Origin of the sequence: Faecalispora sporosphaeroides DSM 1294 (genome assembly GCA_000383295.1) — a bacterium.
GTDB lineage: Bacteria > Bacillota > Clostridia > Oscillospirales > Acutalibacteraceae > Faecalispora > Faecalispora sporosphaeroides.
Window position 1 is genome coordinate 229,377 of record KB911066.1, and the last position, 57,671, is coordinate 287,047.

The following is a 57,671-nucleotide window of genomic DNA, read 5'->3' on the forward strand; positions in this document are numbered from 1 at the left end:
TGTGATTCCAAATAAAAAGCCGGTGAAATCATTCGACAAACCCTGCATCTTTCTCAAAAACACAAAAATCCCCCAGCTATGAACCGGCTATGATTGGGCAATACCCTAAAAAACGGACAGTGAAAAAAGACCTCCTGTTGTGGAATTGAGCTGCGGCAGGAGGTGCTTTTATTCTGAAAATTCGTCGGCGTCCATTACTTTTATGCCCATATCGAGCAGGGCCATGGCAAACAGGCCCTGACCGGGAATCAATCTGCCGGAAAAGCTGCCGTCATAGATCTGCCGAACGCCGCAGGTGGGGCTTCTCGGCTGCAAAATCGCCAGATCGACCGGTACGCTCCCAATTTTTTCTAGCGCCAGACGAACCCCCTCCCGAAACTTTTGATCCACATCATTTCCCAGGCAATCCACGACCTTTCCGTTTCGGATTTCCGCGGGATTGCGCGGAGCGCCCAAACCGGCCAATATTTCAGGACAGACGGGAATGATTTCTTTATCCGCCAAAAACGCGGCGACACATGGATGATGATTATTGCCGCCGTTGTATTTACAGTTTTCGCCGAGCAGGCACGCGCTGACCAGTACCGTCACAAAAAGGCCCCCTTTTTCTTTCGCGGGGTTCCGAAGCAATGCTTTGGAACCCCCGCGTTATATTGTCCCATCATACCACGCGCCGCGGCGGATTTCTACCGCCAGACGCTATTCATTCAGAAAAATGAAGGAGTAATGATGAACCACTTTATTCATCACTCTTTGAGGTTTGATTCAGCAATCGTTTTCTATTACCGAAACAGAAATAATTCCAGCAGAGCAGACCGCGGCAGGTTATCCGTAATCAGTTTGAAGCGCCGCTCTTTCCCATCCCGGCAAACCTGTACCGCCTGCAACGCTTCGAGCTTGCGTTTCTTGCAGGGCTCAAGCCGAAGCAAATACTCGCAGTCCTCCACCGGTATCGTCACCGCATAGCTTGCGTCAAACGCACCTGATTTCCCCCGCCGATTCAAGTTACTGCATACCTGCTCATATTGATCTTGACGAACACTGCGGACAATCCTTTTTCTCATTCCTTTCCATGATTGGTTTTTTGATTTTTTAAGAATATCGGAAATGACATTTTCCTCATTTTCTCCATTATACCGCATCATGGGCAGATAGCGTTATGTTCAATATGGGACATAGCAGAACGGCCGTGAAAGAAGTTCACGGCCGTTCTGCTATGATTTATTCATGTTTCACTCTTCGCCCAGACAGACCAGCTTGCCGCAGGCGAAAAAAATCAGTGCGCAACATATCGCTTTTGGGAAAGTATTGAGCCGTTGGTACTATGTACGCATGGAATACTCTTTTTGCTCATGCTTTACAAGCAATTCATTTATCTTTGCTGCCCATTCTTTCGTATCATTTACTACGAACTTTTCCCATTTGCCATCTGTCTTTTCGATTTTCAGCCCTGTTTGAAAGGCAAGAAGCTTGCAAGGGGCGACAGATTTTATGGCATTCATTGGAATCGACAGTTCGTGATTTTGAATGTTGAATTGATGCGATTTAAAAAACAGGGATTCGGACGTTAAAAAAAGCCAGCCGCCGACGCTCTCTTTGTTTATAAAATGGTTTGCCCCACTCTCAAAAACAACCCGATATTCCGCTGCCATTTGGCTGCGTAGCGGTTCAAATTTCTTTGTCTGTATCATCACAAAAATGTCCATAAACAGGCCGAATAAAACACCCGAAAGAAGCCCCCCGGCCAAGCTTAACAGTATCCCCGGCACCAGCGCGGATATTCCCTCTTTCTGGCCGTTTGTGATTCCGAACAGCAAGGCAAAAAACAAACCCATAAGAGCCCCGAAAGACAGGCCCGCCTTTACACTGACATTCATTTTCATGAAAAAACCCCTTATCATAAATGTAACCGTTGGCGCCAAAGTCTCTGCGGCAATGCGAAACCGGGCAAAGACGGCCCGAGACAGCGCTGATTATGTTAATTAGATATACGCATATTTTATCAATATTTCAAATTACTTGCAAGATATTTATTCTTTTATGAAAATATTGACAGATCAAATTGCGAACAAACCAGGCTGCTCATTCACATGATCGCCGGTTGATAATGTGGCCGACGTCTTTGAACGCGCATGGAATTCCACCGCCTGATTTTGGGGGTCTTTGAAAATGGATTGAGCGCGTCACGGTTTTGCCCTGCCCGTCACAACGAAAAAAGACGGACAATCGGCTTTACGTCGATTGCCCGTCTTTTATAATTCATCTGTTTTCCGGCTGCACCATCGGGATGCTCCCCGAAGCTTTTGGATTTGACGTCCGCACCGGCACGCGCTCTTGGTTTCATTCGTTTATTACCGGGAAACCGGAATCCCCCAAATCTCTTGCGCGTACTCGCGCACCGTGCGGTCGCTGGAAAACTGCCCGGCATGCGCGGTGTTCGTGAGGCACTTGCGCGAGAACTGCTCCGCGTTGCGGTAATCGCGGTTCGCGCGCAGCTTGGCGTCGCAGTAGGACTCAAAATCGCGCAGCAGGTAATACTGGTCGGGGCGGTGCCACGAAGCGCCCTTGAGCAGCGAATCGTACAGTTCGCGGAACAACCCGGTGCCGCCGTCGTCGAGTGTGCCGTCGATCAGGGCATCCACCACGCGGCGGATGCGCGGGTTCGATTCATACAGCGCTTTCGGGTCGTAGGTGTCCGAAATCTGCGCGATCTCTTCCACCGTCGCGCCGAAGCTATAGTTGTTCTCCGCCCCGGCCTGCTCCACGATTTCGATGTTCGCGCCGTCCAGCGTGCCGAGCGTGACCGCGCCGTTGAGCATCAGCTTCATGTTGCCGGTGCCGCTGGCCTCGGTGCCCGCGGTGGAAATCTGCTCGGAGACATCCGCCGCCGGAATCAGCTTTTCGGCATAGGACACGTTGTAGTTCTGCACAAACAGCACCTGAATTTTGTCGCGCACCCCGGGGTCGGCATCGACCATGTGGGCGATCTCGTTGATAAATTTGATAATCCCCTTGGCGCGTTGGTAACCGGGGGCGGCCTTGGCCCCGAACAGGAACGCGGTGGGTGTAAAATCGGTCAGTGTGCCATCCTTGAAGGCAAGGTAAATATCCAGAATGGAAAATGCGTTTAAAAGCTGGCGCTTGTATTCGTGCAGGCGCTTGATCTGCACATCGAAGATAAAATCGGGATTCAGTTCATAGCCGTATTCATGAATGCGGACATGATTGCACAGCTCCTTCTTTTTCTGCCGCTTGATCGCCCGGAACTGCGCGAGCGACGCCGGGTCGTTCAGGTATGGTGTGAGGCGCTCGAGCTGATTTAAATCGGTGATCCACCCGTCGCCGATGCGCTCGGTGATGAACGCGGCAAGCTCCCGGTTGCACAGGGCCAGCCAGCGGCGCTGGGTGATGCCGTTCGTCTTATTCTGGAAGCGCTCAGGGTACATGCGGTACCACTCGGGCAATACCGCGCTTTTCAGCAGCTCACTGTGAATTTTCGCCACGCCGTTGGTCGCGTGAGAGGCGTACACCGCGAGGCGCGCCATGTGAAGCTGGCCGCCGCTGATGATCTGCAGGGCCGCTCTGTCCTGCTGCGGCACATTGCGCGACTTGATTTCGCGGCTCAGGCTGTTTTGCAGCATAACCACATACGGGTACACCTGCGGTGCGACGGAAAGGAACAGGGAAACATCCCATTTTTCCAGCGCTTCGGCCATGATGGTATGGTTGGTATACGCAAAGGTGTCGCGTACAATCGGGAACGCCTGCTCAAACGAAAGCTGGTGCTCCTCCATCAGAAGGCGCAAAAGCTCTGGGATCGCGACGACCGGGTGGGTATCGTTGAGCTGAATCGCGTAATCCTCGGCAAAGCGGGAAAAATCCTCGCCGCGGCGGCCGAGGAACTCTTTCATCAGGCTTTGCAGGGACGCGCTGCAGAAGAAATACTGCTGCTTGAGCCGCAGGCGCTTCCCGACGGGAGTATCGTCGTTCGGGTAGAGCACCGCCGTGATTTCTTCGGCGCGCACCCGCTCCTCGACCGCTTCATCGTATTTTTGCAGGTTGAACCGCTCGAAATCAAACGCAGAAAGCGGCTCTGCCTGCCACAGGCGCAGCCGGTTGACGGTATGCCCGCCCCAGCCGATCACCGGCATATCGTAGGGTACGGCGCGTACGGTCTGGTCGGCAAACGTAACCGCAACGGCTTCGCCCTCCCGCCGGATTCCCCACGGGTCGCCGGCCTTCTGCCAGTCGTCGGCGGTTTCCTTCTGAAAGCCCTTTTCAAAATACTGGCGGAACAGGCCGTATTTGTAGCGGATGCCAAACCCGTGCAGCGGAATGCCGTGCGTGGCCGCCGAATCCAAAAAACAGGCGGCGAGCCTGCCGAGGCCGCCGTTGCCGAGGGCGTCGTCTTCAATGCTTTCAAACACGCCGGGGTCAAAGCCATTGCGGCTCAGGTATGCGCGGCACCGCTCCAGCAGCCCCAGATTCAGCAGATTGCTGTAAATCAGCCGGCCGAGCAGGAATTCCGCCGAAAAATAGCAGGCCATTTTTCCGGAGTTCTGCGAAAAGGACAGCGACTTCATCGCCGCCTTGGACACCGCGTTATACAGCTGCTCCACCGACGCCTCCCGTGCCGTTACGCCGTAGTCGTATTCCAAATACCGATCGATCTGCTGTTCAAACTGATTCATGCGCTTTTCCTCCTGCGTATCGCGAATCCGCTTTCTAAAATAAAGTTCACTGAAAACCGTCCCATCCAAATCATCCTTTTTCCCGCCCGCGGCGGGGAAAAGGAACCCACAGCTTCTTTAAGTGCCGTGTCTTCCGTACAGCCTCATCATGCGGCGCAGATTCCCCGCAAGCTCCGGCGGTATTTGGCCGGGAGCCAGCCGCCAGCGCCAATTTTGCCCCAGTGTGGAGGGCGTGTTGATCCGGGCGGAATTATCCAGCCCCAGCAAATCCTGCATTTGAAAAATCACGGTATTCGCAACGCTGGCATACCCCGCGCGGATGAGTGCCGCGGGAACCTCACGGCTTGTTCTCACATTCAAATATTCTCTTGCAAAGCGCACGTGCTTCCGCTTTTGGTGCGCAAAAAAGCCGACCAAAGTCTCGTTGTCGTGCGTACCGCCGTACACGACCAGATTGCGGTCGAAATGGAACGGCAGGTTGGAATTGGTTTCGTCGCCGTCAAAGGCAAACTGCATCAGCTTCATGCCGGGGTAGCCGCTGATTTTGAGCAGCCGATCCACCTCTGGAATCACAACGCCGAGGTTCTCCGCGATCACGCGCTTATTTCCCATCACCTCTGCGATGGCTTCAATCAGCGGGCAGCCCGGGCCGGGATTCCACCAGCCGCTCATGGCGGTGGTCTCCTCTGCAGGGATGGAGTAGTAATGTGCGATGCCGACGAAATGATCGATGCGGATGATGTCGTACAGGCACGCCGAAAAACGCATGCGCCGCTTCCACCAGGCAAACCCGTCGCGCTCCATAAAATTCCAGTCATACAGCGGGTTGCCCCACAGCTGGCCGGTTTCGGAAAACAAATCCGGCGGAACGCCCGCCACCAGCGTGGGTCTGCGCTGTTCGTCGAGCTGGAACTGCTCGCCCTGCGACCACACATCCGCACTGTCGAGCGCGACATAAATGGGGATGTCGCCGATGATCTCGATTCCCCTGTCGTTGGCATAGTCCTTCAGGCGGAACCACTGGCGAAAAAACTCAAACTGACAGAACTTCCAGAAATCCATTTCCTCCGTGCTGCGCTCGCGGCAGACCCGCAGTGCTTCCGGCTCGCGCAGGCGAAGCTCCTCCGGCCAGGCCAACCATTCCCTGCCGCCGAATTTGGTTTTCAGGGACATGTACAGCGCGTATTCCTCCAGCCATTCCGAATTTTCGCCGCAGAACAGCAAATAATCCACCGTTTTCCGGTGCCTGCTGCGCGCAAAGGCACGGCGCAGCACCGCAAATCGCTTTTCGTACAGCGCGGCGTAATCCACATCTGTGGGATTCTGCCCGCAGTCGGCCCGCTCCAGCTCTTCGGCGGTCAAAAGTCCCTGCTCCCGCAGAACATCGAGGTCGATCAGGTACGGATTCCCCGCGAACGCCGAAAAGCTCTGGTACGGGCTGTCGCCGTAGCTGGTCGGCCCCAGCGGCAGCACCTGCCACCAGCGCTGGCCGGCCTGAGCCAGAAAATCCACAAAATCATACGCCGCCTGCCCGAAGGTGCCAATCCCATAGGGGGACGGAAGGCTCGTGACCGGCAAAAGCACCCCGGCCCCGCGCTTCATAGGTTTTTGCTTTTTCATTTTATTCCCCCTCAGCCGTACCGCAGGCCGGGAAAGCTGCCCCCACGCGGCGGACGCTTTCCCCCTCCCTCAGGCAGAAATCCGCCAACTCATGAACTGCTTCCGACTGATTTTCAATGCAATCAATTAATATTTGAACTCCACGCTCCGCCATTTTCGATTTGGACTGCTCGATGGTGGCGAGCTTCGGGTTATAATACCGCGCAAGCTCGATTCCGTCGAAGCCCATCACGGAGATATCCTGCGGGATGCGGATGCCGCGGTCAAGCAGGTACCGGCACGCGCCGATCGCCATCACGTCGCTCATGGCGAATACCGCGGTGATCTCCGGGGAGCTTTGCAGCAGGCGTTCCATGGCGTGGTAGCCCTCCCCGTAAGAGAAGCGGGCTTTCTGGTACCGCCGCTCCTCCGGGAACAAAATGCCGTACCGCTCAAAGGTTTGCCGGCAGCCCAGATACCGCAGATAGCTGATGCTGTTGGTATCGAGCCGGTTGCCGCCGATCACACCGATGTTCCGGTGGCCCATCTGAATCAGGTATTCCACCGCGCGGGACGCAGCGGCCGTGTCGTCAGTGCTGACACTGGAAAGATATGAAAAGCCCAGACGATCCGCCGCGGTCGACACCAGCACGCTTGGCAGCGAAATCTGCCCGAAGCCCTCTACAAAATTCTGCAGGTTGCCGCCCAGGAACAGCAGGCCGAGCGGTTTGCTCTCGCGAATGAGCTGCTGCGCCTGAATGACCTCATCGTCCTCTTCATCCAGGTAGCACACCTGCGCGGTGTACCCGGCCTTTTCAATCAGCACCTGCATCTGCTCCAGAACCGGGGCGAACAGCATGTTTGAAATGCCCTTGACCAGAATCGCGATGCTGTTGGTCGCCGTTTGCTTAAGCTGGCGGGCGTTCTGATTGGGAACAAAGCGGTGCGCCTCAATGACCGCCTGAATCTTCCGCTTTGTTTCCTCACTGACGTCGGGATGATTATTGAGGGCTCGCGACACCGTGCTGACCGCAAACCCGGACTCCCGTGCAATATCTTTAATAGTCAATAAAAACGCCCCCAGGGTGAAAATTTGAATTCCGGGTTATCCCTTCACCGCGCCGGCCAGCACGCCTTTGATGATATACTTCTGGCAGGTTAAGTAGAAAACGATGATCGGAATGATCGAGAGCACCAGCATCGCCATCAGCGCGCCCATATCGCGTGAGCCGTACCCGCCCTGCAGGTACTGAATCGCAATCGGGATGGTGCGGAACTTGGTGCCGATGACGAGGTACGGCAGCAGAAAGTCGTTCCAGACCCACATCGCGTTCAGAATCGCCACCGTGATCGCCGTGGGGCGCAGAATGGGAAACACGATGAGAAAGAAGGTCTGAATCGGGCTACAGCCGTCAATGACAGAGGATTCCTCAATATCGACCGGCACGCTCTTGATAAAGCCGCTGAACATAAAAACCGACAGCCCGGCGCCAAAGCCCAGGTAGATCACGATGATGCCAAAGGGGTTATCAAGCCGCAGAACGTTGGCGACCTTGACCATGGTGTACATGACCATCTGGAACGGAACCACCATGCTGAACACAAACAGATAGTATAAGACGGAGGTCACCGGACTCTTTACCCGGGTAATATACCAGGCCGTCATGGACGTAAAGAGGATGATTGCCGCAACGGAAAAAACCGTAATAAATAAAGAATATCCAAACGCGCGGAAAAAATCAATCTTCTGCACGCCATTTACATAGTTATCGATGCCGGAAAAGGTGGTGGCATCCGGCAGTGCAAACGGGGCGTTGGAAATAAAGAGCTGCCCCTTGAAGGAATTTACCAGCACCAGAAGAATCGGGATCAAAAACAGAAAAAACAGAATCAACAGAAAAACAAACAGTATGGTATTGAATCGTTTCCCGCTATGCTCCATCAGTTTTCCACCTCCCTGCTGCGAGTCAGCATCAGCTGCACCAGAGCGATTCCCGCCACCAGCAGGAAGAACACGACCGCCTTGGCCTGACCGACGCCCTCATACCCCATGCGGCCATAGAAGGAATTGAAAATATCCAGAGCCAGCATGGCGCTCTGCCGCGCCGGCGCGCCGCCGGTGAGAGCAAAGTTCTGGTCGAACAGCTTAAACGAATTGGTCAGCGTTAAAAAAGTACAAATCGTGACGGACGGCATCACCAGAGGAATCGTCACATAGAGCAGCGTCTGGCGGGGAGTGGCCCCGTCGATCTGCGCCGCCTCAATCACGTCGCCGGGAATGTTCTGGATTCCCGCAATATAAATAATCATCATATAGCCGATCATCTGCCAGTTCATCAGGACAACCAGTCCCCAAAAACCATAGCTTGCATCGAACGTAATGTCAACCCCGAAATTCAGCAGCACGCCGTTGATCAGCAGCTGCCAGATATAACCGAGCACAATGCCGCCGATGAGGTTCGGCATAAAAAACGCGGTTCGGAACAAATTGGTGCCGCGGATGCCGCGCGTGAGCAGCAGCGCCAGCAAGAAGGCCAGCACGTTGATGGTGATGACGGACACGACGGTAAATTTTGCTGTAAAGCCCAGCGCGTTCAAAAAATTCGAGTCTGAAAACGCGCGGACGTAATTGGCTGTTCCCACCCATTTGGCGTTCGTTACGGTGGTGAACTTGGCAAACGACAGATACACGCCCATGAAGAACGGAACCAAAAAGGCGATCACAAACGCGATAACCGTCGGCAGCGCAAAAACGGCGAAATATTTTTTGAGTGTTTTCTGCATGCTTTCTTCTCCCCTTCCAAAGCAATCCCGGAGTGTGCGCCTCGTCACCGGCTATTGTCCACTGACAAAATAGGCCGCCCCGCGCCGCAGGGCGCGGGGCGGCTCTCCCGTTCATGAAAACGCAGGGATATGATTACTGGGCGCTTTCGCTCTTCCATTCGGAAACAACCAGCTTTTTCACATCGTCCCAGGATTTGCTGCCCTGCGAATACTGCAGCAAAGCCGCGCCGAAATCATCCTTAAAGGTCTGGCTGGGGAACACGGTGAAATTCCACGGAACCGTGTTGATGCCGTCCTTAGACATCCAGTTGAGCACTTCCTTCGCCAGCGGGTCCGCCGGCTTCTCGGAATCGGTGAAAGTGTCGAACGGAGCGATGAAGTTCAGCTTGTTGGTAACGAAATCCTTGCCCGTCTTGCTGGAATACAGCCAATACAGAAAGTCTTCGGCCGCCTTCTGCTTTTCGGCGGGGGCCTCTTTGTTGATCGCGAAGAAGTTCTCGGTGCCGATGCACAGGCCCTGCTTCTCTTCGCCGGGCATACCGGTATAGATGGGCAGGAACTTGACGTCCTCCGCTTTTACGGTATTCCCCTGCACCCCGGAGATCTGGCTCCACGCCCAGTTGCCGTTCTGCACCATCGCAGTTTGGCCGAGAGCAAATTCCGACATGGAGTCGGTGACCTGCTTGGTGCCGAGCAGATTCTTCGGCGTAATGGAGTTGTTCACATACAGATCAAAGATATTCTTATAGTTGTCGGAATACTGGAACTTGATTTCCTTTGTGGCGTCGCTGGTCAGATCAACCTTGTTGTCTCTGAACTCATAGTAAACCGGTACATTGGCCAGATGGGTCTGCCAGCGCCAGTCTTCACCGGGCTTTAAAGAGGTGGAAGAGAACACGCCCTTGATGCCGAGTTCGTCTTTCTTCGCCGTCATGTCTTCCACAACGGCCTTGAGCTTGTCAAAGCTGTTGATCTCTGCCATGGAGGCCGCCTTCGCGCCGGAGGTCTTGAAATATTTGTCCATGATGGCCTGATTATAGATGATACCGTAGCCCTCTACCACATAGGGGACGCCGTACACGCCGTCGCCGTCCGTAATGGCCAGACTCTTATCCGTCAGGTGTTTGTACAGCTCGGTGTCTTTCAAATCCGCGCAGTAATCCTTCCAGCTGGCGTAGCCTCTCGGCCCGTTGATCTGGAAGATCGTCGGCGCGTCCGCCTTGGCGATTTCGGACTTTAGGGTCTGCTCATAGGTACCGGAAGCCGCGGTGACCACATTCAGGGTAACACCGGTTTCTTCTTTATACGCTTTCGCGATCTCTTTGTAAACGGGAGCAACCTCAGGCTTAAAGTTCAGATAATAGATGCTTTGTTCCCCCTGAGGAGCCGTACTGGCCGCGCTGCTGGGGCTTGCGCCGGTGCTGTTGCTGCACGCGGCCAAAGACGCCGTCATCGCCGCCGCCAGGCAAAATGCTAAAACCCTTTTCATCGTTTTTCCTCCTAACAAAATTCTCTTCAGTATTCCAGTAACGTTACCGGAAACGTTACCGGGCTCTTTCGGTTTTTAGTATAGTACATTCTTTGTATGATTTCAATAGTAATTTTAAATTTATTATTATTTTTCTCCCGAACATGCCATGACCATTCGCAGGCAGCCCCTGAGAATACCGGTTTCTTCCGCCTGTTCGGTGCGGGGAAAAGGAATGCTGTTTTCGGTCTGTTCTCCCCCAACCGAAGCACTGCGCTCTCGTCAACCAGCTCGAAAATCAGACGGTGTTTAAGCCGCAATGCCCGCAGCGCACCTTTGGGGGCTAGAATCAAAAAGGCGACAAGCCGCCGGCTGTGCCGGCGGCTTGTCGCCCATGCGCTTTGAAATTTGTTAAGAGGGCTAGAGCCGCTGTGAATCAAGGGCACGGTGAAAAAGCGGCCGCGAGGGTTTGCCGCCCGCACATTTGCAGACAATAAGCCTTCCTGGCCGCCCGGTCAAATTATTTCTCTCACTTTTGGGGATCGCTTCAAAGAATCCGTCCCCTGTTCTTTTATTCTGCTTCACGCCGATTCCGGCGCGTTTATTTCGCCTGATTCAGATGCTGGATAATGATCCCCGCGATGGAGGGGCACGGTGCCTGACGAACCACTGCGCCGATATCGAACGCGACCATCGGCATGCCGTAAACAACACAGGACGCTTTGTCCTGGCCGATTGTGAAGGATCCCCGCTTTCTCATTTCGAGCAGGCCCTTGGCCCCATCGCTGCCCATCCCGGTCAGGATGACCCCCATGGCGTCCTTGCCCGCCGTTTCGGCGACCGAACGAAACAGCACATCCACCGACGGGCAATGCCCGCTGACCTTTTCGCCCGCAGCGCATTTGATGTAGTAGCCTCTGGAATCTTTGGCGAGGGTCATGTGCTTATCGCCCGGCGCAATATAGGCCGTGCCCGGCTCCACGCGTTCGCCGCCTCTGGCCTCCGCCACAGAAAAGCTGCAAAGGCGGTCGAGGCGCTCCGCGTACATTTTGGTGAATCCGGGCGGCATATGCTGCACGACCAGAATGCCCGGAATATTTGCCGGCAGCTTTTTCAGGATTTCGAGCGTCGCCTCGGTTCCTCCGGTAGAAGCGCCGATGGCGATGATTTTTTCTGCCTTGTTATTGGGGGAGAGCGCGGGCGTCGGCAGAGAATCCAGCGGGGAGGGAGCCTTCGCCTTGACTCTTGCGGTCGAGGCGATCCGGATTTTCGTCGTCAGCTCGGTAAAAAACATATTGTAATCGGTTCTTGCGGCGGGCTTGCGGATAAAGTCGACGGCGCCCGCGTCGAGCGCATCAAAAATACCGAGATCCAGCGAGCTGACCAGCACAACCGGTACGGGCCGCCGGGGAATCAGTTTTTTTAAAAAATCCGTGCCCTTCATATCGGGCATTTCCACGTCCATGGTAATGACGTCCGGCGAAAGCTCCTGAATCTTCTTCGCCGCTTCGGCCGCACTGCCTGCGGTACCCACCACAGATATTCCCGGATCCTTCAGCAGGGCGTTCTGCAGCGCCGTCCGAAAAAACAGCGAATCATCCACAATCAGAACCTTGATGATACGATTGAGCGACATAGGTTCACTGTCCTTTCTGATACACCGACGGCTCCAGGTAAATAAATTTAGAGCTATCCCTTTGTATGGTTTCTGAATGCCCAATCAGCAAAAAACCACCCGGGACGAGCATGTCGTAGTATTTATTAATCAGTCTGTTGCGGTCGTTCTGGTCAAAATAGATCATGACATTCCGGCAAAAAATCAGATCAAACGGCTGCATCGGCGGAAAGGGCTGCATCAAATTCAGCCGCTGAAACGTCACATGACGGCGAACATCGTCGTTGATGCGGTACTGGTCCGCCCCCTGCTTGACAAAATAACGGGTCAGCCAGCCCTGCGGCACGTTTTTGAGAGATTCCGCGCTGTACACGGCGGCTTTGCCCGCAGACATCGCCTTTTCGGAAATATCCGTGGCGAGAATACGAAAATCCCAACCCGCGCGGCCCAGGCTGAAGTAATCCTTCAGAACCATGCAGGTGGTATAGGCCTCTTCACCGGAGGAACAGCCCGCGCTCCAAATCCGCACAAGCCTGCGGCGATTGATGCGCTCCTGAAGCGGCAGAAATTTATTCTTAATAAAATCAAAATGGGCCGGTTCCCGCATGAAATACGTGTGATTTGTCGTCAGCTTGTTCAGCAGAAGGGTGATTTCTTCCGGATTCTTCTGCTGGATCAGGTTCATATACTCCGAAAAGCTCTTCATGCCCTTTTCCGTCAGAACGGAATACATGCGCGCTTCTATTAACTGGCGTTTGTTTGCCAGATTGATCCCATAGTTGTTTTTGATATAGGTGACAATAGTCTGGAATTCCTGGTCTGTCAGACGTATCATATTGATCCTTTCTTCAGTGAAAAAATTCTGGGTGTTGAGGCCCCCGCCCAGTACAGCGCCCGAATGAAACGATCACCGGCCCAAACGGGACACGATCTCGTCGCCAACCTGCGCCGTGGTCGCGGTTCCGCCCATATCGGGAGTGAGGATCTTCCCTTCTGTCAGCACATCCTCCATCACGTCCAGAAGCCGCCTGCCCCAAGCATCATGGTGAAAGAAATCCAGCATCTGACTCGCTGCCCAAACGGTGGCGAGCGGGTTCGCGATCTGGCGGCCCGCAATGTCGGGCGCAGAGCCGTGAATCGGCTCAAACATGGAGGGATATTTGCGCTCGGGGTTGATATTCGCGCCGGCCGCAAGACCCAGTCCGCCGGCGATCGCGGCGCCAAGGTCGGTGAGGATATCGCCGAACAGATTGGAGGTGACGATCACCTCGAACGCCTCGGGGCGCTTTACCATCATCATGCTGGCCGCGTCCACCAAATAGGAGGCGGTCTTTACATCCGGGTATTCCCGACCCACCTCAGCAAATATCTGATCCCAGAACACCATGGAGTAATTCAAAGCGTTCCCCTTGCTCACGCTGGTCAGCGTTTTCTGCTCACGGCGCGCCAGCTCAAACGCATAGCGCATGATCCGCTCGCACCCGTGCCGTGAAAACACACCGTTCTGGAGCACCACCTCGCGGGGAGTATCGCGGTAGAGCCAGCTTCCGCTGCCCGCATATTCACCCTCGCTGTTTTCGCGCACGAAAACCATGTCGATGTCTTCCCGCCGAACATCCTTCAGCGGGCAGGGTGCTCCCCGCAGCATCTTTACAGGGCGAAGGTTGACATACTGGTCAAAGCTCTTGCGGATCGTTAAAAGCAGCCCCCAGAGGGAAATATGATCCGGCACGCCGGGGAACCCGACCGCACCGAGGAAAATGGCGTCGAAGCCGCTGAGCCGCTCGATTCCGTCCTCCGCCATCATTCTGCCGTTTTTCAAATAATATTCACAGCCCCACGGAAACGTGGTGAACTCAAACCGAAAGCCGCCGTCCAGCCGGGCGACCTGCTCCAGCACCTTACAGCCTTCCGAAATGACCTCCGGGCCAATCCCGTCGCCGGGAATAACCGCGATTTTATGAATCTGCAAATCAAACGCCTCCCCTGAACCGTTTCTTTAGTTGTTTGTTCCCTGAAATCAGGCAAAGCCGCCCCGTATCTTTGGGTTCCCCCAGAACGGAGCGAACCGCTATACGCCGGGCGGCAGTTTATCCTCCATCAGGCTGCGCAGGCAAAGAGTCTCTCCATCCGCGCGAAAGGTTCCGTCACCGTTCGCGTGAAATGTGCGACGCTCCCTGCGCTCCAAATCCATCCAGGCCTGAGTGCCCCGCAGGATAAAGATGCCATAGGGCTCCACATAATCCAGAACACGGCACTCCAGGCAGGCCAGACACTCGGAGATCAGCGGCGCTTTTCCCCCCAGCCCCGGAACCGGCGTCAGCCCGAATTCCCGGAATTTGTCCACATCGGCGCCGGAGCAGTCCCCAATTGCGACCGCCTTTTCCGCAAGGTCGACCGTCGGAACCGCAAGCACACATTCCTTGGTGTCCCGCAGCGCCTGAAAGGAGTGGTTCCACGGGCCGGTCGTCAGAGCGATCTGCGGGGTAAAATCCATTACCATATGCCAGGTGATCGTCATGATGTTGTTTTTTCTCCCGTCATTTGTCGTGACAAGAAGAACCGGGCCGGGTTCCACCAGCATAAACGCCTTTTCAAGAGGAAGCTTTTGCAGCGCCATCCCCCCACACCGCCCTTTCTTTGCCTATGGGCTTGTGCCGTTTGACTCGAAACCTCTGCGATTTAATTGTTATTATAAAGGTTGACGACATCGAGAATCAGGCTGATGCTGCCATCGCCCAGCACGGCACCGCCGGAAATCCCGGTATCCTTAATATTGAACTGATTGAGGTATGCGGGCAGCCCCTTTACCACAACCTGCTGCTCCCCGAGCAGATCATCCGCGAGGATACAGTACACCTTCTCGTGGCTTTCCACCTGTACAACGATGGAATCCTCCAGCGTTTTCGCGCGGGGCTCAAGGCCGAACACAGAGTGCAGACGGATGAGCGGGTAATACTGGTTGCGCATGGTGATGATTTCGTTGCCGCTGGTATCGTACAGCACCTGATCGGACGTCACCTTCACCAGCTGCTTGATGTTATTGGTGGGGACGATGAACATGGTGTCGCCCACGGAGACCTTCATGCCGTTGACGATCGCCAGAGTGAGCGGAATCTTGAACAACACCTTTGTTCCCTTGCCGGGTTCGCTCGAGATCGTCACGTCGCCGCCAACCTTTTCCACATTCTTCTTCACAACGTCCATTCCCACGCCGCGGCCAGAATATTCGGTGACCACCTCGTTCGTGGAAAATCCGGGCATGAGCAGAAAATTGTAGACCTCGCGGTTGGAATATTCCTTTTCGCTCTTTTTGAGCATGCCCTGGCGCTTGGCCTTGGCCAGCACCGCCTCGCGGTTGATTCCCTGGCCGTCGTCCTCAATGGAGATCAGGATTTCGCCGCCGGTGTTCTGCGCCGTCAGGGTAATGGTTCCCTTTGCGGGCTTGCCGTTTGCGATGCGGGTCTGCTTATCCTCCAGGCCGTGATCCATCGAATTGCGCACCACGTGCATGATCGGGTCGTTGATATTGTCCACGATCGACTTGTCCACCTCGGTATCCTCGCCGACCAGCACAAGCTCCGCGTCCTTGTCCAGATTCTTGCTCATGTCGCGCACAATGCGGCGCATTTTCTGAAACACGCCCGAAATCGGAACCATGCGGATGGACATGACGATCTCCTGCAGCTCGTCCGTCAGCTTGCGCAGCTGGCGCGAAGCCTTGGTGTAGCTGTTATCCACCCCGCTGTCGTCGGTCTGCACGGAATGGGAGGACGTTACCATGGATTCCGTAATGACAATCTCCCCGACAAGATCCATCAGATTGTCGAGCTTTGACAGGTTGACGTTGATGAGATTCTGCTTGACGGCCAGATGATTGCCGTTCCCGTTGTTCGCGGCGGGCTCGCTGCTTGCGGCCGTCTTTTCCTCTTTAATATTTTTCGCCTGTTCCTTCTGTTGCGTCAGCGGGGAAAGAACGGTATAATTTTTGGTGTACACAAAGTTTTCGATGCTCTTGAGCGAGGACTCCATTTCCTCTTTTGTGCGGAACAACACCAGAAGCCCTTCTCTGCCGATGACATCCGCCGCAGTGGAATCGGAATCCAGATGCTCCGGCACGCTGCGCACCGGAACGCCGGTTTCGGCGATGGCGTGCACCAAAAGCATGGCGCGCAGGTGAACCATCTCCGTTTCTTCTTCAAAGAAAACGCGCACCGGGTAGAGGTATTCCTCGCCGTCGGCGGCGGGCTGCCAAGCCTGTACGGGGGGAACGGCCGGGGCCGGAACGGGTGCCTCGGGAATCGAGGCGGCAACAGGCTCCGCAGCCGGCTGCTCCGCCGGGGCGGCCGGCTGCGCCTGCACGGCTGCCCCGGGGTCTTCGGGGACTTTCCCGGAAATCTTTTTGAGGAAAGAATTAATTTCTTCCTCCAAACTGCCGATATCTGTAATAAGGGGTTCGTTATTTTCGATTTTCTCAACTTCCGTCTTCAAGAAGTCGCTGGATTTGAACATCAAGTCCGTGAGCGGCTCGTTGTACTCCGAGGAAATACCGTGTTCTCTTACGTAATAAAACAGGTCTTCCATCTTGTGAGTCACCGTAGCCATGCTGTCAAATTGCATCATTGCAGAAGAGCCCTTGATCGTGTGCATAATGCGGAAGATCTCGTCGATACTGTCCGAATCGAAATCGCTCGCTTGCTCGCAGCGAAGAAGGATTTCATCCAGGTGCGTCAGCAAACCGTTGGTTTCAAATAAAAAAACTTCCAGCAAAGATTCCATATTGTTATCCATGAATGATAGCCACCGCCTATCTTAATAAATTCCGAAAAGGAATAAACTTGAAAAGCCAGAAAATTCTGTCTTTCTCATAATGTTATATCGGATTGAGTCGCAAATAATTAACTTTTTCCCATCGATTTCTATAAATTTTAATTTTAGAGGTACCCGTTTATGGCAGATAACCTGAGAATCACCACTCCTATTCCAGGCGGAGAAAATGTGAACCGGATGAACCCCGCAAAGCCGGCCGACCGCGCCGTGGTCAACCCGGCGCTGGTGCCGCCCGCCAATGCCGACCGACAGTCCGGCCAGCAGGGCAGCGCCGAATTTTCGTTTCTTCTGAACCGGAACTCCGTATTCAACCGCTTTATTCAGCAGCTTGGCAGAACGCCGGATCTTTCGCAGAGCCTGGGCAAGCTGGTGTTTGAGGTTATGGGACGGGCCGGCGCGGAGCAGACTGCCGGCATTTCCGATCCTTTGCGCCAGCTGACGCAGGTCATCAATATGGGGCGAGAGGAAATCGTGCAGAATCTGCTGTTTCAGGAAAATAACCGGACGCAGTTTTCGGGCGCGCTGTTTCAAATGATGCGGCAGATTCTCGAGCAGAACCCGGGCGAGCAGCTGGAGCAGAAAACGGCGCAGTTTTTGAAGGCCTTTAACGCCTACACCGGCGCCGCAGACACCACCCGCTCGGTGATCCGCCGGCTGATCCAGATCAGCGAACAGATTCCTCAGCCGTACAGCGGCCAGCTGCAGCAGATGACGCAGGAGCTGACCGAGGAGTTGCCGATTGAAAACCTGAACCGGAACCTCTCTGTGCTCAAAGAAAAAATTCTCCCATTTATCCGGCGGTATATCTCCGCCACCAACGACTTTGGCCGTGTGCGCGACAACATCACGCTGCTGGTACACGATCTGTCGCGCCTGAACATCAGCTCGCGCGAGGAGCTGGCGGAAAAATACACCGCTCTGCTCGATTACTGCAAATACGATCTGAATTTTCCGCCTCATAAGCTCAACGAAATGACCTCCGTCTTTCTGAATCACATGGGGCGTCTGGAAACCCCAAAAGAAAACAAGCTGCTGGATTCCGTACTTCAGCTGCTGACGGAAAACGCAAACGGCCCGTCGCAGCGCGGGCAGGAGTTGTTCCAGAGCACGCTTTCCTCCCTTTTGATGGACAACAGCGTGTATATGCCGTTCCACCATCTGTTCCTCCCCCTCGCCTTTGAGGGCAAGTACCTGTTCGGCGAAATCTGGATTGAAAAGGAAGAGGAAGCCGACGAAAAACGAACGGCGGAGGAGCAGGAACGCAGCCGCCGGATCATTCTGACGTTCGACATCAAGTCCAAGGGCTACTTTGAAGCCTTTCTGACACTGACCGGGAAAAAGATCAGCGCCCGGCTCAACTGCCCCGCGGAATTCGCCCCCGACGCCAAGGTAATCAGCGCAGCGGTTGCCGGAATTTTTGCCCGGAACGGCCTGGAGCCGGAGACGGTGGAGCTGTCGGCAGGGGCCCCTCCCTCGGCCGCAAAAACCATTCTGAAAAAAATTCATGAGGGAAGGCGAATCGTCGATGTCACAGTATAACAACAAGCAGCGCGCGGCCGCCCTGCGCTATTCCGAGGCGGAAAACAACGCTCCGGTCGTGGTGGCGGCGGGAGTCGGCTATACCGCATCCAAAATCATAGAGGTTGCGCAGGAAAGCAACATCCCCGTTTTTCAGGACGACGCGCTGGCCTCCCTGCTGTCGCAGATGGACATGGGCGCCGAAATTCCGCCGGAGCTGTATCAAGCCGTGGCAGATTTGTACCTGTACTTCCTCAATTACGGCGAGCCGCAGTCGCCCCCCGCGGCCTCCGATGCAAAAAAGGGCCCATCGGCGCCCGAAATGCCGGAATTCTCTGAAGAATGATCGATTTTGGCGCCGTTTTTTTTGAGAATACTCTTCATTTTCTTTTTCGTTCGGCCGATATATAAATTGAGTAATAGACGATTTGACGTATATTTTCTTTTCAAATTAACCGCCGCGGCCGCGGCGGAAGAAGTGGTGAAATGATATGAGTAATAACCCGAATCCGGTTTCCTCCCTGGCGGCAGGAAACGCAGCAAAACTGAATGCGTCTGAAAAATATCTGACCTTCTATATCGATCGTCAGATTTTCGCCATTCCCAGCAGCCAGGTGGTGGAAATCGTGCGCATTCAGTCAATCACACTGATGCCGAAGCTGCCCCCGTATGTTAAGGGTGTGATCAATCTGCGCGGCAAAATCGTGCCGCTGATCGATCTGCGGCTGAAGCTATTAAAGCCCGAGCTGGAATACGGTGAGCAGACAAGCATCGTGGTAACGCAGTGGGAGGACGCCGTCATCGGCCTGATTGTAGACAGTGTGGACGACGTAACCGATATTGCCGTCGCGGACGTCAACGAAACGCCAAGCCTTGGCCGCGAAAAAAGCAACCCCTTTGTAACCGGGATCGTAACGCTTTCCAAGGGGCCCGCGCTTCTGCTGAATCTAAAGCGGATTCTGACCGAAAACGAGGACGAGCACCCGCAGAACAAAGCGAATGCGGACAACCAGCCGGAAGACAAGGGCGCCTGAGGCTTCGTCGCGGCTTTCGAGGTTCCCCGGCAATACACAAGCTCATTTTAATATCACTTTGAAAGGGTGACGAAAGTGCAAGATACCATTGATACCATCGACTTTCTGGACACAGCCAATCAGGAGCTCGACGGAAAATATCTGACCTTTTTTCTGGACAGCCAGCTCTTCGGCGTCCCGATTTCAGACGTGGTGCAAATCATCGGCATGCAGGAGATTACCCCCGTGCCGGATTCGCCGGCCTACGCCAAGGGCGTGATCAATCTGCGCGGCAGCATCATCCCGCTGATCGATATCCGGCTGCGCTTCGGCAAGCCCGAACTGGAATACACCGACCGCACCTGCATTATTGTGACGAAGCTGGAAGAAGCCTATATCGGCTTTCTGGTGGATTCCGTCAACGAGGTTTCCGTCATTGAGGAGGAAAACATCTCGTCTACCCCCACCGTGATTTCCGGCAACAGCGCCAACACCTACGTCACCGGAATCGGACGGTTGCACGACAAGGTAGTGCTGCTGGTAGACCCGAAAAAGATTCTGAACAACGATGAAATCAAGCAGGTGGAACAGGCGCTGAAGCAGCTGTAAAATCATTCTGCCGCACATGCCTGCGCATTGACGGGAAAGAAATCCGCCAAAGGGAAATCACCCGGCAACGCAAACCGATCGCCGGACGAAGCTGTTTCCCGACAGGCCCCGGCAGGAGACGTTTGATCCTTCATTGCGCATTTCATAGTACCCTGTTTGTGAGGCGGCCGAGAGATTCCGGCCGCTTTTTTTCATCAAAAAAACAGTCTGCAAAAAAAACAGTCTGCGGACGGATTGTCCGCAGACTGTTCACAGCTTTACAGCTTCATTTGATGATCTTTTCTTCCTGCTCCTTCTCCTCCTCGGGCTCCTCATCCAGATCTTCCGTGGAGATATTGCAGGCGTTCTCGATCACGAGCGAAAGATAGTTTCGATCGTTGTACAAATCCAGTATCTTGTCCGGCGTACTGAGCAGCCGAATCTGGGGGCGAAGCGGGTGCCGGGCATTCTGCGCCACAACAATCGCAATTTCGCCGTTGCTCAGCCTGACACAGGAGCCAACCGGGTACGGAGAAACCTTTCTTAAAAACGCCTCGACCACTTCCACGTCAAAGGCGGTGCCGCTCCCCCCCATAATATATTCCAGCACTTCCGTGGGGGAAGACGGCTTTCGGTAAGGCCGAACGGAAGTAAGCGCGTCATACACATCCGCAACCGCAATAATACGGCCGAACAAGGGAATGCCGTCGCCCTTCAGGCCGTTGGGGTAACCGGAGCCGTCAAATTTTTCATGATGCGTCAAAATCCCGGCACAGATTTTTTTGCTGACAAGCTGATGCTTTAAAAAAAACTCAGCACCCTTATACGGGTGGAGCTTCACAACTTCAAACTCTTCCGGCGTAAGTCTGGCCGGTTTTGCAATAATCTCAATCGGGATCGACATCTTCCCAATGTCATGCAACAATGCGCAAAGGCCCAGGTCGTATAAATCTCTGGTCTTCATTCCCATGGAAATGCCGATGGCAATTGCCAGAATCGACACGCCGAGTGAATGATTATACGTGTAGTCATCGTACAGCTTTAAATTAAAAATGCTGAGTTCGATGTTTTTATTGTTTTTCAGTGCTGTAACGAGCTGTTTAGAAACATCCAGAGTCTGATTGATATGGCTGATATTGATACTCTGCGCATTCTTATCAAACATCTCGTAAACGTGTTCGAGATTGGTGACGGCTTCCTGCTTAAGCGTCCTTTTAATCGGCGGACGAGGTCGCGGCAGCCTGTGTACCGGCTGTTCCTCCTGATCATCATCGGAATGGATATATGCCCCTAAAACCTGCAGTTCGCAAAGCTTTTGAATGTACGCGCTGGTCAAAACCTGCCCGGAACGCAGCATGGCAACTTTACAAGTCTTGTAATCATACAAATACACGTCCCGATCCAGCCTCATGCCTTCTTTCAGCTGATCGATTGGAACAAAATTCATGGGCTTCCTTTCTTTCTTGCTCACATTTCTGAGCAATAGTACAACAAAACTTATGCACTAAGTGTACAATATTCATTCGGGAAATGCAATTGTTATTTCCGAAAATCGCAGCGAATTCTTCTGATTTTTTCTCTAAGGATTTATGAAAATAGTACGATATATAAAGTAAGAAGTATATTTGATCGGACAGGAGGATTTCTAAATGTCTTCTTTAAGTACCAATTCCAGCACATCTTCCTCTTCCCTTTATGCCACCGCAAGCTCTTCCAAGCGTATGAGCGGCTTAATGTCTGGATTAGACACCGACGAACTGGTGAAACAGCTTACGAGCGGAATACAGAAAAAAATTGACACTGCCGGCCAGAAAAAACAGGTTGCCAGCTGGCAGCAGGAGGCTTACCGAACTCTGTTAAAATCGGTCGCTGAGTTTCAGTCCAAATATCTCAGCTCCTCCTCGAGCAGCAGCAGCATTTTAAACGCCAATTTCTTTAACAGCACCTCGATTAAAAACAACTTTTCTTCCTATGTGAATGTTAGCGGGTTGTCTAATGTTGCGAAAAACATGAAAATTAAATCGATTTCGCAGCTTGCGACGCAGGCGTCGTTTACCGCTGGCAACAAGGTATCAAACCAGACGATACAAACCGGAAAAATTGAGTCTGTATGGACAAAGAGCGCCGTGACCGGCGCTTCCATGAAGATCAGCTTCGAGGGGAAAGAGTACACCCTGACGGTGGGTTCCGACGGAAACACCAAGACAGCTGAGGATATTAAAAATCAAATCAACCAGCAATTGAAGGATCAGGGGCTTAGCGACAAATTGGCAGCCTCTATAGACGGCAACAAATTCACTCTGAAAAATATAGATGCGGAAAACACCACCGCTGCTGTTACCGTCAAAAGCGGCTCGGACGCTCTGCTCAACGGGCTTGGGCTGAAGGCGAATGATTCCGGCACAGCCATAACCGGAGAAACAGAAATAAACGAAGCCTATTTTAAAAACCATTCGATCGCGGCTGGTTCCAAACTGAACCTGAATATCGGCGGCACTGACTATACCCTGACCGTCCCCTCCGCTTTCTCGCTCCCGGTTGAGGGAACGGACGCTTATAACCAAGGGTACAACAAGGTTTTGGAAATCCAACTGAACGAAGCAGTAAAGGCGAGCAAGGATTTGGCGGGTAAAATTAACTTTACCGTGAATGCCAGCGGCAAGGTTTCTGCCAGTTCCTCTCTCGGCTCGGTATCTGTTATGGGCGGCAGCCAGAATCTGCTCGGCGGGCTGGGGCTGACTGCTCAAACAGACGGCTCGGGCAAGATTACGGGTTACGATTTCACAAATGCGGTCGACAAAGGCGCCTTATATTCCACTTATTTAAGCGACTCTCTTTCCGGCTCCACCCTCACGTTTGACCTGAACGGACTTTCCAAAACCGTTTCTTTTGACGCAACCCAGGTGGAGAACTATGACACGCCGGATGAACTTGCAAACTATTTGCAGGCAAAGCTGGATTCTGCTTATGGTTCTGATAAAGTAAAAGTTTCCTTTGATAATACAACGGGGTCCCTTTCCTTTCAAACCCTGGAAGACAGCACCAATGTACTGACCCTTTCCTCCTCCAGCAAGAGCGGAGTGCTGGGTGTGGAGGGCGCCTTGCGGGTGTATGCCGGTGAATCGAACCGCATCAACCTGAACAAAACCCTGCGGGATGTGCAGGGAGAGCTGAAAACTCCCCTGTCTACTGCAACGGACACCAACGGGAATACCGATTTGCTTTCCGAATATAAAATTTCCGTCAACGGAAAAGAATTCTCCTTTAAAGCGACCGATAATATCAACACGATCATAAAAACCATCAATAATGATCCGGATGCCAACGTTACCGTTACTTATTCCAGCACGCTGGATCGTTTCAGCATCGTCGCGAAAAACGGCGGCGCCAACAGTCATGTGAACATTTCAGATGTATCCGGCAATTTGTCTCAGGTTTTATTCGGTGACACCGGCAGCGGCATCACCGAAAACATAATCGGCCAGGATGCCGTGATGGAGGTCAGCTTCGACAACGGGCAGTCCTATCAAACCATCACTCGAGCCAGCAACAGCTTTACCATGGACGGCGTGAACTTTGAGCTGCAGAAAACGACTCCGACCAAAACGGTTGACGGAAAAGAAGTACCGGATATGGACCCCATCACCTTTTCGGTGGAATCGAAAACCGACGATCTTGTGACAAAGATCAAAACGTTTATCGACGATTACAATGCCATTCTGACCACAGTCAACGGAATGTACACAGAGAAGAAGCCGACGGACGGCACCTACGCTCCTTTAACGGACGAACAGAAAAGCGGAATGAGTGAAAGCCAGATCACCGCCTGGGAGAAAAAGGCAAAGCAGGGCATGCTGTTTAACGATTCTACGCTCAGCAGCTTTGCTCAGGACTGGCGCCACAGTATGACGGATGTGGTTTCTTCGATGAGCAGCGCTCTGTACCAGATCGGCATCTCCTCCGCCAGCTATTCCGACAACGGAAAGCTGACTGTGGACGAGGATAAGCTCAAAAAGGCGCTCAATTCCGATCCCGATAAGGTTTCTCAGCTGTTTACCTCCACAGACGGCATTGCCACTCGGATGCAGGATCTCCTCAAAAAGTACACAAACGACAGTCTGGTCGATACAGGGCTTTTGATTTCAAAGGCGGGGTCTACCACCAGCAAGGTGGATCAGAGCGATCTGGCTAAAAAGATGAAGGACTATGACGCTCAGATCAAAACGCTGAAAACCCGGCTCAAATCCCAGCAGGAATATTATTATAATAAATTTACCGCTCTGGAAACTTATATCGCGCGGATGAATAGTCAGGCGAGCTTCTTTATGCAGTCCAGCTCCACCTGACGGTAAAATCAGAGGTGTATCATGCAAAGCAATGCAATTTTTCAATATAAGCAGCAGTCCATTTCCACCATGTCGCGCGGGGAACAACTGGTGCTTCTGTTCGATGAAGTCATAAAGAACCTTCATCACGCCTCTCTGCTGATGAAGCAGGAGGACTATACCAACTCTGAAAAATGCACGGAAAAGTGCAAAAATATCTTTCAGTATCTTTCTTCGGTGCTGAACTTCAAGTACCCGATTTCAAAAGAGCTGTATGATTTGTACTACTTCTGCAATCAGCAGATTATTCGTTCAGAAATCCGGCGTGACCCGCAGCTTTTGGACGATCTGCTCCCGCTTGTCGACGAAATGCGTGACACCTGGGTACAGGCGGAAAAGCTGGTTCATATGAAGAAATAAAGATCGCCGCAGAAAAGATTGGAGTATATCATGCTTACGCAGGACATTTTGGTATGCCTGGAGCAAAAGAAAATACTGATGGAACAGATTCTGAACATCACCAAGCAGATGGAGGTTCAGTCTCTGGAAGAAACGGTTGACTTGGACTTGCTGCTGGAGCAGCGCGGCCAGCTGATGCAGCGGGTGGACAAATGCAACCTTCTGATTCGATCAAAAACAGATCTTCAACCCCCCGCCGAACAGGAAAGACTGCGCGATTTGATGTCTTTGCAGTTAGAGGAAGCAGTCTGTTCTCCGGACGAAAAACGGGCCCTTGTTTTGATTTCGGAAATCAATGAGCTGTTCCGCCAGGCTGCCGCTCTCAATCGTTCCACAACGGATCTTTTGTTGGTACAGCGTGAAAATTCAAAGAAACAGCTTGCCGAACTGAAACAGCAGGGGGAGCAGAACAACTTGTTCACTTACCAGTAAGCAGCCCGGCGAAGGCATAGTGTACCGGCACAGGCGGACACTATGCCTTGTTTTTTTATTTCAAAGCGTGTAAAATGAAAACAATATGGTATCGTCAATGAGTTTTTACACCGTCCGGTTTCCAACCTGCAACCCCCGCGGCGCACCTTTCGGGTACTCATTGATGAAAACCGACGACAACCGCCGCGATGCCGGCTCCGTACAGTTTCCCCATTCGCTACAATGCCTCGTTTTGAAGTTTGCCGCGTATCCTTCCTCTTTCAGAAAGTGAATAACTTCGCCTCCTGCGCAGGCGGCGAAGAACCCGCTGTACCAGCATTGTGCAGGCTTTTTGAAAGCGGTATCATTATTAAGAAAGGACTTACCCTGTTTTCCATGATTTTTGATATGCATGTTCACATGTTTCCAGATTTTCTGGCTCCAAAAGCACTTTCCGGAATTAGCGAGACGAGTCATGTTCCCCCCGTGACGAAGGCGACGCTCTCCGACACCAGGACGCGGTTGAAGGAATGGGGGATTTCCGGCGCCGCCGTTTTGAATATTGCGACCAGGCCGGAACAGCAGACCAACGTGAATAACTGGGCCGCAGAGGTTCAGGATGATTTCTTTTACTGCTTTGGCTCGGTTCATCCGGATGCACCGGACGCCGTTGAGGTACTTTGGCGCATTCGCGGCCTGGGGCTTTTTGGGGTCAAGCTGCACCCGGAGTACCAGCGCTTCTTCGTGGATGATAAAAAGGCGTACCCTGTTTATGACGCGCTTCAGGAATTGGGGCTGCCCGTTACCTTTCACGCAGGGTGGGATCCGGTTTCCCCCCATGTGGTGCACACGCCGCCGAAGGCTCTGGCAAAGGTGGCGCGCGATTTTCCGCGCATGACCGTTATTGCGGCGCATATGGGCGGAATGCGGCGCAGCGAAGAAGCCGAAGAATACCTGATCGGTATGGAAAACGTTTATCTCGACACCTCGATGTCTTACCTGCTCATCGACCCGGAGCAGGCCAAGCGGATGATTCTGCATCACGGTTCGGAGAGAGTGCTCTACGCCAGCGACTGCCCCTGGAGCCTGCCGAAAGAACAGATGCGCTTTCTCGAACGGCTGGGTCTGCCAGACCGCATGCTGGAGGACATTTGCTGGAACAACGCCCGACGGCTGCTGGGGCTGGACAAAATCTCCGGGCAGAAAGAACCCGGAACAATGCGGAGGATAATCTGATGAAACATATTATGGTCACCGGCGGCGCCGGTTTTATTGGGAGCCACACCTGCGTGGAGCTGCTGCAAAACGGCTACGATATCTGCGTGGTGGATAACTTCAGCAACTCCTCCCCCGCCGCACTGGACGCGGTGCGCACGATTACCGGCCGCGATTTCTCATCCTGCTGCTGCGACCTGCTGGAGGAAGAGAAATTGGGGCGGATTTTTGAGAAACAGCCGATCGACGCGGTCATCCATTTTGCCGGCCTGAAGGCGGTGGGAGAAAGCGTTCAAAAGCCCGTTCTGTATTATCACAACAACGTGACCGGCACCCTGAATCTGCTGCGGCAGATGGAGCTGCACGGCGTCAGGCGGCTGGTATTCAGCTCCTCCGCCACGGTATATGGGGAAAACAATCCCATCCCTTACCGCGAAGACATGCCCACCGGGCAGACCACGAATCCCTATGGAACAACAAAAGCGATGATCGAACAGATTTTGCAGGATCTTTGCAAAAGCGACAGCCGCTGGAACACGATGCTGCTGCGCTACTTCAACCCGATCGGCGCGCACCCGAGCGGACTGATCGGAGAAAACCCGAACGGCATCCCCAATAACCTGATGCCGTACATCATGCGGGTGGCGCAGGGCTCCCTGCCCTATCTGAACGTGTTCGGCAACGACTACCCCACCCGCGACGGCACCGGCGTGCGCGACTATATTCACGTATGCGACCTCGCCGCAGGCCATGGCAAGGCGCTGGACGCGCTGTTTGCACAACAGGGCGTCAGTATCTACAACCTGGGAACCGGGCACGGAAGCTCCGTTCTGGAGGTCGTAAAAACCTTTGAGCGGGAATCTGGGGTTCCCGTGCCGTACCAATTTGCTCCCCGGCGGGCCGGCGATCTGCCGGAATACTACGCCGACGCCGGCAAAGCGCAGCGGGAGCTGGGCTGGCAGGCCCGCTACACCTTGGCCGACATGTGCCGCGACTCCTGGAACTTTATTCAAAAGCAGGGAGCCGCACAAAAGAAAGCAGGTGGCGCGAAATGAACCTTGCCGTCGAGTACAATTGCGGCGGAATCGACTGGGAGGAGCTGGCCTGTGTCATCGAGGCCGCGGGCCTTGCCCCCCACCCGCCCGAAACGTTCCGCAAGGCGTTTGAAAACAGCTTTGCTGTCGTTTTTCTGCGGGACGGGCAGCGCCTGATCGGCTGCGCGCGCGCCCTTTCCGACGCGGTGGTTCAGTCCGCCCTTTACGACGTGGCCCTGCTGCCCGAATACCAGGGGCGGGGGCTTGGCAGAACCCTGCTGGAGGAGATGCTCCGGCAGCTGCCGGACGGCAATACCATTTTATACGCATCACCGGGAAAGGAGCCCTTTTACGAGCGTTTCGGCTTCGGCCGCCTGAAAACCGGAATGGGGAAATTCTCCGACCCGGAACGTGTCCGCCAAAGAGGAATGCTCGAATAAAAGGATGGCCCCGCCGATTTGGCGGGGCCATCCTTTTATTCTTCTGTATGGGCGGAAGGAGCGATCCCTTTTCAGGCCCTTCCTTTGCTTTCCTGTGGTAAAAGGCAAAGCGGCCGATCAGCACCTCCAGAACCATCAGCGACGCGGATTTGCTCCGGTTCCACATAAGGTCGCATACAGTGCCGACCCTTCGGCTATAAAAATCAGTGATACTATCTAAAATCATACCGGATTCTTCAGGAAAATCCAACGGTAACGCGATATTACTTTAAAAAAATAGGGAAGATTTCTTGTTTTTCAGGGCACAGTACCTGAATTTTACGCCTGCAAGGAGTGGGATTATCCTTTTTCTTTCTCACTTTTCTTTGCAATTCTTGTTCTGTAAAAGAAGATTGCACCGATAACGAACAGAAGGATCAGTACAACGAGAGTGGCGTGCGCGTACAGGTCGATGTATTCCGCAACTCGTTCCCACGATTCCCCCGCGAACACGCCCAGATGCACCAACACGGTATTCCACAAAAAGGTTCCCGCGGCGGTGTACAGCAGGAACACGCCCATCGACATTTTCGTCATTCCTGCCGGGATGGAAATCAGGCTGCGGATGATCGGGATAAAGCGGCAGAGGAAAACGGTGATTCTTCCCTTTTTTTCAAACCAGTGTGCGGCACGCTCCACATCCTCGCGCTTAAAGTGAAGCATCTGACCCAAGCGGCCGTCGAGCCAGCCTTCGATCCGCTCCGGCGGGAAAAAGCGCCCGACGCTGTACAGCACCAAAGCGCCGATCACCGCGCCGACGGTGGCCGCAATGATCACTCCCCATACCTTCATATCTGTATACGTGGTCGAAAAGCCACCAAAGGTCAAAATCACCTCCGACGGAATCGGGGGGAATACGTTCTCTATGGCAATCAGCAGCATAATTCCAATATATCCAAACTGATTCATCGTCTGGATGATCCATTCCTGCATTGCAAAGTTGCTCCTTTCCTGCGTTCCTGCGATTTCACGATTCCGATGATAGCAGAAACATGACAGGCAGACATGACGAAAGTGTAAATTTTCGGTCAACATTTCAGGGATTGTCGGAATTCTTGCCGGATTCAGCCTGCTTATCCGCCGATTTTTCATCGGACTCGGCCGCTTTTTTCTCCGCCGCAGGGTCCGGCACCTCAACAGGGGGCTTCCCCATTACTTCTTCTTCCGAAATTTCTTTTTCCTTGAGCTTTAACTCCGTTTCCTGACGCAGCAGCGCGTAAAACACGGAGAACATCGGCACGCCGAGCAAAATGCCGATCACGCCGAACAGGCTGCCGAACAGCAGAATCGCGACCATCACCCACAGGCCGGGCAGGCCGATGGAGTTGCCCACCACGCGGGGATAGATGACATTCCCCTCAAACTGCTGGAGCAGAACGAGGAAAATCAGGAACCACAGGCTGTACACAGGGTTGATCATCAGCAGGACGAACGCGCCCATTGCTCCGCCCAAATACGCGCCCAGAATCGGAATCAGGCTTGTCATGGAAATGATCACGCTGATCATCACGGCGTAGGGCAGCCCCATAACGGTCATGCCGATGTAGCACAGTGAGCCGATGATTACGGCCTCCGTCATCTGCCCGGTGACAAAGCCCGAAAAAATCCGATTGGTCAGCACGCCCACCGCAACCAGGCGCTGCGCTTTTTCCCTGGGGAGAAACGCGTACAGCACACGGCGAATGTTGCGGATCAGACGCTCTTTTCCGAACAGAATATAGATGGAGAAGATCACGCTCAGCACAAATGAAATGATACCGGAGGCCACGCTGATGGTAGCAGACACCAGCGAGGTGGCTACGTCGCTGATGGTGGAGGTGATCCTTTCCAGAGGCTTCGTCCAGTCTATTTTTAAAAGGCTCTGGGTTTCCTTACTCCAGTCGAACTGCTTGGACACTTCCGTCAGCCACTGGGAAAGCTGGTTGACATAGGCGGGCAGATTCTCTGAAAAGAAGCTGAGGGAGCTGATAAATTCCGGCACAATATAGACGATGATCAGCCACACGACCAGCGACAGAAAAGTAAACGCCAGCAAAATGCTGATGCCGCGCCGAAACTTCAGCCAGAGCCTCCAGCCCTTTTGATTCAGAGGATAAAACAGCTTGTTCTCAAAAAAGCGCACCAGTACATTCACCACATAAGCGACGCCCACGCCGACCAGCAGCGGCCCGAACAACGACAGAATGTAAGAAATGACAAAGGATACATTCTCAATATGAAACAAAAGAAAAATCAGGCCAACGGTGAACACGATTAAAAACATCATCTTACTGCGGATTCTCTTCCACAGCTTGGGATCCGACAGGATTTCTTCCCAATTCATAACCTGCCGCACAACCTTTCCAAAAATATAGTTTCCGACCGCCGCTCCGGAAAAGCGGTTTGTTTTCTCCTCCGCCTTCGGCGGTGGGAACTGCTGTTTGCACCATGGTATCTTCCAGCAATTTGGCAATCGTCCTGTTTTTCATGCTAACGCAATCGCAGAGAAAAGTCAACGAAAAGCATGACGGCACCGCATTGAATTTCCAGTCGGATAATAGCATGACCCGTTTGTGCCCGGATATTTGGCGCACGGCATGTCTGTTTTGCCGATTGACGACAAAAACGCCGCGGCGAATTCGATTTGACCGCCGCAGCGCTATCGATTATTCCTGACGGATCGCGGTAAGCGCGCTGATCTTAACAGCGCGGTTCGCAGGGGAAAAGCCCGAGACCAGGCCAACCATGGTAGAGAACACCAGCGCCCCCAGAGCCAGCCAGGCCGGGATGATCGAAATCTGCCCCCCTGCCCCGCCAAGGCCCATTACACCGCCCCCGTTCGCCGCCAGGGTATTGAGAAGAAACGAGAGCAGGTAACTGATTGCGATTCCCGCCACACCGCCGATGAAGCCGATCATGCCGGCTTCGATCAAAAACATGGTGCGGATATTCCCAATCACACAGCCGAGCACCTTCATCACACCGATCTCCCGGGTGCGCTCATAAATGGACATGATCATCGTATTCGTGATTCCCAGCGCCGCAACCAGCAGCGAAATCGCGCCCAGCCCGCCCAGAATCATCTGGATGGTTCTGGTCTGCGCTTCCATGGACTCGCGCATGCTGTCCATACTGTACGTCTGAAAGCCGAGCGCCTTGATAGCGTCCTGCACCGGCTCGACCGACTTGATATCGAGCGCCTTGACCACAACGCTGCTGTACTGGAACTTTTTGGATTTGTCAACCTTGATATTGTTCAGCTTATTGTACTGCTCCGTCAAAGCACGAACATACTTCACATCCATAAACACGCTGTAGCCGGGCGAGGGGCTCTTGCTCCAGTCCTGCGCCAGAATGCCGAGTGCCTTGAGCTTGACGGGCTTTACCGTCTTTTTGTTATTCTCGTCGGTCTTTTGCAGCACCAGCTCCAGCTTATCCTTCATCGGGTTCACATAGGGGTCAGGAATTTTTCCGGTGGCGTCCGGCTCCGGGTAGATCATATTATTGTTATTCTTTTTGCTGTTATAGAAATTATACAGTGCATCCCTGCCGAACAGAACCGCGCCCTCCTCTACGGTTCCCTCCGGCAGCTTCCCCTCCTCCACCTCATAGCCGAACTCAGAGAGGGCATCCATATACACGCCGGTGACGGACCCGCCATATACATATTTGCCGCTGCGGATCTGAAAGGCGGAGAAGTCTGCGTCGAACATCGGAGTCAGGGTCTGCACCCCCGGCAGCGCACGGATCCTTTCCAGCATGGCGTCGTTCAGCGGCTCCGCATCGGGGCTGGAGTTGTAGTTTTCGATCTGGATCACCGTAAGATCCCCCATGCTCTGCATCGTTTCGTCCGTTGTCTTTTTGATGCCGATGCCAAAGGAGAGCATTACCACAATGGCGCAGGTGCCGATGACGACACCGGCCACGGTAAGCAGTGTGCGCACCTTGCGCTTGAACAGGCTGCTTAAGCTCATGGCGATCATGTCTGTCCATTTCATGGCTGATCCTCATTCTGATGCGGTTCGTCCGGCAGCTCCGGCGTTTTCGGCTGCACGTCGTCATAGTCGTCCTCCTGCTCCAGCAGGGCACGGCGCTTTGCGGCGCGCCTGCGGCGAATGAGCACGACGGCTGCGGCCCCTCCGGCCGCCACGGCCAGAAGGAGCACCCATACCCAAGCCGCCACCCCGGAGGACTGCTCCGGCATCGGCTCGCTGACATCGGGGCCCATGCCATCCTGATCGACGGGCATCGCCGGCTGAACCTCGCAGGAGAACTCCTTGATGATTTCACGGGTTTCCCCGTTCGGATCCTCGTAGGTGATCGTGGCCTTCCCCTGCAGCGTTCCCTCTTCCGTCGGGGTCAGGGTCGTATCGTAGCTGTCGGAAGAACCGGATTCCACATTGCCGATATAGATATTCGTTTCCGGCGCGGTAAAATTGCCCTCGAGCAGAACGGAAAGATTGTAAACGGTGCTCTTCCCCTTATTGACATAACTGATGGACAGCTGGCCCTCCGTTCCCATCTGGATCGGCCCCTGTACCTCCGCGTTCGTCACCTCAAAGCGGTCCGGCTGTGTGAGCGGAATGGAGATCGTTTCCGTTGCTGTGATCTGCTCGTGCTTGGTATCCGCGGCGGACTCGTACTCAAACTTCACGTCGATGCCGTAGGATTTCGGCTTGGCGTCCGCCTTGGGGTACAGCTCAATCGATTTGTCGATGGAAGCGCCCGCCCCCAGCTTTGAGATAAAAAACGTATTGGAAGAATTGGCGGGTGTAAAAACGCCGCCGGTATCTTCATCCGCCGTGGAGGTGATGGTGATTTTCAGGTTCTGAATCGCGGTGCCGGTGTTCGCGTTGCGAAAGCGAAGCGAGAGCGGAAACGTTTTGCCGCCGGTCACCGAGGTTCCGCCAAAGCTGTAGTTCTCGATGATGATGATTGGCTTTCCGCCGCTGGAATCGCCCGTTCCCACCACAGAGACAAACACCTTGGTGGCGACGGCCTCCGTCACCTCGTCTGAAGTGAGGTTCACCCCAATCGCGTAGTTGCCCGATTCCATTTTGGAGGCGGCCTGCATGTGGAAGGAAATCGTCGCCGTCGCGCCCGGGGCCAGGCTTGCGACCGTTTTTCTGTCGAGCGAACCGACGACTGTAAAGCTCTCTGTCGCAAGGCCGTCGAGCGCGGCGTTAATATTGTGATAGGTCTGGCCGCCGGTGTTCTTCAGCACCAAATCCATGCGGAAGGTGCTGCCGGAATAGATGGTGGAACGGTCCAGCTTATAGGAGTCGATTCTTACGCCGCCCTTTCCCTGGGCGCTGTCCAGCACCTGAATATAAGCGGTTACTTCATTGCCGTTGATCGTGAGGGTAATAGGATAAATCCCTGCCGCAACGGACGAATCCACACGGAGCGGAAGATTAAGGTATTTCTTTTCTCCTGACACAAAATTCATTGTATAGACAGCCCCGGCCGAGGTAAGCAGAATTTTCGGTTCTGGCGCTAACTTCACTGCAATCTGCGCGTCCTCCAATGTACTGCCGCTGATCAAAGGAATCGCCACAGTAGCGCTGGTTCCGGAGATAATGGTCGGTGTGGAGCTGCTTTCGTCCACACGCACCGTGTTGTCCGCGGAGCCTTCGCCGGGAATCAGGGTTTTGCGGATAGAAACTTTATAAATTTTACTTTTACCGTTTTCGTCTTTTATTGTTACCTCTTTACCCTCAGTAGGTTTTGAATCCTCATAGTAAGTAATCGTAAGCCTGATCACGCCAGGCCCGGATCCAATATATTTCAGATAATTTTCAGGAATATATAGAGTGTATTCTTTACCATCATCGTCATCTGCTGTGGAATCAGTTACAGGAACTGTAAATTTATTACTTTTAACGTTCAATCCACTATAATTTGCAATTTCAATAACTGCGCTGTAAGCTTTTTGGATATTACTATCATTATGATAAAAATTAATACTAGTATCGAATGATTGTCCCTTTTGTACAGATTGCCCCGACTGTACTGTAACAGACTTGATTTCCGGTTCCGTCACGTCAAAACTGGAAGAAGCCGCCGCGGGAGATGGTAGTAAAAAAAGCAGCATGGTCATCGTAAGCACCAGCGCCGCCAAAGGACGCAGCTTATTTAATTTCATTCTGTTTTTCCTCCCGATACCGTAGTCAATTCCTGTACTTTTTCCCGCTGTGCGGGGAAAACAGATTCGTTTGTATGATCCGACTGAATATTTCCGTCCACAATCGTAACGATTCGATCCGCATAGCGGGCAATGTCCTGGTCGTGCGTAACCAAAATCAGGGTCTCATGGTACTCCCGCGCCATACCCACCATGATCTCCATCACCTCTCTGGTCGTTTTGGTATCCAGGTTGCCCGTAGGCTCATCCGCAAATATGATTTTGGGGTGCGCGACAAAGGCACGCGCAATGCCCACCCGCTGCTGCTGCCCGCCGCTCATCTGCGTCGGCCGGTGCAGCAGGCGGTTGCCCAGCCGCACCGCGCGCAGCATTTTAACGGCCTCGCGGGTTCGCCTGTCTTTGCTGATTCCCCGGAACATGAGCGGCATAGCGACATTTTCAATGGCACTCAGCGTCGGCATCAGGTTATAGGACTGAAACACGAAGCCGATATTTTTCTGCCGAAACAGCGCCAAATCCTTTTCGGAAAGCGCCGTGACCTCTACGTCATCTATCATAACCCGGCCCTTCGAGGGCTTCTCCAACCCCGCCATAATATTCAGCAGCGTCGATTTGCCCGAACCGGAGGTTCCCAATATACAGCATACTTCTCCCGATGCAACCGTCAGATTGATGCGGTTGAGCGCAACAATCTTTTCCTGGTCCACCCGGTATACCTTACGAAGGTTCTCCACACGAATCAGGCCCATGTCTAACTCCTTTGCCAATGCTTTCATTTTCCTCATTATACCAATGAAGCCCAAAAATTATTTTCTTTAAAAGAAAATATATTTACAGTTGAGATAACAAATTGACTACAAAATTGAAATTTCTGTTAGAAATTTGTCCCGCACAATGACGGAAAATGAAAAAAACGGGGAAAGGATTCTCCCCGTTTCGACCGGATCACCACCATTTGCATCCCATTAAAAATTTCTTAAATTATTGTATCCGCCCAAAAACGGCTTGTTTTTCAAAATAAAAAAATTTATACTTGTAAAAATAAAAATCCGTTAGGAAAATGAAAACAAAAAGTCTAAAACAAAGGAGATTTGAGCTATGGCACTGAGATTTGCAACTCCTGAAGACGCCCCGCGTCTGATATCGATTTATGCTCCTTACATTTTAAACACCTGCATTACTTACGAATACACGGTTCCTTCCGTGGAGGAATTTGCGGAACGAATCCGCAGCATCAGCAGTAAAATGCCCTATTTGCTCTACGAAAGCGACGGCGACATTCTCGGGTACGCATACGCCGCGCCCCACATGACGCGGGCCGCGTATCAATGGGACGCGGAGCTTTCTATCTATATGAACGAACAGCACCACCGCGGCGGAATCGGCACCATGCTTTACAAGACGCTGATCGCCCTGCTGAAGGAACAGGGGTACTACAACCTGTACGCTCTGATTTCGGTGCCCAACGACCGCAGCATTGGCTTTCACCGCTCTCTGGGCTTTGAGCAGGTCGGCGTTTACCCTCACACCGGATATAAATTGGGCAGGTGGAACGACCTTGCGATTCTGGAGTACTGCACCCAGCCGCAGCTGGGGCACCCCGTCCCGACAAAGTCCATTCACGACCTGCCCAAAAACCGGATTGAGGAAATATTTGAGACTATGCAGCGAGTGCCGCAGACTTTACGGTGACCGGCACGGTTTTCAGCCCGCCGTCACTGGTGGTAACCAAAATTGTTGCGCTGCCGGCCCCCTGATACACCACGCGATACTTTGCTCCGCGCGGGTCATTCGCATTGACAAGCTGAACCGAGGCAACCGCCGGGTTGGAGCTGGTCACGGTGACCTGCGTTCCCTTTTGGTAGGGCTTTGCGATAAACTCGGAATAAGCGCCCGCCGAACCGGACAGCGAAGCGACGTCCAACTCCGCGCCCCTTGCGATTGCCGTTCTCACCATGCGGTACTGCGACCAGTCGGTCACGTTGTCAAACTGTGTGCTAACGGCGACATAGCCCGCGGAATCCCAGGAATAATGCTGGTTGACTCCGCCGGTCATCGCGGCGTCGCTCTTGAGCAGCGCATATGTCTGCACCACCCCCGCCCGGTCGGGAACCGGGTCATCCCAGGTGACATCCACGTGGTACCATTCGTTGTTAAACCGCACCATGTTCCAGGCGTGGTTCATCGCCGTGCTCTGCACCACAATACCGGGAATTCCGAGCTTCTGCATCAACAGCTGAAACGCGGCCGCATACCCCTGGCAAACTGCTTTTCGCTTCACCAGCGCTCCGTATGCCGTATAGGAATCATGCGGGGCGCTGTTTGTTTCCACGCCGGTATCGTAGGAGCAGTTCAGCACCAGATAGTCATGGATCGCCACAATCTGCTGCAGCTGCGTCATGTCGGGGGTAATGACCGAAGAGATCACCGCCTGCGCAGCCTGCTCGATCTGCGCCGTTTTGGCCGCTACCTCCTGCTGGGGGGCGTCGTACTTGGGCCATAATCCATAGACTCTTTCCTGATTGTCGATCGTGTATTCATAAGAGATGACACTGGCAATCTGCGGAAAATTCGTAAACGAAGAGTAATTGAGGATGCGCAGCAGCTGATCCTTAGTAAGCTGGTACGGCCTTAAATCCAGCACGTTGGCGCCGTTCATCAGCCCCTCCGAGATCACCGTCTCGGCCGCTTTGGCGTTTTGCTCCATCGCCAAGAGCGAAACCGACGCGGCCGACTGTGTTTGTGTGGAGACGCTCTGCAAATAGCGGGGAAACTCGACTGTTTCTGTATGTAAAGCAGGAGTTTGCTGCGCCCCTGCAACAGCGGCCATGCTTCCCATCAGCGTCAGAGAAAGCAGAAGGCTGCAAATTCTCTTTTTCCAGTTTACCCTAAATAACGCATTCATTTGAAAACACGTCCTTTCATGGTTGTTATCCATATTTTAACAGGTAGAAGAATTATGTAAAGGGGAAATTTATGAATTTTTTCCCTCTCATGAAAATTCAACCGCTTTTCTGCCCATTTTTATGCTATAATTGTCCGGAGCATAAAAAAGAAAGCTTCGAGCGGCCGAGAGATCATTGAAACCCGGCGCACAAAAAACGACTGCTGCCATTTGATTTTATGCGATCCTCAATTGATACTGATCAAATAAAGCGGATTTGTTTTAAATCCCCACCGAAAGGATGCCTTACATGTTTGGAACCATCGTCAACACCGTCGCCATCGCCGTAGGGGGAGCTCTTGGCCTGCTGTTTCAAAAACGTCTGAACCCACGGATGGAGGAAAGCCTCTACAAGGTTTTGGGAGTGGCGATTTTCATTCTTGGCATGAACGGCGTAATCGGTTCCATGTTCACGGTGAAGGGCAGCCAAATTTCCGGCGGCGGGGAGCTTCTTCTGGTGATCAGCCTGGTGCTGGGCACGGTTGCGGGCGAGCTGTTGAAAATTGAAAACCGGCTGGAAGCGTTGAGCCGGAAGGTGGAGCAGAAGATGCAGCTGTCGGGATTTTCCGGCGGATTCGTCGCCGCCTCTGTCTTGTACTGTGTTGGGGCCATGGCGATTGTGGGAGCGATCAACGACGGTCTGCGGGGTGACAGCAGCACGCTGCTGGTAAAAAGCATTCTGGACGGCGTCAGCGCCGTCATTATGGCGTCCACACTGGGGGTCGGCGTGCTTTTCAGCTGTATTCCCGTTCTTTTGTATCAGGGCTCGCTTTCTCTGCTCTCCGGGTGGATTGGCCCGGCTCTGACAGACACGCTGCTGGATCAGATCTGCATGGTGGGCTATGCCATCGTGATGTGCATCGGCATTAATTTCTGGGGCGTCACCAAAATCAAAACGGCAAATCTTCTCCCCGCGATTCTGGTTCCAATTTTATACTGCGGGGTCACTTCCCTGATTCCATAAACTAAGGGCTGTTTCAAAATGAATTTGCGATAGTAAATGAAACAAAAGAAATCGACTAAAAAATAAGGAAATGCGCCTTGGAACGACTTTTACAGGTCAAACCAAGACGCATTTTTGTGTATATTTTGGATAAGGCTATTTTGCAGCAGCCCCTTTTCTGAGATATCAAAAGATATCAAAACATATTACGCGCCCGATGGAACAGCGATTCCGTCCTGCGCCAGATCGGTGACGGTCTGATTTTTCCCCTTGCGCTTGGCCTCGTAAAGGGCGGCGTCGGCGCGGTTAAAGAGGGTGCTGCTTTCCTCCCCCGGCTGATACTGAGCGACTCCGCCGCTGAAGGTTACGTGGATCACGCCAATATAGGACAGGCGGCTGTCTGAAAAATGACGCCTGAGCTGCTCGATACGTTCGTAGGCCTGATCTCTCGTCATGCCCTTGAAAATAATGCCGAATTCCTCGCCGCCGTAGCGCGCCACAAATTCTCTTTTCGGCGAGAACACCATTCCCATCAGGTCGGAAAGACCCTCCAGCACCTGATTGCCGGCGGAATGGCCGTAGGTATCGTTGATCGCCTTAAAATTGTCAATATCGAGAATCGCCATGGAGAATCCCTCGTTCTGCTGCTCGGCAAGCCTGACGCTTTCTTCGAGCTTCTTGAAAAAGGTATGCTGGTTATAGAGGTTCGTCAGAGGATCCATTTTGACCTTTCGGTCGAGAATCAGCTGAACCCGATAGCTGGAAAGCAAATCTGCCTTTCCCTCCTGTATGTAAGCCATGATAATGTTGGAGAGCAGGCATGCGACCAAAACCAGAAAGAAAGGCACCGCGATATTTCGGACCAGGAACGGATCGCCCACGACCAGCAAATAGGAATGTGCCGCACATATGCACATGGCCGCCAAACTGACCGCGCAGATCAGGCGCATTTTTTTCTTACTGACAAAAACAGCGGACAGCACAACCGGCAACACAAATACGGACAGCGCGCTGACCAATGTGTAATGAACCCATACGGTAACAGAACAGAGGAGCAAGACCGTAGCGATCATGCTGTCGTTTTTGCAAACCTCCGTTGCCGTTTCTTTCGTCTGAACCGCACGGTTCAGCAAAAGACAGCCGTAATTGAAAACGGATGGAAAAAGGATGCGCGTGCGAATGTACATGCCTCTGTCTTTGGGGAGCAGGTCCCCCGAATCGACCAAATAAAAATAAGAGGTTACTTCCAGTAAAGTGACAGCGATTGCCATAAACAAAAGAATACAGTTGATTTGTTTTCTCCATTTGGTGAGCTTCATGTCCGGCATTTTGATCCGCAACGTCAATCACTTCTCAGTCAATTTTTCCAACATTATATCATATGACTTGCAATAAAAATAGCTCTTTCTGTCATTTTTTGTATTTAGATAAACATTTTTTGTCTTTGTTGATTTTCCATAATGATATAAAATGATAGAAAATTTAATATCTCACTCTTAAAATAAAATATTTTTCGTGCAATTTCTTTTTCTTCTTGCATATGCAATTTGACAAATTTTGCTCCCCGCCTTTGTATAATGAAATAAAAATTTGAAATAGATCCGTATCAGTGCGGTGAATTTTTCTAAAAATAGAATGTATTCCGATTTATGGAATTCCAACTGAATCGATCTATTCAAATTGCCGTTTTGAAAGGACATGTGTCCGCTTTTGGCAGTCGGCGCTTTTTTGCATAACCCTTGCGGCACAAACTGCATTATGCTATACTATGGATATTTTGAGGAAAGGGGGAAACAGCTATTTTATTAACGGTAGACATTGGGAATTCTCACATTACGTTGGGCGGCTTTGAACAGGAATCTCTGCTTTTTGTCGCGAATCTGCTGACATGCCCTTACCGCACGGAAGATCAATATGCGGTGGAGCTCCTGCAGATTATGAATCTGCACTGCGCCGAGCTGAAAGACGTGGACGGCATTGTCATTTCTTCCGTTGTGCCGGAGGTATGCGCCCCGATTCAGCGGGCGTTCCTTCACATCTGCGGAGTGCAACCGCTGCTGCTTGGCCCCGGTGTGAAAACCGGGCTGAATATTCTGATCGACAACCCGGCACAGCTTGGCTCCGACATGGTGGCGAGCGCCGTGGCCGCGATTGCAAAATACCCATTGCCGTGCGTGATTTTTGATTTGGGCACCGCGATCACCGTCAGCTTTTTGGATCAAAAAGGAAGCTTTTTGGGCGGAATGATCTGTGCGGGCGTGAATATCATGTTGCACGCACTGACGACTCAGACGGCGCTGCTTCCTCATATCAGTCTGGAAAACCCGGATCATTTCATTGGAAAAAACACCGTGCAGTCCATGCAGTCCGGCTTGCTGTACGGCACCGCCGCCATGCTGGACGGACTTGCCGCCCGCTTTGCCACGGAGCTGCACGAGCCCCCCACGCTGATTGCCACCGGCGGCATGGCCCACCTGATAACGCAGAACTGCGTGAGCCCTTTTCTGGTGGACAAGCATCTGCTGCTCGACGGCCTGCGGCTCATTTATGAAAAGAACCGCAAAAACCCGAAGCTTCCCCGGTCAAAACAGGGATGACCCTGTTCCTGATAAATCTTTTTTAGTGCGCTGCATCCAGGTATTGGAGCAGCAGCAGGGAGGAAACATGAAAACGAATAAAAGAATCCTGTTCCTGGCACAATTTTCCATGCTGTTGGCGATCCAGATCGTCGTATGTTTTACGCCGCTGGGCTCCATCCCGATCGGCCCCATGGTCGCCACTCTGGCGGGTGTACCGGTGATCATTACCGCCATTATGCTCGGCACAAAGGCCGGTGCGCTGATGGGCTTTTTTACCGGCCTGTTCAGCTTTTTGGTCATGACCTTCGCGCCCCCGTCCCCCGTTGCGTTCGTGTTCACGCCCTTCTACAGCATCGGCGAAGCCAAAGGCAACTTTTGGAGCCTTGTCATTTGCTTTGTGCCCCGTATTCTGATCGGCGTGGTAGCCGGCGTGGTATTTCAGGCCCTCAGCAAGGCGCTCAAGGGCAAAAAAAGCGCCAAGGTCGTCCCCTATGCGGTCAGCGGCGTGCTGGGCAGCATGACAGCTACCGTTCTGGTTTTGGGCGGCATCTACGTTTTCTTTGGTCAAGCGTATGCCGCTACCCTTGGAATGAGCTATCAGCTTCTGCTGGGAGCGCTCGGCGTTACCGTGGCCACCAACGGCCTTTTGGAGGCCGTAATTTGCGCGGTCGCCGCCACTGCGGTGTGCTATCCCCTGCGCAGATACAGCACCTCCGCTTTGGTTGAATCAACATAACGAACGGTCTCACAACAAAATTTCGACCCCGAACGGCACTGCCGTTCGGGGCTTTTTTACGGTATCATCAATGAGCTTGAAAGCCGTTCAATTTTCCAGCCGCAATTCACGCAGCGCATCTTTCCGCTGCCGCTTGATCGGGAACGGCGTGCGCCTGCAAACGGTCTCGTTTTAAAAATCTGCCATATATTAAACAGTCCGCCGGCAACACCGGCGGACTGTTTTGATAACGCTTAGGACTGATGAAAGGTGAGACAGCTGGTTTCCCCTTTTTCAGAAGCACCGCTGCCGCTGATGCAAATGCTGCTGGCCGCGCAGCTGCCGCCCGCATTATAAGAACAGTTGATGGCGGTACAGTCGACAGGCATGGATTCATTCGGAATCGAGCCGACCGCCGCATTGGAAAACGCCCCGGCCTGCTGGGAAACGTAGGAAGAACAGCAGGTCTGCTCGCTGTTAAAGGCCATCGCTCCCGATACCTGAATATTGGGCAGACAGCAAAAATTGGCGGAGTTATTCGCACAGGAATTTACGTGACACTCCAGTTTCGTCATGACGCAACACCTCATTTTCAATTGATGCTGCTAGTATTTGCAGGAGCGAATTCCTTATGCGCTTCGGTCACCAAAAAAGCCGCTCAACCGTTTTCTCCGGTCAGAAAACGGTTTTCCGCCACACTGAAAACCCCGCTGTCCGTCAGGCGGATTTCCGGAATCACGCACAGGGACAAAAACGAAAGATTTTGAAACGGGTCTAAATTTTCCGGCACTCCCATGCTGCGGCAGAGCTTTCCCATTTCGTGCTGGGCCGCGGCAACGTCCAGATCGGCCCGTTCCGTAAACAGGCCAGCCACGGGCAGCGGCAGAACCTGCCGCACTTTGCCGCCGGAGCACACCGCATACCCGCCCTGACAGGCGCGCAGCGCATCCACGGCGCAGAGAATGTCCGCATCGTTGTCGCCGATCACAATCAGATTGTGGGAATCGTGGGCGATGGTGGAAGCGATCGCCCCGTTTTTCAGGCCAAAACCTTTGACGACGCCCACCCCAAGCTGACCGGAACCGCTGTGACGCTGTATTACCGCGGCCTTGAGCAGATCGCCCTGCGGCCGGAACACTCCCTTTTGTCCGGGCAACTCCAGGTACTCCAGCCGGGTGAGAATCTCACCGGGCACCAGCGTGACCACCGGGAAGTTTTGCTGCGCGGGCAGGGCCAGCCGCGCCGCCGAAATGGCGGGAACATGCACGGTGTGCGTCAGCTCCGGCTCCGCCATGGGCTCGGGAATACCGGTGATTTTCTCCGACGCGGGAACACCGTCCTTATAGACCTGAACGATTCGGAATTCCTCCAGATCATCCAAAACCACCAAATCGGCGCGAAAGCCCGCGGCGACCGCGCCCAGATCGCGCAGGCCGTAGAAACGGGCCGGCTGAAGGGTAGCGCAGCAAATCGCTGTGACCGGGTCGAGCCCCAGGCGGATGGATTTGCGAATGTTATGGTCAATATGCCCCTGGCGCTTGACATCATCCAGATGCAGATCATCGGTGCAGAACGCAAAGCAGTCAAACGGCAGGCCATCTTTTAATGCGCCAGAGACGATCGCTTCCAGATTCCGCGCGGCGGAGCCTTCGCGAATCTGCACCAGGAACCCGGCCTGCACCCGCTCCAGCGCCTCCTCATAGGTGGCGCATTCGTGGTCGGTCTGCACCCCGGCCAAACAGTAGGCCTGCAGTTCATTCCCCCGAACCGACGGCGCGTGGCCGTCGATCACGCCGTGCCGCATCAGCTCGATTTTCTCGAGCAGCTCCGGTTTTCCGACCAACACGCCGGGGCAGTCCATCACCTCGCCAAGGCCGAGCACGCGGGGGTGACGGCACAGACGCTCCATCTGGGCGGCATCGTACACAGCGCCGTTATGCTCCAGACTGTTGATGGGAACACAGGAGGGCAGCATCCAATAAACGTTGACGGGGACATTCTCGCTTGCGCGGAGCATGTACTCCATTCCGCGCTCCCCCGCGACATTGACGATTTCGTGCGGGTCGGCGATTACGGTGGTGGTGCCGTGCGGCAAAATCTGCCGCGAAAACAGGGCGGGCGAGGTCATGGAGGATTCGATATGTACATGGGCATCGATCAGCCCCGGGCACACATAGCGCCCGGCGAGATTCTCCTCGCGCTTACCTCGGTACTCCCCTACGCCGACGATCCTGCCCTCCTGAATCGCTACATCCGCGGTTCGCACCCGTTTGGAAAATACATCCACCACGTTCGCGTTTTTCAGCACCAGCTCCGGCAGTTCTTTGCCCAATGCATACGAAACCCATTCTTTCTTCCATTTCATCACAGCCCGCCCCCTTTTCCGTTCGCCAGCATTTGTTTTTGATCTGTAAAAAGTTTAAAATTTTCCTTCCCCTGCCATTGGCAGAGGAAGGAGTTTTATTTTGTAAGATTCAATTTGCTTTTGCCCATGATAGCACAGACAAACGGCTTTGACAAGCTGATTTTCTCGGAAAAAGGGAAACAAAACGGGGTTTATTCAGACATCAGGCTGCAGATCTGGTTAGAGAATGCCACAGGGTCTTCGATGCCGATGCCCTCGATCAGCAAAGCCTGCGTATACAGAAGCTGAGCGTAATCTTTGAGTTTATCCTGATTCGTTTGGTACAGCTTCTGCAAAACAGCAAACACCGGATGGGTGGGATTCAGCTCGAGCACGCGCTGCGCCTGCACTTTTTCGGCGTTCGGCATGGCGTTGAGCACCTTTTCCATCTCGAGGGAGATGGCCCCCTCACTGGAGAGGCAGACCGGGTGTGATTTGAGGCGTTGGGAAACGGTGACGGATTTCACCTTGCCCTCGAGCGCCTTCTGCAGAAATTCGAGCAGCTCTTTGTACTCTTCCTTTTTCTGTTCGGCGGCCTTCTTTTCCTCTTCAGTTTCGAGCCCCAGATCGTCGGAGGAGACATTCTTGAACTCGTGGCCGTCGTAGGCGTGCAGAACGCGCAGCGCGAACTCATCCACCTGGTCGGTCAGGTACAGCATTTCAAGTCCCTTTTCGCGCAGAAGCTCCGTCTGCGGCAGCTGCTCGATGCGCGCGACGCTTTCGCCGCTGATGAAATAGATGTCCTTCTGGTCTTCCTTCATCCGGCCGACATATTCCTTTAACGTAACCGGCTTTTTCTCGCTGGACGAGTAGAACAGAAGCAGATCCTGCAATAGATCCTTATGCTGGCCATAATCGGAATACACGCCGTATTTCAGCTGCAGGCCGAAGCCCGCAAAGAACTTTTCGTAATCCTCGCGGCTGTTGTTCAGCATTGCCTCCAGCTCGGACTTAATCTTCTTTTCGAGCCGGCTCTCAATCAGCTTGAGCTGACGGTCGTGCTGCAGCATTTCGCGGGAGATATTCAGCGACAAATCCTGAGAATCGACCAGGCCGCGCACAAAGCTGAAATAATCCGGCAGCAGGTCTGCGCATTTCTCCATGATCATCACGCCGTTGGAATAGAGCTGGAGGCCCTTCTCGAACTCCTTGGTATAGTAATCGTAGGGTGCCTTGGCCGGGATGAACAAAAGCGCGTTATAGGTGGCGGTTCCCTCCGCGCTGGTATGAATGACGCGCAGAGGCGCCTCATAATCGTAAAATTTGTCGCGGTAGAACTGCTCGTATTCCTCTTTTGTAATTTCGTTCTTGTTCTTGCGCCACAGCGGAACCATGCTGTTCAGGGTTTCGTCCTCACGGTAGGTTTCCGTCTCGTTTTCGACGCCTTCCTTCTGGCGATGCTTTTCCACCTCCATGCGGATGGGGTAGCGGATGTAATCGGAGTATTTTTTCACGATGGAGCGAATCCGGTACTGCTCCAGAAACTCATCGTAGTTTTCTTCTTCAGTGTTGGGCTTGAGCTCCAAGACAATCTTTGTGCCGTGCCCCTCTTTCTCGCAGGGCTCAACGGTGTAGCCCTCAACACCCTTCGACTGCCAGCGCCAAGCCTCTTCGCTGCCATAGGCGCGGCTGTACACGGTCACGCAGTCGCTGACCATGAACGCGGAATAAAAGCCCACGCCGAACTGGCCGATAATCTCTACGTCATCCTTCTGCTCCATCTGCTGCTTAAAATTCAGCGAGCCGCTTTTGGCGATGACGCCCAGGTTATTTTCCAGCTCGTCCTTTGTCATGCCGCAGCCGTTATCCTCAATGGTAAGGGTACGCGCTTCTTTGTCCGGCGTGATGCGGATGTAAAAATCGTCGCGATTCAGGCCCGTGTCGCCATCCTGCAGCGTTCTGTAATACAGCTTATCAATCGCATCGCTGGAGTTGGACAAAAGCTCGCGTAAAAAAATCTCGCGGTGCGTATAAATGGAATGAATCATCAATTCCAGCAATCGTTTTGATTCCGCTTTAAATTGCTTCATAACGATTTTCCTTTCCGTACAAAAAAATAAATTTAGCACTCTAATAGCTAAAGTGCTAAATTTATGATAATACAAAAACGGGCAAAAAACAAGCCTAAATTATAAATTTTACCTTTCGCGCGCGGGAGGCGAATCGTCGTGGTCAACCGTGATAATCGGCTCGCAATGCGGCTCCTGCGATTTGATCTTCTCGCTCAGGTACTCCTCCAGCCGCTCGTCGCTCCACGAGAAGCGGTAAGGCACGACGATGTCGAAAATCACACGGGAGCCTTCGGGCTTCCACACCGCTTGAAAATCGTGCATCGTGATTTCATCCGAAATGGCCCGCAGGCTTTCTTCCACATAAACCTTCAGCCGATTGGCCCGCTCGTCGCCCGTTACCACCGGGTCGAGGTGAATCACCAGGTGAATGTTGCCGTCGGTGAGAAAATCGCGCTCAATGCGGTCGATGATCTCGTGGCTTTCCACAATATTGTGGTCGGCGCACATCTCACAGTGAACCGAAGCAAAGCAGCGATCCGGCCCATAATTGTGAATGTTCAGATCGTGCAGGCCGATGATGCCGGGGTAGGACAAAATCCTGCGGTAAATGTCGTCCACCATCTCTTTGCTGGGGGCAAGGCCCAGGAGCGGATTCGCCGTCTCCATCACCAAACGGAAGCCGGCCACCAGAATGAACACCGCAACGCCGAGTCCGAGCCAGCCGTCGAGCTGCCAGCCGGTAAAATACGAAATCACAAGGCCGACCAGTACCGCGGCGGTGGAAAGCGCGTCGTTGCGGCTGTCCTGCGAGCTGGCAAGCAGCGCAGTGGAATCGATGGTGCGGCTGATCCTGCGGTAAAACAGGCTCTGCCACACCTTGAGCAGCACCGACGCGATCAGCGCAATCAGCAGCGCCGTGCCGAACTCCGTGGGGTGCGGCTCCAGAATTTTGCCGACGGACGTCTGCGCGAGCTGAAAGCCCACCATCACGACCAGAAAGGAAACCACCATGCCCGCAATGTATTCGATTCGCGCATGGCCGTAGGGATGCTCGGCGTCCGCAGGCTTTGCGGAAAGGTGGAATCCGAACAGCGTCACCAGAGAAGAAGCGGAATCCGTCAGGTTGTTGAACGCATCCGCCATAATCGCGATACTGTGAAATACCAGCCCCGTAAGCAGCTTAATGAAAAACAGCACCAGATTGGTCGTAACACCGACCCACCCGGCCAGCTTGCCGTACCGTTCCCGCGCCAGAGGTAGATTTCCGTTTTCCGGGTCGCGGAGAAACAGACGGATCAGCAGCTTTATCATCAAAAGGCTCCTTTCTTTAGTGCTTTGGGAAATTTACTTTACAATAGGGTAAGAGCGGTCTCTTCCCCGCCTGCGGTGAAGCAGACACACCGCAGTTTTATTCTGAAAACAGGCTGTTCCCTTTGGAATCGATCGCCACCACCAGCGGCAGATCGCGCAGCTCCAGCCGCTTGACGGATTCACAGCCCAGATCATCGAACGCCACCACCTGCAGCGACTGCACGCACTGGGCGGCCAGCGCCCCGGCGCCGCCGATGGCGCACAGGTAAAGCGCCCCATTGCGGCGGATGGCGTCGACTACCTCTTGAGAGCGGTTGCCCTTGCCGACCATCGCGGCAAGGCCCATGTCGAGCAGGCGCGGCGCAAAGGGGTCCATCCGGCCCGAGGTGGTCGGCCCGCAGGAACCGATCGCCATGCCCTCCGGCGTGGGGGTGGGGCCTGCATAGTAAATCACGGCACCCTCCATCGCAAACGGCAGGGGGTTGCCCTCCTCCATTAGCGCAAACATCCGCTTGTGCGCGGCATCGCGCGCTGTATATACCGTGCCGGAAAGCAAAACCTGATCGCCGGCCTTCAAATGTTTCGCCTGCTGCTTCAAGTCCTTTGTATTCAGCCTGATTTTTTCCAAAACAACACTCTCCTTTGTTATGATAACCCATTCCCGTTACAACAAGTCTTACCCGGAATGCGACACCCTTCCCTCCCGCCCAAAGCGCGGGAGGGAGCAATCATTCTCATAAGTGAACCCATTCGTGGGCAAAGGCGCATTCTGCGCCAAAGACACGGCAATCATCCTGCGTTTTTTTGCGAATATGCCAAATTTGCGAAAGTGGTTTGTTTCCGAAATAAAATGCGGTATAATGGCAGTAGAAGCCGTAAATCCGGCGGCACCTTCACATGCAGGCATTCTGCATTATTTTACACAACAGAAAGGACTGCAAGCATGGCAACACCAGAAAAACTCATCGTTTTTGATTTGGACGGCACTCTCCACCGCACCGACGCTTTCGCCGTAAAGATTCACCAGATCGTGCAGGGAGAAATGAAATACCCCGTACAGACTCCGGATGAAATTCGGAGCACGTTCGGCATGCCCTCAAAGGAATACATGCCCCTGCTTCTGCCCGGCTCCGACGAAGAGACACAAAAAATTTATGGCAGACGGGTGATCGAGCTGGAAAACGAATATCTGCATCTGGCCGAAGCCTACGACGGCAGCGCAGAGATGCTCGGGCAGCTTCGCGGAGACGGATGGGTGACGGCGGTGTGCTCGAATTCTTCCGTGCGGTACATCAGCGCCGTGCTGAAAGCCATTCGCCTGGATGCGCTGATTGACGAAATTCAGCCGCTGGACCCGGATTCTCGCGGGAAGGACGAAAGCCTTGCCCGGCTGTTGGAACGCGTGCAGCCCCGCAAGGCGCTGATGGTAGGCGACACCATCTTTGATCTGGAAGCCGCCCGCAAAAACGATTTGCCGTTCATCGGCTGCCTCTATGGCTTTCGGCCCGCGGAAATGGCCGCGGCAGACCGAAAGGTAGCCGCTGTGTCCGAAATTCCGGCCGCGGCGCAGGAGCTGCTGTTTTCCTGAACCGCCCGGGCATTGCGGTTCCCACCAGAAAACCCGATACTACGCAAAGGGGAGCCGAAACCGGCTCCCTTTTTCTGTGCTGTCGGGAACACTCCGCAGGCAGCTAAAGCATATTCTTTTTGCGCAGGAAATATGCCGCCGCCGCCATGCAGACCACCGCCATCGCAACCGGGAACCAGAACTGCGCAATCGGCAGACCGTCCACGTTCATGCCGTACATACTGGAAATAACGGTCGGGATGGAAATAATCAGTGTGATCGAAGCCAGCACCTTCATCACAATGTTCAGGTTGTTGGAAATAATCGAGGCAAACGCGTCCATGGTGCCCGACAAAATGTTCAGGTGGATGTTCGACATTTCAATCGCCTGCTTGACCTCAATCAGCACATCCTCGAGCAGATCCTGATCCTCTTCGTACAGGCGCACGGCGCGGCCGCGCATGATCTTTTCGATCGTGATCTCATTCGCCTTGAGCGAGGAGGAAAAGTAAACCAGCGATTTTTGAATGCTCAGCAAATGGAACAGCTCCGAGTTCTTCATCGATTTGCGAAGCTCCGCCTCCACCTGCATGCTGATCTTATCGATCTGCTTCAAATACTGCAGATACCGTGTGGCAACCCGCAGCATGATATTCAAAATAAAGCGGGTTTTCAGATTGGTCTGAACGCCCTTGACAACGCCCTCGGAAAATTCGTTCAACAGAGGATTTTCGCGCGTCACAATTGTGATCACACTCTTCTCCGTCATGATAATGCCGAGCGGCATGGTGGTGTACACCAGCCCATCCTCGGTTTTTTCCACACTGGGAATATCGATGATGATCAGGGTATTGCCGTCTTCCGAATCGATATGCGAGGATTCCTCCTCGTCGGTCGCGGCGCGAAAGAAATCCGGTTCGATCGAAAAATCACGGATCAGGCCGTTGATTTCTTCATCCTTCGGCGCAATACAATGAATCCAGCAGCCCGGCTCGTACTCCGGAATCAGCCGAATTTTGCCGTCGATGGTTTTATAATAGGACAGCATTGGCACTCAACTCCTTACCGCGCGCAAATGCTCCCCTGCATCCCTAAGCAAAGGCCGCACCGCGCGTTACTTTTTCGTATGGGATAATCGCCCAAAGGGTCCGCTTTCACGATGCCGCCTCCTTTAAAAATGGAATTTTTTATTTGACCCAAAAGTAATTATAGCACAAAAAACCGTGATTGCAAGAGAAATCGGGTCTTTTCGGAGAGCCTTACCCATAAATTCCGTCAATTCGGCCTTTTTAGAGCTTTTTTGCCCGAATTTCATTCAATTTAGGGCAAAAATAACGAATTATAGAGTTGTGGTAAAGCTGTAACCGTGCCGCTCAAAGCCCAGGGATTCATAAAAATGATGCGCCCTCTCACGTTTTACATTGCTGGAGAGCGCCACTTTATAACACCCGGCCTCTTTGCCGCGCTCAAGCGCAAAGCGGATCATCTGCCCGCCGACGCCCTGCCCGCGGCAGTCTTCCCGCACCACCACGTCTTCGATCACGCCGGCAAAATCGCCGCTCAGGCTCTGCAAAACGGCGAGAGAAAAGGTACCCACAACACAGCCGCCGTCCAGCGCGACAAACACCTTGTAATAGGGGTATTTTTCGATTTCGTCCAGAATGCGCTCCGTCTGCTCCATCGGGATGGGCTCCCCGTTATGAAAATCCGGCTGATAATAGAGTTCCCGGATCGCCTGCAAATCTTCGCGCCGTACCTGCCGGATCATTACTTTTCTCATGGATTCCGCCTCCTCTTTTCTCACAGTCATTTCAAAAATACGAAACCGGGTTTCTATTTCATTTCTCCCGCCAAAGGCGCCGAACAGAAACAACCCGCTTTTCCAATTGATCTATATGAAACTTTTTGTGGTTTTACCCCACGAAAAACAGGACAGAGATGTTCCCCCTGTCCTGTTTGATCGTCATTTAAAAAAACGGATTACCGGTTGAAGATAGACATAATATCGGTAAAGGTGTCGTCCTCATCGAGTCCGGTCGTCTTTTCCACACGCCCCTGCTGCGGGCGGGCCGAGGCACCGGGAGCGGAACCGCCGGTTTTTGCCGCCGCGGGGTTCACCTGCACTGGCGTGCCGTCGTGCGTCGCAAAGCCGGTGGCGATTACCGTTACGCTCATTTCATCCTCCATGGACTCATCGAACGCGGTACCCCATATAATGTTAGCCTCTTCGTGGGCCTGTTCCTGAATCATACTGGCCGCTGTTTCAATTTCGTCCAGCCCGATGTCGGGAGAAGATGTAATGTTGATGATGACGCCCTTCGCGCCGCTGATGGAGGTTTCGAGAAGCGGGCTCGAAATCGCCATGCTGGCGGCCAGCTGGGCCTTCTCTTTTCCGGAGGAACGCCCCACGCCCATGTGCGCGTAGCCGGCGTCCTTCATAACAGCGCAGATATCCGCGAAATCCAGATTGACAAGACCGGGCAGCTTGATCAGGTCTGAAATGCTCTGTACGCCCTGGCGCAGAACGTCGTCCGCAATGGTAAAGGCGTTGAGCAGGGTAATCCGCTGCTCGCTGACAAGCTTGAGACGCTCGTTCGGTATTACAACAAGAGAATCCACATGCTCGCGCAGTGCGGAAATTCCGCTTTCGGCCTGCTCCATGCGGCGCTTGCCCTCAAAGCTGAAGGGCTTTGTCACAATGCCGATGGTCAGGATGCCCATGTCCCGCGCGATTTCCGCAACGATCGGAGCCGCGCCAGTGCCGGTGCCGCCGCCCATACCGGCAGTGATAAACACCATGTCGCTTCCGCGCAGAACGGCCGCAATCGCCTCGCGGCTTTCTTCCCCGGCCTTCTGCCCGATTTCGGGCTTGGAGCCGGCGCCCTTTCCGTGGGTGATTTTATCGCCGATCTGGATCTTCTGCATTGCCTTGGAGCGGAACAGGGCCTGCTTGTCCGTATTGACCGTGATAAATTCAACCCCCTGTACTCCCGAGACCACCATGCGATCTACCGCGTTGCCGCCGCCGCCGCCAACACCAATCACTTTTATCTGCACGATGTTATCTTCATTATCGATTTCAAAAGGCATCTGCTGCATCCTCCTGTCGTTTTATATCAAAAGAATTATAATCACATTGAAAAGCAAGAACAGCCCATTTATTCGGGCAGAAATACAATCTGACACACGCCTTCTTCCGGTGCCGATTTGCTATCTTATATAATTTAACACCTTTCCGGCAAAATTTCAATAACCTGTCCCCCGTATTCACAGAAAATTAAGGGGATTTCCCCGGGGCGGAGCGATCCCTCGGGAAATCAGGCCCCGGAAGAAACCGGCGGCGAGGGAGCCTGAGAGCCCGAGGCCGCCCGGGCCGGTGCGCTGGAGAGCACCCCGTTGGGGTCGAAATAAGCGCGATCGTCCTCTTTTGCGCTGCTCAGGTTCAGAACGCCTTTTTCCTGTTTTCCAATATTATCCTCTCCCTCGGCATTCTTGCCGGTCAGTATTTCCTTCCCGAACCGTATTTTATAATCGAGATCGGCCGAGGAGCCCAGATTCATCGTGACCCTGCCGTCGTACACCATTAGGATGCGGTAAGGGTCGCTGATGTCGATTTTGGTGATGGAAGCGAGCGAATGGGTTTTGATAAGCGACGCAAGCTGTTCGTACAGCGCTCTGGAAGAGGCGTCCTTATACACCGCCTGCTTGCCCGGCGCCGCGGACGACAGGGCCAGTCCAACTATCATGGTGGTGTGCTCGGGGAGCTGCTTGGTCTGCTCGAGCACCTTGCCCGAGGCGTTTAAAAGCACATAGCTCCCATTCGTCTCCACTGCCCCGGCCACCTGCGCGGCCTCTACCTGAATCGAGATTTCGGCCGGGAGCCTGCGGGACACCTTCACCTTGCCGATATAAGGAAGCTTCTGGCCGATCGCGGCTTCCGCCTGCTTTGTTTTTGCCAGAAACAAATTCTCTCCCTTCTGAATGCCGCATGCGGAAATAACCTGCTCCTGGGAATAGCGGGAGGTGCCCGTTACCTGTATGGAATGAATCTGAAACAGCACGGTCAGCGAAAGCGTCACGGCCGCCCCCAGCACTACCAGGAACAAAAGAACGTAGAATATTCGTAGCCTTCTTCTTCGTTTTTTCTGCCGTACCCGTGGGGCGCCGCTGCTCTCGGCATAGCGCGCCCGTTCCGTCTCCGGCCGGGTATCCGATTTTCTGCGTCTTTTCTGATCCATTGTTTGAAACCTCCGGAAACCGGGGGCTTTGATAACCCCGCTTTCATACAATCCTTTGAATCGAGGCGCCCACCGCGGCAAGACTCAGCTCCATTTGCTCGTAGCCTCTGTCGATGTGCCGCAGACCTTCCACCTGCGTAATTCCTTCCGCCGCCAGGCCCGCGATCACAAGGGCGGCCCCTCCCCGCAGGTCGGGGGATTCGACCGACGCGCCCGAAAGCCTCGGCACTCCCTGCACCACGGCCACGCGGCCTTCTACCTTTATGTTCGCGCCCAAACGCAGCAGTTCGCCGACATGCTTATACCGGCTCTCAAAAATATTCTCCACGAATACACTCGTTCCGTTCGCCAGAGCGGTCATCGCCATCACGGGGGCCTGCGCGTCGGTGGGGAACCCCGGGTACGGCATGGTGCGCACACTTTTGACGGGTTGAAGACGCTGGGGCGCCGTGATCTTGAGTTCGTCCTCACAGAACATCAGTCCGCAGCCGCTTTCCTCAAAGACCGGTATCATCGGCTCCAGATGACGGGGGTCGATCCGGCTGATCAGAAGGGTGCTGCCCGTGGCGGCTGCTGCCGCCATATAGGTCGCCGCCGCGATGCGGTCCGGAATAACGCTGTGCTCGCAGCCGGAAAGCTTTGCCACACCCTCGATCATAATCGTGCTCTCCCCCGCGCCGCGGATTTTGGCGCCGCAAGCGTTGAGAAAGTTCGCCAGATCGCAAATCTCGGGCTCGCGCGCCGCGTTGGTGATCACGGTGGTTCCCTTGGCGCACACCGCGGCGATCATCACGTTCTCCGTAGCGCCCACACTGGGGAAGGAAAACCCGATCTTCGCCCCTTTCAGTCCGCCGGGAGCGCTGCAGTTCAGGCACCCGTGATCCTCCTCGATCTCCACCCCCATTCGGCGCAGCGCCGCCAAATGCAGGTCAATCGGGCGCGGCCCGAGTTCACAGCCGCCGGGGAACGAAAGCTTGGCGCGTCCGGTTCGGGCCACAATGGCCCCTAAAAACACAATGGAGGACCGCATCTCTCTCATCAGATAATCCGGAATATCACTGTGGATGATTCCCGAGGAATCAATCGTCACGTCTCCGCCGCTGCGGATGACCCGGCACCCCAGATACCGGAGTATCTTCGCACAGGTTTCCACATCTGACAAAACAGGGCAGTTATGTAACACTGTCTCTGTGTTACAGAGCATGGACGCCGCCAAAATGGGCAGAGTGCTGTTTTTTGCTCCATGGACAAGAATCTCCCCCTGTAACCTCTTGTGTCCTTCTATCAAAAATTTTGCCACATCAAACACCCTTTCTTGCCTATTGTGCTTTGCTATATTATGCAAAAGCAAGTCGGGTGTGTGACAGGGGACAATCATGCCGTTTGCACTGTTTCGAGCATAATTTGATAAATTCTTTCGTTGGCATCTAAAATTGCCATTTTTTTTGCGTTTCTTCCCAGCTCCTGTACGCCGCCGGCAGACGAAAACGCCTGCCCGACCATTTTCAGAAGTGCCTCGGAGGATAGGTCTTTTTCCTCCAAAAGTATTGCCGCCTTGCGGCGCACCAGCGCCATGGCGTTGTGATACTGATGATTTTCCGCCACATTCGGCGAGGGAATCAGAATAGACGCTTTGCCCTGCGCCTGCAGCTCGCTGAGCGTGATGGCCCCGGCCCGGCAGATGACAAGATCCGCCGCCGCCATGCAGTCCGGCATATTGCGTATGTATTCCTTGAGCTGAATGTTTTTCGCGGCCCCGGAATTCAGCCCCCGCTCGCGCAGAAGCTCCGGCAGCCACCCGCCGTGCTGACCGTAGCCGTGAATGTGCTGATACTTTTGATTTTTCGCGCTGGAGAGCAGCAGCTCCACCACCGCCTCGTTGATGCTCCTCGCACCGAGACTGCCGCCGAACGACAGGATCACGGGACGTTCGTCCAATCCAAGCGCACGGCGGGCGCGTTCGCGGTCTGCCCGCAGAATCTCCTGCCGCACCGGGTTGCCGGTAACCGTACACTTTGCATCCGCAGCCATATACTGCTTCGCGTCCTCCACCGCCAGCATCACACGGTTCACTTTACCGGAAAGGAGCTTGTTCGTCACGCCCGGGTATGCGTTCTGCTCGTGGATCAAGGCTGGAATCCCCAATTTGACCGCCTCACGAATGACCGGGCCGCTGACATAGCCGCCCGTGCCGACGCACAGGTCAGGCTCGAATTCGCGCAGAATGCGCCTTGATTCCGCGGTGGAGGTCACGATGCGCACCAACGTTTTTACGTTGCGGGCCAGCGCCTTCACCGTCAGCTTGCGCTGAAAGCCGGAAATGGTAATACTCTCAAACGGAAAGCCCGCTTCCGGCACCAGTCGTTCCTCCATCCCGCCTTTGGCGCCCACATATAATATCTGAGCATCCGGCTGCTGCTCGCGCAGGTAGCCGGCAATGGCAAGAGCGGGATTGATATGCCCGGCGGTTCCGCCGCCGGCAAATAAAACCTTCATTGTGGAAAAGCCCCCTAAGTTTTCTCGATCGCCGATGTTCGTGAAATAGACAGCACCACGCCCATCTGCGCTAAAAGCAGCACCAGCGACGTACCCCCATAGCTGAAAAACGGCAGGCTGATGCCGGTATTGGGGATCGTATTGGTGATAACCGCGATATTCAGAACCACCTGCAGACCGACCTGCAGCGTAAGGCCGATGCCGAGCAGCATGCCGAACTTATCCTTCGCCTTGAGCGAGATCGTCACCCCGCGCCACACCAGCAGAGCAAACAGAATCACGATAATGAGCGCGCCGATAAACCCCAGCTCCTCACAGACGATGGCAAAGATAAAATCGTTCTGCGGCTCGGGCAAATATAAATATTTCTGGCGCGACTGCCCAAGGCCGAGGCCCAAAAGGCCGCCGGAACCGATGGCGTACAGCGACTGGCGGGTCTGCCAGGTATCTGCCAGCAGATTCTTTTCTGTGGTAAACGGATCCAGCCACGCGACGACGCGGTCGTTTGCGTAGCTGAACTCCGACGTAAACAGGACGAGGTAAGCGATTCCGGCCAGAGCGACGCCGAAGGCTGCGCCGAACCAGCGCAGCGGCACGCCGCCAATAAACAGCATCATCCCCGCCAGAGCGATAATGATGACCGCGGCGGACACGTGCGGCTCACGGATGAGCAGCAGCACCGTAACGCCCAGCAAAAGCACATACGGCAGCACACCGTAGCGGGCCGTATCCATGCGCTTGAAATTGATCGAAATCAGGTGCGCAAAGCACAGCGTCATGGCAAACTTGGCGATTTCAGACGGCTGAAAGCCGAACAGACCCAGGTTGATCCAGCGGTGCACCCCCTTGACGGCGGGCAGAAACAGCACGATCACCAGAAACGCATAGCTCACCAGCAGCAACGGAATTGCAAACCGGTGCAGATGATGGTAGTCAAAGTACGAGATCAGCAGCATCAGAATCACGCCCAGCACCGCAAACGCCACCTGGCGGATGATGAAGTAGTAGCTGTTCCCATAATTGTAATAGGCGTAGGCATAGCTGGCGGAAAACAGCATTACAAGGCCGATCACCACCAACACCAGCACCAGAAACAGAAACGGCATATCCAGACCGGAGCGCACAGAGAAGACCCGGAATTTTTTTCTGACCCGTTTGGTTAAGGGTGTCGCCTTTGCGGACGCCGGCTGCTTTGGCTCCGGCGCACTTTTCTCCGCGTACGGTTTTCTCTGCTGACGCGGCTTCGGCACCGGATTTCTTCTGCTTTCTCCGGACATCGACACCCCTCCTTTTTCACGAAATACATCTTAACACATTTGCGCGCCGCAATCTGTCAAAGCGTGCCGACAAGCGAAAGACTATGGGCTATTACAGCCCTTTGAGCACGCTGTACAGAGCCAAGGCCCCACCGGCAAGAGTTACCAGTGAGAACACCAGACAAATCTTAATTTCGCTCCACCCGCACATTTCAAAATGGTGATGGATCGGACTCATTTTCAACAGACGCTTGCCATGCGTCGCCTTAAAATAGCTGACCTGCAGCACCACGGAAAGAATCTCGCAGAGATACACGATCCCGATCGGGACAAGCAGGATGGGCAGGTTCAGGCCAAAGCCGAGCGCGCAGACCATTCCGCCCAAAAACAGAGAGCCGGTATCGCCCATAAACACCTTTGCCGGGTTAAAGTTCCACAGCAAAAAGCCAAGGCAGCCGCCCGCGAGCGCGCCCGCGACAACGCCAAGGCCGTTCAGGGCCAGCACACCGGAAATCACAAGAAAGGACAGCGCGGCGAAAAAGGTGACCGAAGCGTTCAACCCATCGATTCCGTCCGTAAAATTAACCGCGTTAACCACGCCGACAATCACCAGCAGCGCCAGCACCCAGTACAGCATGCCGAGGTTGATGCTGCCGGCAAAGGGGATCAGCGTGGAGGAACCGGCGCCGGAAAGATACAGCGCCGCAAGGTACGCACCGGCCGCCAGAAATTGCAGCACGAGCTTCTGCCGCGCGGTAAGGCCGAGATTGCGCTTCTTTACCACCTTAATATAGTCGTCAAAAAAGCCGATCGCACCGAACGCCAGGGCCATTCCAAGCCCGCCGTAAACACGCGTTCTCATATTCAGCGGCTCCAAAAGCGATTTGTCCGCATTTGCGCCATAATAATAGACGGGGATAAAAATTGCGACCGCCGCCGTGATTCCCAGAATGAACATGATGCCGCCCATTGTAGGCGTACCCTGCTTTTTTTTATGCCACTTCGGGCCGTCGTCCAGAATTGTTTGCCCAAAATGAACCCGGCGCAGAAATG

Annotated in this window: 52 protein-coding genes (1 of these 52 only partly in view); 16 read left to right on the forward strand and 36 right to left on the reverse strand. The window is 53.8% G+C overall.

The annotated features are described in order from the left end of the window. Positions 1–168 precede the first annotated feature (168 nt). From G340_RS0101230 to G340_RS0101300, 15 genes are all read right to left on the reverse strand, one after another. Positions 169–591 carry a DUF523 domain-containing protein gene (locus G340_RS0101230; protein WP_027103804.1) on the reverse strand — a complete coding sequence of 141 codons (423 nt, stop codon included), beginning with the start codon at positions 589–591 and terminating at the stop codon, positions 169–171. A 191-nt stretch (positions 592–782) separates the two neighbouring features. Next, positions 783–1,064 (reverse strand): hypothetical protein, encoded by a 282-nt coding sequence (locus G340_RS16225; RefSeq protein ID WP_051092130.1) that lies wholly within the window; start codon positions 1,062–1,064, stop codon positions 783–785. A gap of 258 nt (positions 1,065–1,322) precedes the next feature. Continuing rightward, positions 1,323–1,883, reverse strand: a complete 561-nt coding sequence (locus G340_RS17175) for a hypothetical protein (protein WP_020071831.1) — start codon at positions 1,881–1,883, stop codon at positions 1,323–1,325. 468 nt (positions 1,884–2,351) lie between these two features. Then, positions 2,352–4,691, reverse strand: coding sequence for a glycogen/starch/alpha-glucan phosphorylase (locus G340_RS0101245; protein WP_020071832.1), 2,340 nt, complete (start codon positions 4,689–4,691; stop codon positions 2,352–2,354). Between the two features lie 117 nt (positions 4,692–4,808). Continuing rightward, positions 4,809–6,311 carry a 4-alpha-glucanotransferase gene (gene malQ / locus G340_RS0101250; protein ID WP_020071833.1) on the reverse strand — a complete coding sequence of 501 codons (1,503 nt, stop codon included), beginning with the start codon at positions 6,309–6,311 and terminating at the stop codon, positions 4,809–4,811. Position 6,312: 1 nt separating this feature from the next. Then, on the reverse strand, positions 6,313–7,359 hold the full coding sequence (locus G340_RS0101255; RefSeq protein WP_020071834.1) for a LacI family DNA-binding transcriptional regulator: 1,047 nt from the start codon (positions 7,357–7,359) through the stop codon (positions 6,313–6,315). A 36-nt stretch (positions 7,360–7,395) separates the two neighbouring features. Further along, on the reverse strand, positions 7,396–8,232 hold the full coding sequence (locus tag G340_RS0101260) for a carbohydrate ABC transporter permease (protein ID WP_020071835.1): 837 nt from the start codon (positions 8,230–8,232) through the stop codon (positions 7,396–7,398). After that, positions 8,232–9,074 carry a carbohydrate ABC transporter permease gene (locus G340_RS0101265; RefSeq protein ID WP_020071836.1) on the reverse strand — a complete coding sequence of 281 codons (843 nt, stop codon included), beginning with the start codon at positions 9,072–9,074 and terminating at the stop codon, positions 8,232–8,234. The genes G340_RS0101260 and G340_RS0101265 overlap by 1 nt, the downstream gene beginning before the upstream one ends. A gap of 133 nt (positions 9,075–9,207) precedes the next feature. Beyond that, a complete protein-coding gene (locus G340_RS0101270; protein ID WP_020071837.1) occupies positions 9,208–10,563 on the reverse strand; it encodes an ABC transporter substrate-binding protein in 1,356 nt (451 codons plus the stop codon). Positions 10,564–10,589: 26 nt separating this feature from the next. Beyond that, positions 10,590–11,036: a hypothetical protein gene (locus G340_RS0101275; protein WP_020071838.1), complete on the reverse strand. Its 447-nt coding sequence runs from the start codon at positions 11,034–11,036 to the stop codon at positions 10,590–10,592. Positions 11,037–11,143: 107 nt separating this feature from the next. After that, complete coding sequence (locus G340_RS0101280) at positions 11,144–12,178, reverse strand: protein-glutamate methylesterase/protein-glutamine glutaminase (protein ID WP_020071839.1); 1,035 nt, start codon at positions 12,176–12,178, stop codon at positions 11,144–11,146. Positions 12,179–12,182: 4 nt separating this feature from the next. Beyond that, a complete protein-coding gene (locus G340_RS0101285) occupies positions 12,183–12,992 on the reverse strand; it encodes a CheR family methyltransferase (protein ID WP_020071840.1) in 810 nt (269 codons plus the stop codon). Between the two features lie 72 nt (positions 12,993–13,064). Continuing rightward, positions 13,065–14,129 (reverse strand): tartrate dehydrogenase, encoded by a 1,065-nt coding sequence (locus G340_RS0101290; protein ID WP_020071841.1) that lies wholly within the window; start codon positions 14,127–14,129, stop codon positions 13,065–13,067. A 99-nt stretch (positions 14,130–14,228) separates the two neighbouring features. Beyond that, on the reverse strand, positions 14,229–14,777 hold the full coding sequence (locus tag G340_RS0101295; protein WP_020071842.1) for a flavin reductase family protein: 549 nt from the start codon (positions 14,775–14,777) through the stop codon (positions 14,229–14,231). A 62-nt stretch (positions 14,778–14,839) separates the two neighbouring features. Then, positions 14,840–16,948, reverse strand: coding sequence for a chemotaxis protein CheW (locus tag G340_RS0101300; protein ID WP_020071843.1), 2,109 nt, complete (start codon positions 16,946–16,948; stop codon positions 14,840–14,842). 159 nt (positions 16,949–17,107) lie between these two features. Here G340_RS0101300 and G340_RS0101305 point away from each other — a divergent pair, with 159 nt between their 5' ends. The 4 genes from G340_RS0101305 to G340_RS0101320 all read left to right on the forward strand — a co-directional run bounded on the left by G340_RS0101305 (position 17,108) and on the right by G340_RS0101320 (position 20,127). Next, positions 17,108–18,526 carry a hypothetical protein gene (locus G340_RS0101305; RefSeq protein WP_020071844.1) on the forward strand — a complete coding sequence of 473 codons (1,419 nt, stop codon included), beginning with the start codon at positions 17,108–17,110 and terminating at the stop codon, positions 18,524–18,526. Beyond that, a complete protein-coding gene (locus tag G340_RS0101310) occupies positions 18,513–18,851 on the forward strand; it encodes an EscU/YscU/HrcU family type III secretion system export apparatus switch protein (RefSeq protein ID WP_020071845.1) in 339 nt (112 codons plus the stop codon). Before G340_RS0101305 ends, G340_RS0101310 begins: the two co-directional genes overlap by 14 nt. A gap of 145 nt (positions 18,852–18,996) precedes the next feature. Continuing rightward, positions 18,997–19,539, forward strand: a complete 543-nt coding sequence (locus G340_RS0101315; protein WP_020071846.1) for a chemotaxis protein CheW — start codon at positions 18,997–18,999, stop codon at positions 19,537–19,539. Between the two features lie 66 nt (positions 19,540–19,605). Further along, positions 19,606–20,127, forward strand: a complete 522-nt coding sequence (locus G340_RS0101320) for a chemotaxis protein CheW (protein WP_326522284.1) — start codon at positions 19,606–19,608, stop codon at positions 20,125–20,127. A gap of 265 nt (positions 20,128–20,392) precedes the next feature. On the opposite strand, the gene G340_RS0101325 is transcribed toward G340_RS0101320, so the two are convergent. After that, positions 20,393–21,553 (reverse strand): HD-GYP domain-containing protein, encoded by a 1,161-nt coding sequence (locus G340_RS0101325; protein WP_020071848.1) that lies wholly within the window; start codon positions 21,551–21,553, stop codon positions 20,393–20,395. Positions 21,554–21,755: 202 nt separating this feature from the next. Here G340_RS0101325 and fliD point away from each other — a divergent pair, with 202 nt between their 5' ends. The 6 genes from fliD to G340_RS0101355 all read left to right on the forward strand — a co-directional run bounded on the left by fliD (position 21,756) and on the right by G340_RS0101355 (position 27,990). Further along, positions 21,756–24,452 carry a flagellar filament capping protein FliD gene (gene fliD, locus G340_RS0101330; RefSeq protein ID WP_020071849.1) on the forward strand — a complete coding sequence of 899 codons (2,697 nt, stop codon included), beginning with the start codon at positions 21,756–21,758 and terminating at the stop codon, positions 24,450–24,452. Between the two features lie 21 nt (positions 24,453–24,473). Next, positions 24,474–24,851, forward strand: coding sequence for a flagellar export chaperone FliS (gene fliS / locus G340_RS0101335; protein WP_020071850.1), 378 nt, complete (start codon positions 24,474–24,476; stop codon positions 24,849–24,851). An 18-nt stretch (positions 24,852–24,869) separates the two neighbouring features. Next, positions 24,870–25,322 (forward strand): hypothetical protein, encoded by a 453-nt coding sequence (locus G340_RS0101340; protein WP_326522285.1) that lies wholly within the window; start codon positions 24,870–24,872, stop codon positions 25,320–25,322. 375 nt (positions 25,323–25,697) lie between these two features. Next, positions 25,698–26,537 carry an amidohydrolase family protein gene (locus G340_RS0101345; protein WP_326522286.1) on the forward strand — a complete coding sequence of 280 codons (840 nt, stop codon included), beginning with the start codon at positions 25,698–25,700 and terminating at the stop codon, positions 26,535–26,537. Then, on the forward strand, positions 26,537–27,571 hold the full coding sequence (galE, locus tag G340_RS0101350) for a UDP-glucose 4-epimerase GalE (RefSeq protein WP_020071853.1): 1,035 nt from the start codon (positions 26,537–26,539) through the stop codon (positions 27,569–27,571). The genes G340_RS0101345 and galE overlap by 1 nt, the downstream gene beginning before the upstream one ends. Then, the gene (locus tag G340_RS0101355; protein ID WP_020071854.1) at positions 27,568–27,990 is read left to right on the forward strand and encodes a GNAT family N-acetyltransferase; all 423 of its coding nucleotides are present in this window, start codon (positions 27,568–27,570) and stop codon (positions 27,988–27,990) included. The genes galE and G340_RS0101355 overlap by 4 nt, the downstream gene beginning before the upstream one ends. Before the next feature lie 339 nt (positions 27,991–28,329). Here the strand turns inward: G340_RS0101355 and G340_RS0101360 are convergent, their stop codons facing one another. The 5 genes from G340_RS0101360 to G340_RS0101380 form a co-directional block, all read right to left on the reverse strand. Beyond that, positions 28,330–28,962 (reverse strand): DedA family protein, encoded by a 633-nt coding sequence (locus tag G340_RS0101360; RefSeq protein ID WP_020071855.1) that lies wholly within the window; start codon positions 28,960–28,962, stop codon positions 28,330–28,332. A 103-nt stretch (positions 28,963–29,065) separates the two neighbouring features. Then, on the reverse strand, positions 29,066–30,481 hold the full coding sequence (locus tag G340_RS0101365) for an AI-2E family transporter (RefSeq protein ID WP_020071856.1): 1,416 nt from the start codon (positions 30,479–30,481) through the stop codon (positions 29,066–29,068). Between the two features lie 193 nt (positions 30,482–30,674). Then, complete coding sequence (locus tag G340_RS0101370; protein WP_020071857.1) at positions 30,675–32,006, reverse strand: ABC transporter permease; 1,332 nt, start codon at positions 32,004–32,006, stop codon at positions 30,675–30,677. Then, complete coding sequence (locus tag G340_RS0101375) at positions 32,003–33,772, reverse strand: COG1361 S-layer family protein (RefSeq protein ID WP_020071858.1); 1,770 nt, start codon at positions 33,770–33,772, stop codon at positions 32,003–32,005. Before G340_RS0101375 ends, G340_RS0101370 begins: the two co-directional genes overlap by 4 nt. A gap of 377 nt (positions 33,773–34,149) precedes the next feature. Further along, positions 34,150–34,929 (reverse strand): ABC transporter ATP-binding protein, encoded by a 780-nt coding sequence (locus G340_RS0101380; protein WP_027103807.1) that lies wholly within the window; start codon positions 34,927–34,929, stop codon positions 34,150–34,152. A gap of 322 nt (positions 34,930–35,251) precedes the next feature. On the opposite strand from G340_RS0101380, the gene G340_RS0101385 reads away from it, so the two are divergent. Then, the gene (locus G340_RS0101385) at positions 35,252–35,845 is read left to right on the forward strand and encodes a GNAT family N-acetyltransferase (RefSeq protein WP_020071860.1); all 594 of its coding nucleotides are present in this window, start codon (positions 35,252–35,254) and stop codon (positions 35,843–35,845) included. Here G340_RS0101385 and G340_RS0101390 read toward each other — a convergent pair. After that, the gene (locus G340_RS0101390) at positions 35,814–37,058 is read right to left on the reverse strand and encodes a transglutaminase domain-containing protein (protein WP_020071861.1); all 1,245 of its coding nucleotides are present in this window, start codon (positions 37,056–37,058) and stop codon (positions 35,814–35,816) included. The two genes, G340_RS0101385 and G340_RS0101390, sit on opposite strands and share 32 nt — an antisense overlap. A 289-nt stretch (positions 37,059–37,347) precedes the next feature. Here G340_RS0101390 and G340_RS0101395 point away from each other — a divergent pair, with 289 nt between their 5' ends. Next, positions 37,348–38,061: a DUF554 domain-containing protein gene (locus G340_RS0101395; RefSeq protein ID WP_020071862.1), complete on the forward strand. Its 714-nt coding sequence runs from the start codon at positions 37,348–37,350 to the stop codon at positions 38,059–38,061. A gap of 185 nt (positions 38,062–38,246) precedes the next feature. On the opposite strand, the gene G340_RS0101400 is transcribed toward G340_RS0101395, so the two are convergent. Continuing rightward, positions 38,247–39,311: a GGDEF domain-containing protein gene (locus G340_RS0101400; RefSeq protein WP_326522287.1), complete on the reverse strand. Its 1,065-nt coding sequence runs from the start codon at positions 39,309–39,311 to the stop codon at positions 38,247–38,249. A gap of 528 nt (positions 39,312–39,839) precedes the next feature. Here G340_RS0101400 and G340_RS0101410 point away from each other — a divergent pair. After that, positions 39,840–40,637 carry a type III pantothenate kinase gene (locus G340_RS0101410; protein WP_027103808.1) on the forward strand — a complete coding sequence of 266 codons (798 nt, stop codon included), beginning with the start codon at positions 39,840–39,842 and terminating at the stop codon, positions 40,635–40,637. 67 nt (positions 40,638–40,704) lie between these two features. Next, complete coding sequence (locus tag G340_RS0101415) at positions 40,705–41,355, forward strand: ECF transporter S component (protein WP_020071866.1); 651 nt, start codon at positions 40,705–40,707, stop codon at positions 41,353–41,355. 233 nt (positions 41,356–41,588) lie between these two features. Here G340_RS0101415 and G340_RS0101420 read toward each other — a convergent pair whose 3' ends face one another. The 5 genes from G340_RS0101420 to G340_RS0101440 all read right to left on the reverse strand — a co-directional run bounded on the left by G340_RS0101420 (position 41,589) and on the right by G340_RS0101440 (position 47,689). Beyond that, entirely contained in the window at positions 41,589–41,909 is a 321-nt protein-coding gene (locus G340_RS0101420; RefSeq protein ID WP_020071867.1) for a DUF1540 domain-containing protein, read from the reverse strand. An 83-nt stretch (positions 41,910–41,992) separates the two neighbouring features. Next, positions 41,993–43,699, reverse strand: coding sequence for an adenine deaminase (gene ade / locus G340_RS0101425; RefSeq protein WP_020071868.1), 1,707 nt, complete (start codon positions 43,697–43,699; stop codon positions 41,993–41,995). A 191-nt stretch (positions 43,700–43,890) separates the two neighbouring features. After that, positions 43,891–45,774 (reverse strand): molecular chaperone HtpG, encoded by a 1,884-nt coding sequence (gene htpG / locus G340_RS0101430; protein ID WP_154653081.1) that lies wholly within the window; start codon positions 45,772–45,774, stop codon positions 43,891–43,893. Positions 45,775–45,876: 102 nt separating this feature from the next. Then, a complete protein-coding gene (locus tag G340_RS0101435; RefSeq protein ID WP_020071870.1) occupies positions 45,877–47,061 on the reverse strand; it encodes a cation diffusion facilitator family transporter in 1,185 nt (394 codons plus the stop codon). Positions 47,062–47,158: 97 nt separating this feature from the next. Beyond that, positions 47,159–47,689 carry a FumA C-terminus/TtdB family hydratase beta subunit gene (locus tag G340_RS0101440; RefSeq protein ID WP_020071871.1) on the reverse strand — a complete coding sequence of 177 codons (531 nt, stop codon included), beginning with the start codon at positions 47,687–47,689 and terminating at the stop codon, positions 47,159–47,161. Between the two features lie 112 nt (positions 47,690–47,801). Here G340_RS0101440 and G340_RS18315 point away from each other — a divergent pair, with 112 nt between their 5' ends. After that, entirely contained in the window at positions 47,802–48,077 is a 276-nt protein-coding gene (locus G340_RS18315; RefSeq protein ID WP_326522288.1) for a hypothetical protein, read from the forward strand. Continuing rightward, positions 48,038–48,649, forward strand: coding sequence for an HAD family hydrolase (locus tag G340_RS0101445; RefSeq protein ID WP_326522289.1), 612 nt, complete (start codon positions 48,038–48,040; stop codon positions 48,647–48,649). The genes G340_RS18315 and G340_RS0101445 overlap by 40 nt, the downstream gene beginning before the upstream one ends. Positions 48,650–48,752: 103 nt before the next feature. Here G340_RS0101445 and G340_RS0101450 read toward each other — a convergent pair whose 3' ends face one another. The 8 genes from G340_RS0101450 to mraY form a co-directional block, all read right to left on the reverse strand. Continuing rightward, positions 48,753–49,676 (reverse strand): magnesium transporter CorA family protein, encoded by a 924-nt coding sequence (locus G340_RS0101450; RefSeq protein WP_020071873.1) that lies wholly within the window; start codon positions 49,674–49,676, stop codon positions 48,753–48,755. 291 nt (positions 49,677–49,967) lie between these two features. Continuing rightward, positions 49,968–50,438 carry a GNAT family N-acetyltransferase gene (locus tag G340_RS0101455; protein WP_326522290.1) on the reverse strand — a complete coding sequence of 157 codons (471 nt, stop codon included), beginning with the start codon at positions 50,436–50,438 and terminating at the stop codon, positions 49,968–49,970. A 170-nt stretch (positions 50,439–50,608) separates the two neighbouring features. Further along, complete coding sequence (gene ftsZ / locus G340_RS0101460) at positions 50,609–51,718, reverse strand: cell division protein FtsZ (RefSeq protein ID WP_020071875.1); 1,110 nt, start codon at positions 51,716–51,718, stop codon at positions 50,609–50,611. A gap of 227 nt (positions 51,719–51,945) precedes the next feature. Further along, positions 51,946–52,866, reverse strand: a complete 921-nt coding sequence (locus G340_RS0101465; protein ID WP_020071876.1) for a cell division protein FtsQ/DivIB — start codon at positions 52,864–52,866, stop codon at positions 51,946–51,948. A 43-nt stretch (positions 52,867–52,909) separates the two neighbouring features. Continuing rightward, positions 52,910–54,175: a UDP-N-acetylglucosamine 1-carboxyvinyltransferase gene (murA, locus tag G340_RS0101470; protein WP_020071877.1), complete on the reverse strand. Its 1,266-nt coding sequence runs from the start codon at positions 54,173–54,175 to the stop codon at positions 52,910–52,912. A 65-nt stretch (positions 54,176–54,240) separates the two neighbouring features. Beyond that, the gene (murG, locus tag G340_RS0101475) at positions 54,241–55,362 is read right to left on the reverse strand and encodes an undecaprenyldiphospho-muramoylpentapeptide beta-N-acetylglucosaminyltransferase (RefSeq protein WP_020071878.1); all 1,122 of its coding nucleotides are present in this window, start codon (positions 55,360–55,362) and stop codon (positions 54,241–54,243) included. A gap of 14 nt (positions 55,363–55,376) precedes the next feature. After that, positions 55,377–56,639, reverse strand: coding sequence for a putative lipid II flippase FtsW (gene ftsW, locus G340_RS0101480; protein WP_020071879.1), 1,263 nt, complete (start codon positions 56,637–56,639; stop codon positions 55,377–55,379). A 91-nt stretch (positions 56,640–56,730) separates the two neighbouring features. Beyond that, positions 56,731–57,671: the 3' portion of a phospho-N-acetylmuramoyl-pentapeptide-transferase gene (mraY, locus tag G340_RS0101485; RefSeq protein ID WP_020071880.1), read on the reverse strand. 76 nt of this gene lie beyond the right edge of the window; the window shows 941 of its 1,017 coding nt (coding positions 77–1,017); its start codon lies beyond the right edge, outside the window; it ends in the stop codon at positions 56,731–56,733.

Coding starts and splice junctions, on each gene's coding strand:
- G340_RS16225 (WP_051092130.1), bottom strand. CDS start 1,064: ATGAGAAAAAGGATTGTCCGCAGTGTTCGTCAAGATCAATATGAGCAG.
- G340_RS17175 (WP_020071831.1), bottom strand. CDS start 1,883: ATGAAAATGAATGTCAGTGTAAAGGCGGGCCTGTCTTTCGGGGCTCTT.
- G340_RS0101245 (WP_020071832.1), bottom strand. CDS start 4,691: ATGAATCAGTTTGAACAGCAGATCGATCGGTATTTGGAATACGACTAC.
- malQ (WP_020071833.1), bottom strand. CDS start 6,311: ATGAAAAAGCAAAAACCTATGAAGCGCGGGGCCGGGGTGCTTTTGCCG.
- G340_RS0101260 (WP_020071835.1), bottom strand. CDS start 8,232: ATGGAGCATAGCGGGAAACGATTCAATACCATACTGTTTGTTTTTCTG.
- G340_RS0101265 (WP_020071836.1), bottom strand. CDS start 9,074: ATGCAGAAAACACTCAAAAAATATTTCGCCGTTTTTGCGCTGCCGACG.
- G340_RS0101270 (WP_020071837.1), bottom strand. CDS start 10,563: ATGAAAAGGGTTTTAGCATTTTGCCTGGCGGCGGCGATGACGGCGTCT.
- G340_RS0101280 (WP_020071839.1), bottom strand. CDS start 12,178: ATGTCGCTCAATCGTATCATCAAGGTTCTGATTGTGGATGATTCGCTG.
- G340_RS0101285 (WP_020071840.1), bottom strand. CDS start 12,992: ATGATACGTCTGACAGACCAGGAATTCCAGACTATTGTCACCTATATC.
- G340_RS0101295 (WP_020071842.1), bottom strand. CDS start 14,777: ATGGCGCTGCAAAAGCTTCCTCTTGAAAAGGCGTTTATGCTGGTGGAA.
- G340_RS0101300 (WP_020071843.1), bottom strand. CDS start 16,948: ATGGATAACAATATGGAATCTTTGCTGGAAGTTTTTTTATTTGAAACC.
- G340_RS0101305 (WP_020071844.1), top strand. CDS start 17,108: ATGGCAGATAACCTGAGAATCACCACTCCTATTCCAGGCGGAGAAAAT.
- G340_RS0101310 (WP_020071845.1), top strand. CDS start 18,513: ATGTCACAGTATAACAACAAGCAGCGCGCGGCCGCCCTGCGCTATTCC.
- G340_RS0101315 (WP_020071846.1), top strand. CDS start 18,997: ATGAGTAATAACCCGAATCCGGTTTCCTCCCTGGCGGCAGGAAACGCA.
- G340_RS0101325 (WP_020071848.1), bottom strand. CDS start 21,553: ATGAATTTTGTTCCAATCGATCAGCTGAAAGAAGGCATGAGGCTGGAT.
- fliD (WP_020071849.1), top strand. CDS start 21,756: ATGTCTTCTTTAAGTACCAATTCCAGCACATCTTCCTCTTCCCTTTAT.
- fliS (WP_020071850.1), top strand. CDS start 24,474: ATGCAAAGCAATGCAATTTTTCAATATAAGCAGCAGTCCATTTCCACC.
- G340_RS0101345 (WP_326522286.1), top strand. CDS start 25,698: ATGATTTTTGATATGCATGTTCACATGTTTCCAGATTTTCTGGCTCCA.
- galE (WP_020071853.1), top strand. CDS start 26,537: ATGAAACATATTATGGTCACCGGCGGCGCCGGTTTTATTGGGAGCCAC.
- G340_RS0101355 (WP_020071854.1), top strand. CDS start 27,568: ATGAACCTTGCCGTCGAGTACAATTGCGGCGGAATCGACTGGGAGGAG.
- G340_RS0101360 (WP_020071855.1), bottom strand. CDS start 28,962: ATGCAGGAATGGATCATCCAGACGATGAATCAGTTTGGATATATTGGA.
- G340_RS0101370 (WP_020071857.1), bottom strand. CDS start 32,006: ATGAAATGGACAGACATGATCGCCATGAGCTTAAGCAGCCTGTTCAAG.
- G340_RS0101380 (WP_027103807.1), bottom strand. CDS start 34,929: ATGAAAGCATTGGCAAAGGAGTTAGACATGGGCCTGATTCGTGTGGAG.
- G340_RS0101385 (WP_020071860.1), top strand. CDS start 35,252: ATGGCACTGAGATTTGCAACTCCTGAAGACGCCCCGCGTCTGATATCG.
- G340_RS0101390 (WP_020071861.1), bottom strand. CDS start 37,058: ATGAATGCGTTATTTAGGGTAAACTGGAAAAAGAGAATTTGCAGCCTT.
- G340_RS0101395 (WP_020071862.1), top strand. CDS start 37,348: ATGTTTGGAACCATCGTCAACACCGTCGCCATCGCCGTAGGGGGAGCT.
- G340_RS0101400 (WP_326522287.1), bottom strand. CDS start 39,311: ATGGCAATCGCTGTCACTTTACTGGAAGTAACCTCTTATTTTTATTTG.
- G340_RS0101415 (WP_020071866.1), top strand. CDS start 40,705: ATGAAAACGAATAAAAGAATCCTGTTCCTGGCACAATTTTCCATGCTG.
- G340_RS0101420 (WP_020071867.1), bottom strand. CDS start 41,909: ATGACGAAACTGGAGTGTCACGTAAATTCCTGTGCGAATAACTCCGCC.
- ade (WP_020071868.1), bottom strand. CDS start 43,699: ATGAAATGGAAGAAAGAATGGGTTTCGTATGCATTGGGCAAAGAACTG.
- G340_RS0101435 (WP_020071870.1), bottom strand. CDS start 47,061: ATGATAAAGCTGCTGATCCGTCTGTTTCTCCGCGACCCGGAAAACGGA.
- G340_RS0101450 (WP_020071873.1), bottom strand. CDS start 49,676: ATGCTGTCCTATTATAAAACCATCGACGGCAAAATTCGGCTGATTCCG.
- G340_RS0101455 (WP_326522290.1), bottom strand. CDS start 50,438: ATGACTGTGAGAAAAGAGGAGGCGGAATCCATGAGAAAAGTAATGATC.
- ftsZ (WP_020071875.1), bottom strand. CDS start 51,718: ATGCCTTTTGAAATCGATAATGAAGATAACATCGTGCAGATAAAAGTG.
- G340_RS0101465 (WP_020071876.1), bottom strand. CDS start 52,866: ATGGATCAGAAAAGACGCAGAAAATCGGATACCCGGCCGGAGACGGAA.
- murG (WP_020071878.1), bottom strand. CDS start 55,362: ATGAAGGTTTTATTTGCCGGCGGCGGAACCGCCGGGCATATCAATCCC.
- ftsW (WP_020071879.1), bottom strand. CDS start 56,639: ATGTCCGGAGAAAGCAGAAGAAATCCGGTGCCGAAGCCGCGTCAGCAG.